The following is a 57,671-nucleotide window of genomic DNA, read 5'->3' as shown; positions in this document are numbered from 1 at the left end:
GAGTTTCTCCGCTTCGCCCGACCGGTGGAGCCGGTTTTTCCGGAGGTGAACCTGCATGAGCTGATTCATGGGCTGACGGACTTTATGAAGCCGTATCTCATGGAACAAAATATCCACGTGGAGATAGACGTTCCTGATTCACTCATCATCCGGGCGGACCCTAACCAGCTGTCGGATGCCCTGAGCAACCTGATTATCAATGCGGTGCAGGCGATGCCAGAGGGCGGCGACCTGTATCTCAGCGCATCTGCCGCCTCTAACGATACCGTCCGCATCGCTGTCAGAGACACAGGCGAAGGCATCTCGCCCGAAGACCTGGAACGCATTTTTACACCGTTCTACACCACCAAAGCCAGAGGAACAGGCCTGGGGCTGCCTATTGTGCAGAAAATCGTAGAAAGCCATAGCGGCAGCATCGAGATTCGCAGTGAGGTCGGTGTCGGAACCGAGGTGTGTATGACGCTACCCGTACATCCTGCGCCGCGCATCCTGCGCGTCGATATGGGAGAACCAGAAAACCTTCGCACCAGTATCCCGGACCTTTAAATCTCAATGCATACCAACAGGAGGAATAGTAGCCATGTCAAGGGCAGCGCCCCAAAAAGAGACACGTTTGAACCTGTTGATTGTGGAGGACGAACCCGGTCATCGTCGAGCGCTTGAGGCACACTTTTCCAAATCGTATAACGTGTTGACCGCGGAGCATGGTCAAAAAGCGCTGGAAATCGCTTCGCAACAGCCGATTCACCTGTTAATCATCGACCTGATTCTGCCGGGGGGAACGGATGGACTGGATGTCATGCGCCGTATCCGACAGATACATCCCGAGAGCAGTGCGATTATGATTACTGCGCACCCCACGGTGCGCACAGCGGTGCAGGCAATGAAAGAGGGAGCAGTGGACTATGTCATCAAACCGCTTGACCTGGATGAGCTGAGGGTGAAAGTAGACAGAGCGGCGGAGCAGTATCTGCTGAAAGAGGAAAACCGTCGCTTGCGTCAGCAGCTGCGCACCACCTACGACTTTCGCAATATCGTGGGCAGAAGCGGGGTGATGCAAGAGGTCTACCGCATGATCGAGCAGGTATCCCAAAGCCGTGCTACGGTACTCATCCGCGGCGAGAGTGGAACGGGTAAAGAGCTGGTAGCCAAAGCCATCCATTACAGCAGTGACCGTGCCAACGGACCGTTTATTGCGGTATCCTGTGCGGCGTTACCCGAGACCCTGCTGGAAAGCGAGCTGTTCGGTCACGAGAAGAACGCCTTCACCGGCGCAACGACGCAAAAACCGGGACGATTTGAGCTGGCGCACAAAGGCACCCTGTTTCTGGACGAAATCGCCGAAGTGCCTCCTAACATTCAGGTGAAACTGCTCCGCGTATTGCAGGAACGCGAGTTCGAACGGCTTGGCGGTACCAAACCCATTAAGGTGGACGTGCGCCTCATCGCGGCAACCAACAAAGACCTCCGACAAATGGTGGAAGCCGGTACCTTCCGCGAGGACCTGTACTATCGCCTGCACGTGATCGAGATTTACCTTCCGCCCCTGCGTGAGCGAAAGGACGACATCCCGCTTCTGGTGGAACATTTCCTGAGTCGCTACAGCGAGGAGAACGGCAAAAACCTCAAGGCCTGCACACCGGAAGCAATGGAAATCCTGATGAAGTACCACTGGCCCGGCAACGTGCGCGAACTGGAGAACGTCATCGAGCGAGCCGTGGTGCTTGCCGATAGCGACACAGAACTCATCACGCCCGAGCTCTTGCCACCGTCCATCCTTGCTTCCGCAAAAATTACTTAAATTTTTCGCCCGAAATAGGCAAAAACGTGCCGAATGGCACGGAATTTGCAGCTATATCCGGGTGGTGTAAACCCTTTTGGGTAAACCGGTTAAGATGCAGGAATTGTATTTTGTCGTAGAAATCAGGTAATTACATCAGGGTGAACACTGGAAAGGGGACGCTCATAGTGTCTACACCCAGGATACTGGTCGCCGATAACGAGGTCAACCTGTGCAAGGTACTGGCGGCTAGGCTTCAACGGACGAATCTGGAATGTGTCATCGCACACGATGGCGTGCAGGCTGTGGAGATTATCCGTTCGCAACCGGTGGACGTAGCCGTTCTTGACGTTCGTCTCCCGCGCAAAACCGGTGTGGAGGTGCTGAAGGAGATTCGTCGCGACCGTCCGCTGCTGCCCTGTATCCTCATCACCGCCTTCGAAGACCCTGAACTGCAGGAAGAGGCAGTGCAGCTGGGAGCGAAAGCCGTACTGCAAAAACCCTTCGACCTGGACGCCTTCATTGACCTTATCTGGCGGCAGATAAGCGCGCCCATCTCAGAGACACAAATGCTTTTGCAAAACGGCGAAAAAGTGCTTGTGGATATCCGGAGAGGCAGTATGTCTTATACTTACACCCCACGGGTTATCTCGCAGGATGATCGCATCTTGGAGATAGAATCACCTATCATGATAGACCACGAGGTATTGTCGCGGGGGGTGGCCATCGTTCAGTTTACACGCGGCGATGGGATGTACCAGTTTCGCGCGCGCATTGAGATGGCGCCGATGCCCAGGCAATCCCTGTACCTGCGCAAACCCGTATCCATCCGCCGCCTGCAACGGCGCAAATACCAGCGCGTGATGGAACAGGGACAGGTTAGCCTGGCGTTTTCGCTTCGCCGTGAGCGCGAAGTCACTCCGCAAACGCTGAGCGGCGACCTGTACGACCTGAGCAGGGGCGGTTTCTCGGTGCTGCTGCCACAGGCTCCTCCGGTGGGAGAGGAGGCCTCTTTCCAGATGACGCTCCCTGCGGCGAGCCTGACTATTGTTGGACAGGCAAGGGTCGTGCGGGTGGGAAGCATGGTTGCGGACCGAATTCCCGCCGTCTACCGGGTGGGGCTACAGTTCACGAAGATTGCCCCTGCCATGCGCCGCGCACTGGAGGAGTGGCTGGAAAGAACACTGAAGCGGGTGTGAATCAGGTTTTTGAAGGAGGCGTGCTTTGCTGGTTCGTGTACTCTCCGGTACTGTACACGGGATTGAACCTCACACTATCGAAGTGGAAGTAGATATGCAACCGGGCGGAGTTCCCGGGTTTACCCTGGTGGGTCTACCCGACCGTGCCGTGCAAGAAGCGATCGACCGCGTGAGATTGGCAATCCGCAACTCAGGGCTTCACTGGCCCATGCGTCGTATCACCGTCAACCTTGCTCCCGCCGACCTGCGCAAAGAGGGACCCGCCTTTGACCTGCCCATCGCGATTGGCATTCTGGCAGCAGCGGGACAGGTGGACAGCGAATGGCTCAACGAAACCTTCGTTCTGGGCGAGTTATCGCTGGACGGCGCGGTACGCCCGGTCACGGGTGTGTTGCCCACCGCCATCCACGCCCGCCAGCAGGGTGTCAAGCGCATGATTGTGCCTGCACCAAACGCCCCGGAAGCAGCCATTGTAGGCAACATTCAGGTATATCCGGTTGCCAGCCTCGCCGAGGCGGTGACGTTGTTGAACACACGCGACGGTATCACTCCACTCAGCGACGACCCCGAACAGCTGCTGCAGCAGCCGCCCAGGTATGAAGTGGACTTCGCCGATGTGAAGGGACAACACCACGTCAAGCGGGCATTGGAGGTGGCTGCAGCCGGAGGTCACAACGTGGTGATGATTGGTCCGCCCGGCTCCGGCAAGACGATGCTGGCGCGCCGCGTGCCCACCATCCTGCCGCCGATGACGGTGGATGAAGCCATCGAGATTACAAAGCTCTACAGCGTCGCCGGGCTGCTACCTCCGAACACCGGGCTGTTAACCACGCGACCTTTTCGCTCACCGCATCACACCAGCAGTAACGCCGCGCTGGTCGGTGGTGGAAGCGTGCCGCGACCGGGCGAGGTCAGCCTGGCGCATAACGGGGTGCTTTTCCTCGACGAGCTGCCCGAATTTCGCCGTGAGGTGCTGGAAGTACTCCGCCAGCCGCTGGAAGACGGTATCGTCACCATCGCACGGGTGCAAGCCAGCATCGCCTATCCCGCCCGATTCATGCTGATTGCCGCCATGAACCCCTGCCCCTGCGGATATTTCGGCGACCCACAACACGGCTGCACCTGCTCGCCCACGCAGATTCGCAAGTATCAACAGCGGGTGTCCGGACCACTGCTGGACCGCATCGACATCCATATCGAAGTGCCGCGCCTTACCCCCGACGACCTGCTGCGTACCCAGCCGGGCGAGCCATCGGAAGCCATTCGCGAACGGGTGGTGCGCGCACGCCAGGTCCAGCAAAAACGGTTTGAGGGCACAAACGTCCGATGCAATGCACAGATGACCACGCGCCTGTTGCGCCAGTTCTGCCCGCTCTCCGACGATGTGAAAGCCATGCTGAGGCAGGTCAGCCAGCAGATGGGCATCAGCGCACGCGCCTTTGACCGTATCGTGAAGCTGGCGCGCACTATCGCCGACCTCGCGGGCGAAGAACACATCGGCTTACCCCACGTCGCGGAAGCCATCCAGTACCGTAGTCTGGACAGGCGCATCTGGCTGTAACTACATCCGAGCCCTTCACGCAAGCGGATAACACACTTTGCAATCGTCCTCACCATCTGCTACAATCAATACAGGAGCCACCTTGAGCCTGTTTGAACAGAAAAACCTGTACGAAACCGAAGCGGAGGCGCCGCTGGCGGCGCGCATGCGTCCCCGCACGCTGGAAGAGTTCGTCGGGCAGGAGCATCTGGTCGGTGAAGGAACCGTCATCCGCAAAGCCATCGAGAACGACCAGCTGGGTTCGGTTATCTTCTGGGGGCCGCCCGGCTGCGGCAAGTCCACGCTGGCGCGAATCATCGCCTCACATACGAAGTGCCACTTCGTGGAGTACAGCGCGGTGACCAGCGGCGTCGCTGAGGTGCGCAGAGCCATCGAAGAGGCGCGCAGCCGCCGTCAGTTGCACGGACAGCGCACCATCCTGTTTGTGGATGAGATACATCGTTTCAATCGCGCTCAGCAGGATGCTTTCCTGCCCCACGTCGAGAACGGCACGATTATCCTGATGGGCGCGACCACCGAGAACCCCTACTTCGCCATCAACGCGCCTCTGCTCAGCCGCTCGCGGGTGTTGCGATTTGAACCGTTGACCGAAGGGCACTTGCGAACGATTGTGGAACGCGCCCTCGCCGACGGAGAGCGCGGGCTGGGCAAACTGCGTGTGCACCTCCCTCCAGAATGCATGGACTACCTGCTGCGGATTGCCAACGGAGATGCGCGGGTTGCCCTGAACGTGCTCGAAGCCGCCACCGCCCTCGCCGAACCGGATGCGCAAGGCGGGCGCACTGTAACGTTAGAGATGCTGGAACAGGTGGTGCAACAGCGTGCCGCTCGCTACGACCGCGAAGGCGATGAGCATTACGACACCATCTCCGCCTTCGTCAAGTCGGTGCGCGGTTCCGACCCCGATGCGGCTCTGCACTACCTCGCCCGCATGATCCGCGCTGGCGAAGACCCTCGCTTCATCGCCCGCCGACTGGTCATTCTCGCCAGCGAAGACATCGGCAACGCCGACCCACACGCCCTGCTGGTAGCGGTGGCAGCGATGGAGGCGGTGCAGTTCATCGGGCTACCTGAAGCGCAGATTACGCTGGCGCAAGCTACCACCTACCTTGCCTGCGCTCCCAAGAGCAACGCCAGCTACGTTGCGCTGAACAGGGCAATGCACGACCTGGAAACCCAGCCTCTGGCTCCCGTCCCCCTGCACCTGCGCGACGCGAGCTACCCGGGCGCACAGAAGCTGGGACACGGCAAAGAGTACATCTACCTGCACGATTACCCCGGACACTGGGTGCCCCAGCGCTATCTGCCCGAAGGCAACTGGAACCTGCCTTACTACGAGCCTACCGATAACGGCGTGGAGCGCAAGATCAAGGAGAGGCTGAACCTGTTGCGCCAGCGGCTGGGCTACTCCACTCCCCATCAAGAAGCAGAAGATACTCCCGAAAACCCTTGACAAACCGCAGGTTCTTGGGCATAATATATAGTGGATGCTGCGGGGTCGTTCAGCGGCAGGACGCCTGGCTCTGGACCAGGTAACGGTGGTTCGAATCCATCCCCCGCAGCCATTTTATTTTTTCAGATATCCATCTCACCTCTCATCCGCTCATACCATGCCTTCAGAGAGGAACGCACGAAGTATAATCTCGTCAGTGCCTTTGCTGTCTGTCCCGGGCGCAATGTGCCAAACGATGGTGCGCTGTGGATGCAGGAATACTCCATGTTCTGGAACAGAAACAACACAGGTTTAGACACCGTTGCCGCCAATCGCCTCCCATCGGGGGCGACAATCGCCATCCAGCCCTCCGCTATCACGTCGGCAGGAGTTGCCTTGAAGTTCGCTACAAAAGGAATCTCCGCGCCGGGTGGTGCTCCTTCCACATTGTAAAGCTGCACCGTGGGGCGTTCGCTGAACACGCGATGCAGCTCCACCAGACGCCTGAACTCTCCCTTCACCCTCACCCAGTGACGCATACACTCGTTATCTCGCAACACGCTGGAACCGCAGTTGAAGCAGTTGAATGCCATACCCTGCCGCCATACACGGTCACTGCAGTTGGTCAGCGTGGTAACGGCATCCACATAATCCTCATACGGTGTGATGAGCAGATGATAGCGCAGCTCGCCCGGCATCTCGCCGGTGCTTTCCCATGCTCCATCGTCGGTTTGTCTCCACTGCGGCTTGATATCGCCATACCATACCGCCCGCGCCGCGTCCCCGATGGCTTCAGGGAAACCCAGAACAAAGCGGTCGCCCGGAAATGCGGGTACCTCCGACAAAGCTGCCGCCATCTGTCCCTGTGCTGCCTCCACCCGGATCCGCACCATCAGTGCACCTCCTTCGCACACCGAAACCCGTACATATCGCCCCGATTGGTTCGCCAGCCGCTCATCGTGCGGGACGCCACCCGAAGGTTCAAAGGGCTCCGCGTCAGCCAGCAACCGCCCTTCAGCACTCCCACTGCCGGATTGAGCCTGTCCGCACACCACTCGGCAACGTTGCCCGACATGTCCACCACGCCATAAGGGCTGACGCCTTTGGGAAAGGAACCAACGGGAGCGGTATTGGGCATACCATTTCGCGGCTGGCGGTTCCAGCAGCAGGCATTGGGGTCAAAGCGGTTGCCCCACGGGTATAGACGCCCGTCGGTACCGCGTGCCGCCTTTTCCCATTCGGCTTCGGTGGGCAAACGCGCACCAAGCCACCTCGCGTACGCTTCGGTATCCTCCTGGCTGACGAAAGTTACAGGGTGGTCCAGCAGTTCGGCGGGAGGAGTGTTACCTCGCCAGTGTAGAGGAGGCGCGTAGCCCGTAGCTCTGCAGAACTCGGCATACGCACGATTGGTTACAGGATACTTCTGGATGGCAAAAGACGGCACATACACCACGCGGCGCGGCTGTTCCCCGCTGAGCCATGAAGGGTGATGCCGATACTGCTTCGCCAGCCGTTCCGCCTCCTCAGGCGAAGTACCCATGAGAAACTCCCCACCGGGGATGATAATCCACTCATTATCCAGCATAGCCGGGCTCCTAAAGCAGTTTTGCCGCCATTCTCTCTATTTCGTCGAAGCGCTCATCCACTAAATACGCGCCGTAATGCACCAGTCCGCGTTCGGGGATATGCTGCCACGCCGCCCATGGTGGTCCCTGACGCCATCCTTTCACCTGTGCGCTGACCAGTGCGCGTTCAGCACGGATGAAAGCTTCCAGCTTCGCTTCACTCCAGCGCGGCATCGCCTTCGCCACCTTTGCAAGACGGTCAGTGATGAGTTCGGCGTAGCGTTTACCTAACTCAGGAGAAGACCCCTTCTCGATAGCATCATTCGCTCCGTACTCCGGGTCGGCGCGGATGCGCCTGATATCCACCAGGTCGGGCAGAAGATACATCATCAGCGAAGTCTCGCCGATACCGGCATGGTCCCCCAGGTAACCCGCGTCCTGTGCCAACCAGTACTCCGGTGTGCCCAGCACAGGTATCTGCAGCCTCTCCGACATCCGGGCAGCGGTCTCGCGTACCACGATTTGCTGGTTGTGCCCGTAGTGACCAGTAAGTATGATGATTGCCTGAAACCCCAGCCGATGGAACTCACTGCACAGTCTTTCCAGCCATGGACGCAGCAGGTAGTTATCCCATGTGAGCTCGGGTTCCATCACCACCGTTGCGGGCTTGTCAAGACCACCCATGCCACCATATACAGGAGGATGCACGACGCCGCCTCCTGCCTTCTTTGCCGACAGAACGCACAGCGCATGTGCTTTCAGCGCGTCCAGCCCCAGGCAGTTATGCTCGCCGTGCCATTCCACCGTGCCCAGAGGCAAAAAGACCACCGGCAGAGCGTCAACCGCTGCGCGAAACTCGGCAGGTAACATCCGTTCCCATTGAGTGGTCTCTTTGGGCATCTGCAGTAACCTCCTCACACAGCTTTCTCTTCCAGAACCAAACAGGGCAGCCCATCGGTAGGCTGCCCTGCACACAGCATCACGCCACTCCCAGCAACAGGTCTATCACCAGCTGGTCCAGTTTCTCGTAGTTCAGTCCCTTCTTGCCCAGCGCGTCGATGTCAAACTGCTTCCGGCGCAGAGCCTGCGCGTTCTGCGGTGAGTAATGGCTCATCAGGCTCTCCAGCTCGGCGTCGCGGGGCTGAATCTGCACCAGCAGCTCCTGAATGGCGGAATGCTCGTTAAACTGCTTTGCTTTCTCCTTGAGGATGAGGTAAGTGCGCATACAGCCCTTGGCGAACTCCCACACGCCGTCTTCGTCTTCGGTGCGGTAGGCGTGCGCATCGAAGTGTCGCGGACCGTCGTAGCCATGGTCCTCCAGCAGTTTCACCAAGAAGAACGCGCCCTTGATGTCTTCCGAGCCGAAGCGCAGGTCCTGGTCATAGCGGTTGAGCTTCTGCGCATTGAGGTCAATGTGGAACAGCTTGCCTGCTTCCAGCGCCTGTCCCACCGCGTGGGTGAAGTTCAAGCCCGCCATGTGCTCGTGCGCCACTTCGGGGTTGACGCCCACCATAGCGGGGTCGTCCAGCGTCTCGATGAACGCCAGCATCGCGCCCACGTTGGGCAGGAAGATATCGCCGCGCGGCTCGTTGGGCTTGGGCTCCATCGCAAAGCGCAGCGTGTACTTCTGGTGCTTCACATAGTGGATGAGGAAGTTGATGCACTCGCGATAGCGCTTGATGGCGTCGACAGGGTCTTTGGAGGCATCGCACTCGGTGCCTTCGCGTCCACCCCAGAAGACGTATATCTCCGCGCCCAGCTCCACCGCGAGGTCTATCGCCTGCATGGATTTCTGCAAGGCATAGGCACGCACCTTCGGGTCGTTCGACGTGAACGCTCCGTCCTTGAACACGGGGTGGTAGAAGAGGTTGGTCGTGCCCATGACCAGCTTCATGCCATAGTCATCCAGCGCTTTCCTAAACTCCTTGACGATGCGGTCGCGTTCGGCAGGGGTGGCATCGATAGGCACGAGGTCGTTATCGTGCAGGTTCACGCCGTACGCGCCCAGCTCCGACAGTTTCTGCACCGCGCGGATGGGAGTGACGGCATCACGCACCACATCGCCGAAGGGGTCGCGCCCGCGGTTGCCCACCGTCCACAGTCCGAAAGTGAACTTATGCTCTTTGCGAGGAGTGTAGGTATCCATTTGCCACAGCCTCCTTTGCACGGGATGTATTCTCTTTCCCGATATCACGCGGGTATTCCTGTAGACTGCGAGAGGTGCTGACGATTCACGTCCGTGATATACTATAGCCGATGGCGCTACCTGAACCCTTTTTGCAACGACTATCTCGAATCGTGCCACCGGAGCGGTTCGAGGACTGCGTACGCACCTTTCGCGAGCCACCAGCCGTCGGGGCACGGGTGAACACCCTGCTGGCGGAGCGCGAGATGGTGTTGGAAGACCTGCGTACGGCAGGCTTCGAGGTGCATCCCGCCGCCTGGTACCCCGATGCCTTCTGGGTTCCCCCGCAGCAGCGCGAGGCGTTGCTGGCTTCCACCTGGGTACAAAACGCGCTCGTTTATGTGCAGAACCTTTCGAGCATGATACCCGCACTGATGCTGGCTCCTCAGCCGGGGGAAGAGGTGCTGGATTTGTGCGCCGCTCCGGGCGGCAAAACGCTTCAGCTGGCGTCGATGATGCAGAACGAAGGGCATTTAGTGGCGGTAGAAGCGGTGCGGACACGCTTTTTCAAGCTGCGCGAGAACCTGCGACGGCATGGCGCGGGCTTCGTGCAGACCGTACAGGCAGAGGGCGAGTGGGTCTGGAAACGCTGGCAGGCACGCTTTGACGCGGTGCTGCTGGATGCACCCTGCTCCAGTGAGGCGCGCTTCCGCGAGGACGAGCCAAATACCTGCCGCTACTGGAGCCTGAAAAAGATTGGCGACATGGTGCGCAAACAGAAGTCGTTGATTTACTCGGCGATACGGTGCCTGAAGTTCGGAGGCAGGCTGGTATACTGCACCTGCACCTTCGCGCCGGAAGAGAACGAAGGGATTATCGCCCATGCGCTGAAAAAGTTCGGTGATGCCATAGAGGTGCTGCCCCTGCCGCTGCAGGTAGAGGGCATGGTCTCCGCGCTGAGCGAATGGGATGGGCATGTGTTTCCCGATGCTGTCCGTCATGCCAGGCGGATACTGCCTTCGTCGCGGATGGAAGGCTTCTTTGTGTGCTTGATACGGAAGAGGGAGGATGCCGATGACACCGCGTGAGGTCATACGTCGCAACTTAGAGCGTGATAATCCGCCGCGAATCGGTATGGATTTCGACGGCGGCAGGATGAACGACTTCTGCTTCGCCGGTTTCTCGCCCTCCGAAAACTGGCAGCAGAAACGGTGGGTGGAGGGCGAGGTCGAATACTTCACCGATGAGTGGGGCAACGTCTGGTACCGTTCCGTACACGGTGGGCAACGTGGGGAGGTCTTCCAGCCCGCGCTGGACGACTGGGCGAAGCTGAAGGACTACCAGCTACCGGATATGGACAACCCCAAACGCTACGAGAGCGTGCGCCAGCGATTCGCTCAGGAGACCGAACGCTATCGCGTGGGTTTTCTGCCCGGCTTCCCGTTCGCCATTTGCCGCTACCTGCGCAAGATGGAAAACTACTTTGCCGACCTGGTGCTGGAGCGAGAACACGTCGACGAGCTGCACGAGCGTGTGACTGCGCTGCTGGAGCGCATCATCGCTTTGTATGCGGAGGCAGGTGCGGATGCGGTGATGTTCGCCGAGGACTGGGGCGTGCAGGACCGTCTGCTCATTCATCCTTCGATGTGGAACGAGATTTTCAAGCCCCTGTTCGTGAGGCTGTGCCGTACGGCCAGAGCGCACGGCGTGAAGGTCATCATGCACTCCTGCGGATACGTGTGGGACATTCTGGAGGGCGTGGCGGAAGCCGGCATCTGCTGCATGCAATTTGACCAGCCCGCGCTTTACGGTCTGGAGCGACTGGCTGCGAAGCTGCGCGAGCTGAACCTGTGTCTGTACTCGCCCGTAGACATCCAGCGTGTGCTGCCAACCGGCAACAGAGAGTTGATTGAGCGTGAAGCACACCGCATGGTGGAGCTGTTTCAGGGAGGCTTCATCGCCAAAAACTACGGTGACCTGCAAGGTATCGGCGTAGAGCCAGAGTGGGACGAGTGGGCGTATCAGGTATTCTTAAAATATGCGCGTACCGATAACGTGCTGTGATTACCTGCCGATGGCATGGCGGGCGATACTGGACCATCGCCTGCGCTCGTTGCTCACCATGCTGGGCGTGATTATCGGTGTGGCGTCGGTGCTGCTGCTGATCGCCATCGTGCAGGGCTTGAAGACCGAGGTGACCCGGCAGATCGAGCAGTTCGGTGCAAATCTGCTGTTTGTGGTGCCGGGTCGGGTGGATGCGTCGCAGCCGTTCAATCCCATGAGCATTCTCGGCTTGAGCACGCTGACTCCCGAGGATGTACAGGCGGTGCTGAGAGTGCCGGGCGTCAAGCGCGCCGTGCCCGTCATGTTCATCGCCGGGGGCGCAAGACACGGTGAACGCTGGGCGGCGACCGCCATCGTACTGGCAACCGAAAGCGCGTGGCAATCCATCCGCCAAACGCCGATGGCAGAGGGCAGATTCTTCAGCCCTGCGGAAGAAGGCGAGCGTGTGTGCGTACTGGCGCACGGCGTGAAGCAGGAGTTGTTTGGTGACGCGCCCGCAGTGGACAAAGAGGTCGTGGTGAATCGGGTGCCGTTCCGCGTGGTCGGCGTGCTGGAAGCCGACGATTCGAGCAGCATGTTCGGCAACGCCGGCTGGGATTATCTGATTTACCTGCCGCTGCAGGCAGCCCAGGAAGCCATGCAGTCGAAGCAGATTCACCGCATCGTGGTGCAGGCGGTGGCTGGCGTAGAGCCCGAAAGCCTGATCGAGCAGGTGAAGACCGCCATGCGCCAGAGCCATCTGGGCAACGAAGACTTCACCGTGCTTACCCAGAAAGACCTGCTGAAGCTCATCTACACTCTTTTGAACCTGCTGCAGATTGCGCTCACCGGCATCAGCAGTATCTCGCTGATTGTGGGTGGGGTGGGGATTATGAATATCATGCTGGTCTCGGTGACGGAGCGAACCCGCGAAATCGGCATCCGCAAGGCGGCAGGGGCGCGCCAGCGCGACATCTTCTGGCAGTTTCTGACGGAAGCGGTCATCCTCTCGCTGACCGGTGGGGTGCTGGGCATCGTTCTGGCAACGGGCGTGGCGGAAGTGCTTCGTCGCAGCACGGTGCTGAAACCCGAAATCACGGTTGGGGCGGTCGCTCTGGCGTTCGGGGTGAGCGTGTTGGTGGGGATTGTGTTTGGCGTGGCTCCCGCCATCCGCGCTGCAAGCAAAGAGCCGATAGAGGCGTTAAGGTATGAGTAGGCCTGCCTGCAGCTCACGCTCCTGAAGTGCCTCCGCCGCGTAGCGTAGCGCTTCCTGCTGGGGGTCAATAACACAAATTGGCTGCCCGGGATGGATTCGAACCACCACTAACGGCTCCAAAGGCCGCTGTCCTGCCATTAGACGACCGGGCAGCACCGATAATATTATGCCCCGTTACAGCCACCTTGTCAAGGGAGAGAAAAAGGTATCCGGCAGGAGAACCCGTTTGTCTCGATAAATTACCAAATACGCGAGGAACTTGTAGCGCAGGGAGGACATCCGGTGTGAAAATCCATGAGTATCAGGCTAAAGAGGTACTGGCGCGCTATGGCATGACCGTGCCACGCGGGCGCGTGGCGTCCACTCCCGAAGAGGCGCGAACCATCGCGCAGGAGCTGGGTGGGCGCGTGGTGGTGAAGGCACAGGTTCACGCGGGCGGACGCGGCAAAGCAGGGGGCATTCGACTGGCAGACACCCCCGAACAGGCAGAGCAACACGCGCGAGACCTTATAGGGTCGCGACTGGTCACTCCTCAGGCGCCACAGGGGGTGTTGGTCGAAAAGGTGCTGATTGAAGAAGCCATCTCCATCGCGCAGGAGTACTATCTGGGAATCACTTTAGACCGTGCGCGGCAGCGCGACGTGGTGATGGTCAGCGCGATGGGCGGGATGGACATCGAGCAGGTGGCAGAGGAACATCCCGAAGCCATCGTCAAGGTGTGGGTAGAGCCCTGGCAGGGGTTAATGCCCTATCAGGCGCGGCAGGCGCTGTATGAGGCAGGCATCGCGCGGGAGGCGGTTCCCACAGCGACAAAGTTCCTCCTTGCGCTTTTCAAAGCCTATGTGGGAAGCGATGCCTCTCTGGCGGAAATCAACCCCTTTGTGCTGACGCAGGATGGACAGTGCCTTGCCGCCGATGCCAAACTGAACATCGACGATAACGCCCTGTTCCGCCATCCCGAGTTCAACGAGTATCGCGAGGAGAGCCACGAAGACCCCATCGAGGCGGAGGCGCACCGACGGGGCATCCAGTACGTGCGGTTGGGCGGCGACATCGGCATCATCGGCAACGGTGCGGGCCTGGTGATGGGCACGCTGGACGAGGTAAGCCGCGCGGGAGGCAAACCGGCGAATTTTCTGGACATCGGCGGCGGCGCGAAGGCAGACCTTGTGCGCAACGCGCTCGAGATTGTGCTGATGGACCCCAACGTCAAGGGCGTGTTGTTCAACGTGTTCGGGGGCATCACGCGCGGCGACGAGGTGGCAAAAGGCATCATCGAGGGCATCCAGAGCCTGCAGGTAAAGGTGCCTATCGTCATCCGGCTGGCGGGCACGCGGGCGGAGGAAGGGCTGGCGCTACTGCAGGGAACCGACCTCATCCCCGCCGTGACCATGCAGGAGGCGGCTCGGAAGATTGTGGAGGTAACGCGCTGATGGCGGTGCTGATCGATCAAAACACGCGCGTGCTGGTGCAGGGTATCACCGGACGCGAAGGCGAGTTCCACACGCGACAGATGCTGGAGTACGGCACGCAGGTAGTAGCAGGGGTGACGCCGGGCAAGGGTGGTCAGGAGGTGCTGGGCGTGCCGGTATTCGATACCGTGAAGCAGGCGGTAGCGGCGACCGGAGCCGACGCTTCGGTTGTTTTCGTGCCGGCACCCTTCGCAGCGGATGCGGTGCTGGAGGCTGCGGACGCAGGCGTGCGTCTCGTCGTGTGCATCACCGAGGGCATCCCCGTGCAGGATATGGTGAAAACGGTCGCACTGGTGCGTCAAAAAGGCGTGCGCCTTATCGGTCCCAACTGTCCGGGCATCATGACTGCTGGGCAATGTAAAATCGGTATCATGCCGGGCAATATCTTCACGCCCGGGCCCGTGGGCTTAATCTCGCGTAGCGGCACGCTCACCTACGAAATCGTGGACTTGCTAACAAAATCGGGGCTGGGACAGTCTACCTGTATTGGAATAGGCGGTGACCCGGTGCTGGGTAGCACGTTTGCAGACCTGCTCCCGCTGTTTGAAGCCGACGCCGAGACGCAGGCAATTGTGCTGGTGGGTGAAATCGGCGGCTCGGATGAGGAGATTGCAGCGGAGTATATCCGCACGATGCGCAAGCCGGTGGTCGGCTTCATCTCCGGGCGCACTGCGCCGCCGGGCAAGCGCATGGGGCACGCAGGAGCGATTATCTCGGGGCGCACGGGAACGCCACAGGCGAAAGTCGACGCCCTGCGCGCGGCGGGCGTACCGGTAGCGGACGCGCTCTACGAGATACCTGAACTGGTCAAACAGGCACTGGGACGCCGAACCTGACAGGAGGTGTTCCGATGAGAAGGACGATTTGGCTCGCGCTGGTGATGGCGCTGGTGTGGACGGCCAGTGCGACGGAACTGAGTCGGGCGCAAGATCTGGGCAAGATTCTGCGCGGTGGTGTGAAGCTGGTGGGTATCGGCTATCTGGTGAAGCAGAACGCCAGAGCGCTGGACAAGTTCATCAATGAGATTACCATCCGCCGGAATGTGCCCATCCATCAGGCGACCAAAGTGGTACCCATCCTGAGCATCGGCGACAAGGGCTACGTGGGCGCGGCGCAGGTGATGGGTCCCAAAGAGGCGGTGAACAAGGTGCAGGCGGTGTTCCAGATTGAAGAATCGCTGGACAGGTTCCGCATCAAGGTGCTGGTTCCCAGCGACAGCCTTACCGGTTTGCGTCGGGTGGAGAAGGTCGGCATCTCCGCATTGATTGACGTGGCGCTGGAGGGCGGTTTCAAAGTGACCCACCCGAAGGGATTAGGTGGCAAGGAGGTCATCGCCGCGGCGGCGGTGGCGGTGGCGGTCAAAAACGCGGGCAACCAGCTGAACGAGGTCATCAACAAGCTGAGCATGCGCAAAGGCGCGGAAGAGTTTACCAAGGTCATCCCGATGGCGACGCTGGGCGAGAACGCCTATATCGGCGGTGCGCAGGTGTCGGGAGCCTATGCCGATGTGGACAAAGTCGCCGGCGTGTGGCAGTATGAGGACCTCTTCTCGAACGGCATGTTCCGCGTGAAGATACTCATCCCCACTGACGACCTGAACCCGCTGAAGCTGCGCCGTGTGGACGGCGTGGGCTTAACGGCAGTGATAGACATGCGTGTGATGAGCTGAGTTGCCCTCACCCCCTGCCCCTCTCCCACGCGGTGGGAGAGGGGTTATTGTTTGCCCTCACCCCCTGCCCCTCTCCCACGCGGTGGGAGAGGGGTATATTCATTGCCTCGAGCCTCCATGTAACCGCAGGCTTCATCCTGCGCAAAATGAGCCTCCCCAGTTTTCTTCCAGGGTTACAGTTTCACGTTACCCTCCAGTTTTTTTACCGGTTTCACGATAATTCAGCATGAGGGACATCCTGTGCACTGGTTTCCACGTGGAAGGATTCCTCACACGCCCCCAGCCGCCTGCCGGTCTGGGGTATAAGAGGGGGCAGCCAATGGCTCGTTGGAAGGGAGTCTTCAACAAGCAGGGCATCATCGGGCTGGACCTGGGCAGCTACACCATTAAGGCGGCCCAGGTGGAGCCTACTCGTACAGGCTGGCGACTGGTGCAGGTTGCGCAGTACCCTACTCCACCGGACACGATTCGCGACGGTGTTATCGTGCAGCCGGAGGAGGTTGCAGATGCCATCAAACGGCTTCTGCGCGATAATGCATTCCGAGCCTCCGCAGCAGTCACCGCCATTGCCGGCGCGCCGGTCATCGTCAGACAGGTCACCCTGCCCAAAATGACAGAGGCAATGCTACGCAAAACCATTCGCTATGAGGCAAGTAAGTACGTCTCTACCTCCATCGAGGACAGCTATATTGGCTTTGAAATCCTCGGTGACGTAGAACACGCTCCAGCCGAAGGCGAACAGCCGGAAAATGCGGAGAAGCAAATGCAGGTGTTGCTGGTGGTCGCCCCGCGCGAGATGGTGGATGCGCAGATTCGCACCCTGGAGCTGGCGGGACTGGAAGCGCTGGCTATCGAGGTGGAAGCGTTCGCGCTCTTCCGCGCCTTGTTCGAAATCAACAGGGTGGCACTGGAAAAGCTGCAGGAGCGCCCCGTTGCCCTTGTGGATATCGGTGCCTCATGCACCAACCTGTATATCGTTTCAAGCGAGGGCTTCTTCCTGACACGCAACATCCCGATTGCGGGTGACGCCTTCACGCAAACAGTGCAGGCAACGTTGCACTGCAGCTGGTCGGAAGCGGAAAAGTTCAAGCACACTGTAGACTTCCGGCAACTGCTGAAGCGTCGCAGCACTCGCTCACGTGCCCCGGTGTCCGCAGAGGAGGGCGAAAGCGGTTCAGAGAGCGCGAGCAGTCAGGACGAAGCGGTACTGAAGGCTCTACAGGGGCATGTTGATGAGCTGCTGCGCGAGATACGCCGCTCGCTACACTACTATCAGTCCCAATTTCCGGAGGGCAGCCCTCAAGGGCAGGTCGGCAGCCTGGTCATCACCGGGGGCAGCTCTCGCCTCGGGGGGTTCGCGGAGTATGCTTCGGCACGGTTGGGCTTGGAGGTCGAGCCAGGCGACCCGTTCAACAACCCCGACTTTGATACCGCGCATATCTCCGCCGAAGCGTTACAAATGTTTACCCCTGTGCTGGGAATCGCGGTAGGACTGGCAGTGCGTGAGGCGTTCGCCGAACGGCAGCGTCATGCCGCCTGAATCGCACAGGGAGAGGAGGTACCGGCATGCCGTTTATCAACATGATATCGGAGCGCAGAGAGCAACAGGCGAGGTTGATCCGGCGTCGCAAACAGTTGCTCGCCGTCCTGCTTACAGAGGTCGGAGTGCTCGCGGGGGTGTTCTCTTTCCTGGGCATGAGTAATATGTCTCTGCAGGCACGCCTGCACCGCGCCCAACAGGAAATCAAGAAGCTCCAACCCACCCTGGAGCTGATTGCCAAAACCGAGCGCGACACACAGGCGTTGATGCCCAAACTGCGCACCCTCAGCGAGGCACAGCAGCATACCGAGCGCTGGTATGCCACCATCAACGGTATCGCCCGATGCCTGCCTGCGGATGTGTGGCTCACCGGCATTACCAGCTCTCAGGCGCAGGATAGCGAGAAGAAAAAACAGACTACATTGATCACTCTCACCGGTTCTACCCTTACCCAACAACAGGTCGGTGAGATGATGCTGCGCTTGAACACCATTCCCACCTTCGAAAAGGTGGAACTGCACTACACACAGCAGCGCAGCTACAACAACTTCGAGACGGTAGACTTCGAGGTGGCAGCGCGCATGCAGACGCCCGAAGAGAAGGAGGGCAAGGATGAAGCTGGCAGTTCGTAACTCCGATGGTACCGCAGTACTGCGCGGTCTGGTCACTATCTGCATAGCGGTGCTGCTGCTGGGTGCGGGAGCCATTTACTGGCAGTACACCGGCTACACCGACCTGCAAGCGCGTGTACAGGCAGCGGAGAAGCAGGTGGAGGAGGGCAAAACCATTGCTCAGCGCCTCGACCAGACGCAGCAGCAGTATCAGAGTGTCTTGCAGAAGCTGAAGCACCTCGAGCTATCGGTTAGCGAGCGCGCCTATATCCCCACCCTGCTGAAGCAGCTGGAAACCAGCGCGAAATCCCGACGCCTGACAGTGCTGTCGGTACGCCCATCCAGTGCGCAACCGCAGGCAAAAGCCCAGCAGGAAGGCGATGAACAGGAAAAAGAGGAGAAGCAGAAGCCTGCTGAGCCCTATGAAAGACAGGTTATCGATGTCTCGGTACGGGGTCAGTTCTGGGACGTCATGCGTTTCACCGAAGACCTGACCCGCTTCCCCAAAATCCTGGCGGTGGACCGGGTGCAGTTTCGACCGCGCCAGCGCAAGGAGCCCACAGACCCCTTTGAAGTGGAGGCGCAGTTCACGCTAACCGCCTTCATCTTCCGTACCCCGGAAGGAGGTGCTCAGCCATGAAGAAACTGGACCGCAAACAGATGCAACAGGTCGCCGTGCTGGGCATTCTTTTCCTGGCAGCCATTGGCTATGCCGCCTACCAGCTGTTTTTCACCGGAGCGACCGGCGCCAGCACGAAGAGCGCATCCGCGACCACTACGGAGCAACAGGCAAAGGACGTGGAACCACAGACAACTGCGCCAGCCTGGCTCAACACGTCTGAGCCTGCCCGCGATCCCTTTGTGGTGCCGCCTCAGTTTGACAACCTGAGGCAGAACCGGGTGCAAGCCTTACGGCAGACGCCGACACGGGTGGCTTCCGCACCCAACGTCAGTGCGCTACCCCCCATGCCGGTCATGCCCGTTTCGGGTGGCACAGTGGGCGCGCCATCGTCTGCAGACAGCCAGTCCCCCCCCGCATCACAACCCGAAGCGGAACCGAACATCACGGTGACCGGTGTGGTGGTGGGTGAGTATCCTGTGGCGATACTGCGCTCGGAAGGCGGCAACCAGCGCATCGTGCAGCCCGGATACCAGCTGGAGGGTGGCTATGTGCTACGCACGGTGTCACGCGAAGGAATCGTTCTGGAAAAGGACGGCAAAACCGTAACATTGCGTCCGGGAGGTAATCCGAATGCGAAGTAGATATTCCCTCTTGTCTGTAGCACTGCTGTTTATGGTGGGAGCGTCTGCGCTGGTGCATGGCGCCCCCAACAGCAAAAGCGTACAGGTACATTTCAACCAGACCGACACCTGCTTTCAGGTGATTATGCGGCTGAGCGCACCCGTTGCTCCGCCCACACTACAGTTCTACGGCAAGCGAGGATGGGTGTATGTGGACGTACCTGCCGGGCTGATAGGCAAAGCCAAAATCGAGCGTGTGCGCAGTGGCGGCATCCTCTGGGCACGCTACGGATGGTATAAGGCTCGCCCGCCCATCACGCGCATCTGGGTGGCTACCAGCGAAAGGCGACCAGCACAGCTAATCAGGCAAGATGACGGTAGAACACTGGTGCTTACGGTATGGAAAATCGGGCACTCGCCGGACACCGCCCCTGTGCAGGAGAGCAAGCCAGTCACACCTGCCATCGCCAAACCGCAGAGCGTCTCCACACGGGAGATGCCCAGGCCGGTGGCGAGCCTGGCACAGCCTGCCAGAGAAGAACCAGTACAGCTACCCGTTGCCGAGACAAAGCCTGAACAGACGCCACCAGCCACCGAGCAACCCGTCGCCCCCGCACAGCCGGAGAAACCGGTAGAGAAGCCGGTGCAGACATCGGGCAACGAAGTGCAGGTCGCACAGCTGCCTGAATCCAAACCCGTGCTGCCACAGAAGCCCGCAGGCGAAACGCGCGTTGCTGCGGCGCCGCCTCGCCCCGCTCCTCGGGTAACGGTGGACTTCGTTGGGGCGGAAATCGCTGACGTGCTGAAGGCGCTGTCTCTGCAAACGCAAACCAATATCGTCACCAGCCCGGAGGTCAAGGGTACAGTCACCGTGAGCCTTGCAGGCGTGGGTGTGGAGGAGGCTCTTGACCTCATCACTCGTCTGAGTGGCTACCGCTATGCGAAACTGGGCAACACCTACGTGGTGGCGACTCCGCAAGGGCTACAGAACCTGCTCAGCGGCACGCAGACCTCTGCGCCACAGGCGCGGGTCACACAAATCGTCGCCTACCGCTATGCCGACCCCAACAGCCTCGGCAAGGTGATCCAGGAACAGGCGCCCGGAGTACAGATTTCGTGGAACCTGACCAGCGCTCAGCCCAGCAAGGGCACGGGCACAAAGGTGGCACTGGTGTCGGGCACCGAAGCGGAGGTACGCACCGCTTCAGAGCTCATCGAAACGGTGGACAACACCCTCAGCCAGTCCCAGCAGGATGTGGTCGTGGACACCTATACGGTCAAACACGCCTCACCTACCGACCTGCGCAACATCGTTTCGGAGCTGATTCCAGAGGTCACCATCATCATGGGACCGCGTCCGGGCTTCAATCTGCTCGCCCCCGCGCCGCTGGGCGACTCGGCGGGCAGAACGGTGGGCGAGAAAGGCATAGACCAGGCATTGCAAAGCGGTAGCGGCGCGGGCGGAGGTGGACAGCAAGGCGGTAATCAAGGACAGGGGAGTTCAGGAGATGCTTCCGTCGATGAGCGGGTGAACACGCTGATCCTGATGGGTCCGCGTGCAGCAGTAGACCGCGCTAAAGAGGCTCTGGCTCGCATCGACACCGCGCCGCCGCAGGTACTGATCGAGGCGAAGGTGGTGGAGGTCAGCACGGACGTAGATAACACGCTGGGCGTGCTGTGGGACTTCAGCAGCACCAAAGCCAACTTCACCCTGAGCACTCCGAACCCGCCCGACCGCGGCAACTTCGGCACCATCGTGTTTGGGCGGCTGACGCGCGACGCCATCGGCATCAGCGCCAAGCTGGACGCCCTGTTCAAGGACAACAAGGCGCGTCTGCTGGCGAACCCCAAGCTGCTGGTGCTGAACGCCAAACAGGCGCAGATATTCATCGGCGATGAGGTGCGCTACATCGAGAGCGTGCAGTCCACGCAAAACGGTGTCAGCGTCACCACCGGCAAGGTGAACGTCGGCATCCAGCTCAACGTGGTTGCCAAGACCAACCCGGAGGGCGACATCACCCTGCAGATTCACCCTGAAGTGAGTCTGATTACCGGTTTCCTCAAGACCCCGGTAGGCGGTGAGATACCCCAGGTATCGCGCCGATTTGCCGACAGCGCCGTGCGTCTGCGCAGCGGTGAGACTCTGGTTATCGGAGGGCTCATCTCCCAGCGTGACCTGAAGCTGGTGCAGAAGGTGCCCCTGCTGGGAGACCTACCGATACTGGGCTACCTGTTTAAGCAGACCAACACCAAACGCAGCAGTTCGGAGATTATGGTCTTCTTGACCGCCACTCTGTGGAAAGAATAGAGTGGAGGATTTGTGAGACAGAGGGTGATCTGCGATGCCGCTATCGCCCTCACCCTCTGCACATTCTCTGTGAAAGGGGTGGGCAATGTAGCCCGCCGGAGAGTACACAACAGCCATGGCATCCACGACCGGTGAGATATTTGTACAGGCGGGCCTCATTACCCGCGAGCAGCTCGCAACAGCGATTGAAAAGCAAAAGCAACTGCAATCGCACGAAAATATCGGCGAGTTGCTGGTGGATATGGGGTTGATCACCGAACGCGACCGCGTCCGGTGCATGGGCGAACACTGGGGCGTCGCCTACGTGGACCTGGCTCAACAGCCCCCAGAACCCGACGCAGTAAAGCTGCTATCGCAGGACATCGCACGTCGCTTCAAGGCGATCCCCGTCAGCCTCAACAACGGGCGATTGACGGTGGCGATGGTCAATCCACTGGACATCTTCGCCATCGATGAGATTCGCCTCATCACCGGCAAAGACGTGGAGCCGGTCATCGCTACAGAAGAGGACGTGCTGAACGCCCTCAACACTGCCTACCGCCAAGAAGCGGCAGTTACCGATGTGCTCAGCCAGGTCGTGCGGGAGATAGACTCCGCCCAGATAGATGTGCAAACCGCCACGAAACAGGACGAGGAAGAACACCTCAGCGTGGAGCAGCTCCGCGAACTGAGCGAAGACGCCCCTGTAGTGCGCCTGGCGAACCTGATCATCACCAAAGCGATTCAGGACAAAGCGAGCGATATCCATATCGAGCCATCCAAAGAATTTGTGAAGGTGCGCTATCGCATCGATGGCATCATGCAGGACGCGATGGTACTGCCCAAAAGAGTGCAGGCATCGTTGATCAGTCGCTTCAAGATTATGGCGGACATGGACATCGCCGAGAAGCGTGTGCCACAGGACAACCGTATCTCCGCCGTGATAGATGGCAAGACATACGACTTCCGTGTCTCCACATTGCCCTCGGTACACGGTGAAAAGGTGGTCATGCGCGTGCTGGACCGAAGCAGCATCACGGTGGACTTCCACAAACTCGGCATGTTGCCTTACACACTGGAAATGTTTGAGGCGATGATTACCCGCACTTATGGAATAATTCTGGTGACAGGGCCAACCGGTTCGGGTAAATCGACCACGCTTTATTCCGTTTTATCCAAGCTCAACTCGGGCGAGAAGAACATCTTGACAATCGAGGACCCGGTGGAGTACGAGCTGCAGGGCTTGACACAGGTGAACGTCAACCCCAAAGCGGGCATGACCTTTGCAGCGGGGTTGCGCGCGATGCTGCGTCAGGACCCGGACATCATCATGGTAGGCGAGATTCGCGATGCGGAAACTGCCATCATTGCCATTGAAGCCGCGCTGACGGGACACCTGGTGCTATCCACCCTACACACCAACGACGCACCGGGCGCGGTGGCGCGATTGCTGGATATGGGTGTGGAACCGTTCCTGATTGCCTCCTCGCTGGTGGGCGTACTGGCTCAGCGGCTGTTGCGCACGATATGCTCCAAATGCAAAGAGCCATACGTGCCGCCGCGCGACGCGATGCAACGGTTAGGCATGAATATCGAGGGAAACTCGAACGTGACCTTCTATCGCGGACGTGGCTGCGAAGTGTGCAAAGGCACCGGCTACAAAGGACGCACCGGTATCTACGAGCTGATGCCGGTTACCGACAAGGTGCGCGAGCTTATTCTGGCGCGGGCCTCCTCGTACGCCATCCGGGAGGCGGCTATCGAGGCAGGGATGCGTACCCTGCGCGAAGATGCCATGCAGAAAATCCTGCTGGGCATCACCACACTGGAGGAATCGTTGCGTGTCATCTACTCGGGCTAACATGGAAAAACGGTATCGGAGGTAGAACAGATGGCTTCAATAACCGGGGTGTTTCCGAAGTCGCCCCAGGACGTGGTACAGAACATCGGCGAACTTGCCGTGTTGCCGCAGGTGGTACTGAAAGTGCTGGATATGACCAGCAACACCCGCGCGACCACACAGGAACTGGAGGACGTCATCGGACAGGACCAGGCGTTGACCAGCAAGGTGCTGACGCTGGCAAACTCCTCGTACTACGGGCTTCCCCAGCGCGTCAGCTCGCTGCGCGAGGCGGTGATGTTCCTGGGCTTCCGCGTGGTGCGCAACATCGCCATGACCGCATCCTGCTACAACATGTTTATCGGCAAATCCGATAGCCAGAGCCTGCTGAAGCGGCGCATCTGGAAGCATTCGGTGGATACCTCACTGCTCACGCGCCTGGTATGCGCCTATGCCCCAGACGTCGTACCCGATGAGGCATTTGCGGCAGGTTTGCTCCATGATATCGGCAAAACGGTGCTCGAGCAATACTATCCTCAAGCGATGATACAGGTAGTGCAGACCGCAGAGCGGCTGGGCATTCGCCACCATGAGGCGGAGGAGCAGATTCTCGGCTTCAACCATGCGGACGTTGGACTGGCGCTCGCCATTCACTGGAATCTACCAACTGCTCTGGCGGAATCTCTTGGCTACCACCACTGCATCTCCGCTGCATCGGTGGCCCCCAGACTGGTAGCCGTGGTGGCTATTGCCAGCGACATATCCAATATGCTGGAAGATGGAGCCAGCGATGAGCAGTGGATAATGTACGTCGATGAGAACGCGCTGCGGACATTGGGTATCTCCTCCGACCAGATGGAAGCCTTGCTGCAAGGCTGTCGGGTAGAAGTGGAACGCAGTATGGGACTGCACAGCATGGCAGCGTGAGAAGGGGTGATTTCACATGGGAGCGGGTTATGCTCCAAAACATACAGGAATTGACGACCTGGAAGACTTGATGCCGCTGGAGGGAGACGGTTTCCCCGCATACTCCAGCCATTCGGCGCAAGGGGTTATGGAGAGGGAGGACAGCTCCGCCGACGCCGAAACGCTCTCCATCGAGGATGTGCATATCGACGACCTGTTGCGCATGACGGTGGAGAAGGGCGCGTCAGACCTGCATCTGTCCGTCGGGCTGCCGCCCATGGTGCGCGTGGATGGGCGTCTTTACCCGTTGCCGTTTGCACCCCTCAACCCGCGCGATATCCAGCGTCTGGTGTACGATATCCTGACCGGCGACCAGATTCAGAAATTCGAAAAGACCAAGGAGCTGGACTTCTCCTACGGCGTCAAAGACGTCGGCAGGTTCCGGTTCAATGTGTACCGCCAGCGCGGCTCGGTGGGATGCGCCATGCGCGCCATCCCCTCGGCGATACCCTCGCTGGAGCAACTGCGCCTGCCCCCTATCCTGCGCGAGTTGACCAGACGCCATAGCGGGCTGATTCTGGTAACCGGTCCCACCGGTTCTGGAAAGTCGACCACCATTGCATCGATGATCGACGTTATCAACACGGAACGTAACTGCCATATTATGACGATCGAAGACCCTATTGAGTATCTTCATTCGCATAAGAACAGCATGGTGAACCAGCGCGAGCTGGGTACCGACACCGACTCGTTCCACAATGCGCTGCGTGCGGTTCTGCGCGAAGACCCCGACGTGATTCTGGTGGGCGAAATGCGCGACCTGGAAACCATCCGCGCCGCTCTCACCCTGGCGGAAACCGGACACCTCGTTTTCGCTACCCTGCACACGCGCAACGCACCGCAGACCATCGACCGCGTGGTGGACGTGTTCCCACCGGAGCAGCAGGAGCAAATCCGAATCCAGCTGGCAAACACGCTGGAGTCGGTGATTGCCCAGCAGCTGTTGCCCATGCTGGGTGGTGGAAGAGTGGCTGCGGTGGAGATTATGATTGCCACCCCTGCCATCCGCAACCTGATTCGGGAAGGCAAGGTGCATCAGATTTACTCCGTCATGGAAACCAGCGCACAGCAGGGAATGCAAACAATGGACCGCGCCCTGGCTGATTTGCACCTGAACGGGCTGGTCTCCTTTGAAGAGGCTGTACTGCGCTGCATTGACCGTGAAAACTTCATGCGGTTCGTGCAATCGCAATAAACGAGGAGAGTGAGCACTATGCCACAGTTTGTATACAACGCGGTAGACCCTTCCGGGCGCACCCTGCGCGGGATTATGGAAGCCGACGACGAGCGTCTGGTGCTGGCGTGGCTGCACGAACAACACTACCATGTACTGAGCGTGCAGCCCAGGCGCAGGGGGCTGAGCCTGGCTTTCCTGAAAGACCTGAACCGTTCCAAAAAGGTGAAACTGCTGGAGCTGGTGATGTTCAGCAGGCAGTTCGCCACGATGATTGACGCCGGCATTCCCATCCTGAAGAGCCTCGACGCACTGGAAACGCAGACCAAAAACCCCGCACTGCGTGAGGTCATCGGTGCGGTGCGTCAGGATGTGAAAGGCGGGATGTCTCTCGCCGACGCGCTCAGCAAACATCCACAGGTCTTCTCCAAACTGTACGTGAACATGGTGCGTGCCGCCGAGGTGGGCGGTATTCTGGACCAGATACTGGACCGTCTGGCACAGTTTCTGGAGAAAGAGCTGGAGGTCCGCCAGAAAATCAAGTCGGCGATGATGTATCCGGTGCTGGTGTTGATATTCTCGATGGTGATGGTGTTCGCCCTGTTCACGTTCGTGCTGCCCCGGTTCAAGGAGATTTTCGCCAGCATGAACGTGAAGATGCCCCCGGCGACCCAATTCCTGTTCAACCTGAGCGACTATGCGGTCGCCTACTGGTATATACCGCCCGCGCTGCTGGTCGGGGCGTTTGTGTTTATCAAGCAATACGGCAAGAACCCGAAAGGACGGTATCGGATTGACCTCGTGAAGCTGCGATTGCCTATCATCGGCGACCTGGTGTTGAAAATGAGTATCTCGCGCTTCGCACGCACGTTCGGGGTGTTAATTGCCAGCGGCGTGTCGATGATGCGCTCGCTGGAGATTGTGGCGGAAACCGCAGGCAACAGCGTGCTGGCGACCGCCATCGATAATGCGCGTAACGGCGTGCGCGAGGGACAGAAGCTCAGCACACCACTGGGCGCCAGCGGGCTGTTCCCGACGATGGTCACCCACATGATCGACGTGGGCGAGGAGACGGGTCGCCTCAGCGACATGCTGGTGAAGGTCTCTGACTTCTACGAGAAGGAGGTGGACGCCACCGTCAAGGGGCTGACCTCCATGATCGAGCCCATGCTCATCATCTTTTTGGGCGTGATCGTGGGCTTCATCGCCATCTCCGTGATGACGCCTATCTTCACGCTGGTCAGCAACATTAACTAACCATCTGTCTCGGCGGGCGAGCCTCGCGCCGAGCCCAACGAGCCTCCTCCATACGGGAGCAATGCGTCCGTGGCAGCGGAGCCGCCGCAGGGGGCTAAAGGCTCAGGCGGAGCGTCGCCCGCCAGATGGTTCCGAGCGAAAAGCCTACCCCTCCTCGCACAGCACACCCTCTTCGCCTGCCTCAGCGACGATGTCGCTGAGGGTCGTGCTGCGGAACGACTGTTCCACCAGCTCCCAGGCGTTGTCCAATCGCTGATGTAACGGACACAGCCTGTCCTGATGTGCTTTCAGCTTCAACGGGCACGAGGTGATGCGTGGGATGGGGTCTACTGCCTGAACCACCTCGTAGATGGTAATCTCGTCTGCTGGTTTTGCCAGCGCAAATCCCCCACCCAGCCCCCGGCGCGAGGTGATTAAACCAGCACGGCTTAAGCCCTGCAATACCTTTGCCAGATAACCTATCGGCACGCGGGTCACCCGTGCAATCTGCTGGTTGGTATGCGACTGATCGGGGTGCTGTGCCAGATACACCATCGCCCGCAAAGCGTATTCTGCCGTTTGAGAAATCATTTTTCCGCTTTCCTCGCATTACAGACCTTGACATCTATTTTATCACGCTGGTATAATAAAATCAAATTGGATAAGTATATATTCTTATCCAAATACATGATGGAGGGTGATAACCATGGGATACACGAGACTCTGGCTCGCGCTGGCGGCGGTCCTGCTCGCCTCGTTTGGGGTGCTGGGATACTACGGCTTTGAAATCTACCAACAGGCTCCTCCCATTCCCCAGCGCGTGGTGACCTCAGACGGGCGGGTGATTTTCACGCGACAGCAGATTCAGCAGGGACAGAATGTGTGGCAATCTCTGGGTGGACAGGAAGTTGGCTCCATCTGGGGACATGGCGCTTACGTCGCCCCGGACTGGTCGGCGGACTGGTTGCACCGCGAGGTGATATGGATGCTGGATACTCTGGCGAAAGAGCGATACGGTCTCTCCTACTCCTCGCTACCCCCTGAGAAACAGGCTCCTCTTCGCGAACAGGTCAAGCGCGAGATACGCACTAACACCTACGACCCGCAAACAGGCGACCTGGTGGTTTCGCCTCTCCGGGCGCAGGCGATATGGGCAGTCGGGACACACTACGCTTCTCTGTTCGGCAGCGATCCTGAAATGGCTTCCCTGCGACAGGCGTATGCCATCCCGCCCAACAGCGTGCGAGACCCTGCCCGCATCAAGGCTTTGAACGCCTTCTTCTTCTGGGCGGCGTGGGCGTGCGGCACGAACCGCCCGGGCAGCAACGTGACCTACACCAATAACTGGCCTCATGAGCCTCTCATTGACAACCACCCCACCAGCGCGATCGTGCTGTGGTCAATCATCAGCGTTGTCGCGTTGCTGGCAGGTGTGGGAGGCATGGTGTGGTACTTTGCCGCCCGCCGACGTGAAGAGCAGGGAGACGTTGTATCGGAAAAGAACCCCCTGAGCAGTCTGCAGATTACCCCATCGATGCATGCCACGCTGAAGTACTTCTGGACGGTTGTGGCGTTGTTTCTGGCGCAGGTGCTATTTGGTATCCTCACTGCCCACTATAGCGTGGAAGGATTGGGGTTCTTCGGTATCCCGCTGGCGCGATACCTGCCTTATGCCGTGGTGCGTACGTGGCACGTACAACTGGGTATCTTCTGGATTGCCACTGCCTGGCTGGCGACCGGGCTGTTTGTCGCGCCGACGGTATCGGGCTACGAACCGAAGTTCCAGAAGCTAGGGGTGAATCTGCTGTACGTGGCGCTGCTGGTCATTGTGGTGGGTTCAATGGCAGGGCAGTGGTTTTCCATCCAGCAAAGGATGGGACTGGCAACCAGCTTCTGGTTTGGTCACCAGGGTTACGAGTACGTGGACCTCGGTCGCTTCTGGCAAATACTGTTGCTGGTTGGCCTGTTCCTGTGGCTGGGCATGGTGGGCAGAGCGCTTTTACCCGCGCTGCGCGCCCGCTCCGATAGCCGCAGTCTGCTGGCGCTGTTCCTACTGTCTACCCTGGCCATCGGCTCGTTCTACGGGGCTGGTCTGATGTGGGGACGACATACCCACCTTGCGATGGCGGAATACTGGCGATGGTGGGTGGTGCACCTCTGGGTAGAAGGTTTCTTCGAAGTGTTCGCCACCGCAGTCATCGCCTTCCTGTTCAGCCGAATGGGGCTGGTAAAGGTCTCCACAGCCACCAGTGCCGCGCTGTTCACCGCCACTATCTATCTGACAGGCGGTATTATCGGCACGATGCACCACCTGTACTTTACCGGCACGCCCACCGCTGTTCTGGCGTGGGGAGCTACATTCAGCGCACTGGAGGTGGTGCCTCTAGTATTGGTGGGCTTCGAGGCGTATGAGAATCTGAAGCTCAGTACTGTCCGTCCGTGGGTGCAGGCATTCCGCTTGCCCATTCTCTTCTTCGTCGGCGTCGCCTTCTGGAACATGGTGGGCGCGGGGCTTTTCGGTTTCCTGATTAACCCACCCATTGCCCTTTACTACATGCAGGGACTGAATACCACGCCCGTACACGGTCACACCGCCCTGTTCGGTGTGTACGGTCTGCTTGGTCTGGGCTTGATGCTCTTCTGTCTGAGAGCTTACACGATGAACCGGCAGTGGGATACCCGCAGTCTGCGCTTCAGCTTCTGGGCGATGAATGTCGGGCTGGCGCTGATGGTGCTGTTGAGTGTGCTGCCGGTGGGGTTGCTGCAGGCGGCGGCGAGTATCGATCAGGGACTGTGGTACGCTCGTTCGGCAGAGTTTCTGCAACAACCTCTCTTGCAGACGTTGCGCTGGATGCGAGTCATCGGCGACAGCGTATTTACGCTGGGGGCGCTAGCACTGGCATGGTTCATCGCGGGCCTTCAGACGGGATGGTCTTACCAGCCCATTGAAGAGCGTGTACCCGTACGCGAGGGTGAACCCGTGCATGGCAGGTAATCGAAAAAGCCAATCACAAGGAGACAAACCATGGAGAAACCGTACCTTTACTTGGCAAACCTGGCGCAGCAGGTGGAAATCCCGCCCGACGGCATCCTGAGCCGCACGTTGTATCAGGACGAACACGTGAAGGTGGTGCTGTTCGGCTTCGACGCAGGTCAAGACCTTTCCGAGCATACCGCCTCTATGCCCGCCCTGCTCCACTTCGTGCAGGGCGAAGCTGAGTTGACACTTGGCACCGACCGATGCACCGCTACCGCCGGCACGTGGGTGTACATGACGCCCAATCTGCCCCACAGCGTGGTCGCCAGGACGCCGGTGGTGATGTTGCTGGTTCTACTCCGACAACAGGACAAACAGTCGTAAGGCGGAGTAGCAGCAACGGCTTCGACGGAGCGTATCCGTCCCTGCCTTCACGGCAGGTGGGTGCGCTCCGCCAAAAACCTTTTTCCCAATCACACTCTGGCGATATGTGCTACCTTCGGTTGTACCAGCCGCTCGAAGTCCTTGTATGCCATCCGTATGACCTCAATGTGGGAGCCCGCGTTGAAGGCGATTTCCTCATCTTCGGCGAGGCTGGCGTCGGTATACACCTCCATGCCGTACAGGTTGCCGAAGGGTGGCATCGCCCCCGTCTCGCATTCGGGGAACAGATACTGGAACTCCTGTTCGGTCGCGAGTTCGGCGCGTTGTGCGCCCGCCGCCTGCTTCAGCGCGTCCAAATCCACCCGCCGCGTCGCAGGCAGCACCGCCATCGCCATCTTACCGTCCAGCTTCACCATCACCGTCTTGGCAAAATCCTTGCCCCGGATATGCGCGGAGGCGGCAACCTCCTGCGAGGTATAGGCGCGCGAGTGTGTGATGGTCACGTACTTCACATGGTGGCTGTCGAGGAACTCTTTCAATTTGCGCGCAGGCACGCTTTGCACCCCCTTGTGCCTTGAAATGTGGGCAACAGTATAGTAATACGAAAAACGAAACCTGTCAAGCAAAGGAAAAGGCGGACAGGGTTCCCAAGTCACAGTCTCCAGAACTACTTCAGGTTTACCGATATTTTTAACAGGTGTACGATGATGGCAGGAATCGCGCTTCATTCGCGAATCGGGGGACGTTTAGGCAAATACAGCGACCTCATCATGGCGATAGCGGTGCTGGGCGTGGTGGTCATGCTCATCGTGCCGTTGCCGGAGTGGTTGCTGGATACCTTGCTGGTGGTGAACCTGGCAGGCGCAGCGCTGATATTTCTCACTACCCTTTATGTTCAGGAACCACTTCAGTTTTCGGTGTTCCCTTCCCTGTTGCTGATTGCTACCCTGTTTCGCCTTTCGCTGAACATCGCCGCCACCAAGCTGATTCTGGGCACCGGTTCCGCCGGGCGCGTGATTGAAGCATTTGGAAACTTCGTGGTCGGTGGCGATTATGTGGTGGGCGTGGTGGCTTTTCTCATCCTGGTCATCGTGCAGTTTGTGGTCATTACCAACGGTGCAGGGCGTGTGGCGGAGGTGGCTGCCCGCTTTACACTGGACGCCATGCCGGGCAAGCAGATGGCGATCGACGCCGACCTGAACGCTGGTCTCATCACCGAAGAGCAGGCAAAGGAGCGGCGCAAGGCGATTGAAGAGGAGGCGGACTTCTACGGCGCGATGGACGGTGCCAGTAAGTTCGTTCGGGGCGATGCCATCGCGGCGGTGCTTATTATCATCATTAACATCGTGGGCGGTTTCCTGATAGGCTTGCGTAACGGGCAGGGCGATGCAATGACCATCCTGCGCACTTACACCCTGCTGACTGTTGGTGAAGGACTGGTGGCACAGATACCCGCCCTGTTCATCTCTACCGCAGCAGGTATTCTGGTCACCCGCACGGCGACACAGACCCACATCGGGCAAGACCTGTTTTCTCAGCTCTTCTCGCGCGCTCGCCCGGCGTGGATTGTGGCTGGGATGCTGGTCACGATGGCGCTGGTGCCGGGCTTTCCCATCATCCAGCTGTTGCTGCTGGCGGCGGCGCTGGGGGGAATCGGCTACGTGGTCACGCAGGGTCACAGGGCACGCTCCCGCCGCGCGGAAACCGCGCCCAAACGCCAGCCTGCGCCCGAGGCGCCAAAGGGACCGGAGGCGGTGTTGCCGCTGCTGACCGTTGACACGATAGAACTGGAGCTGGGTCTGGGTCTGCTGGGGCTGGTGGACGCTTCGGCAGGCGGCGACCTGGTGGAGCGTATCAACCTCATCCGCCGTCAGACTGCGCTGGAGCTGGGTATCGTACTGCCGTCGGTGCGCATCCGTGACAACCTGCAACTGAAGAACGAGCAATACGCCATCAAGATTAAGGGTGAGACGGTGGCAACCGGCGAGGTACGTCCGCAATACCTGCTGGCGATGGGCGCAGACGATCCTCAGCAGATGGAATCTCTGGGCGGCATTCCCACTCGCGAGCCTGCCTTTGGCTTGACTGCACACTGGATACCCGTTAGTCGGCGCGATGCCGCAGAGATGATGGGATACACCGTCGTGGAGCCTTCGGCAGTGGTGGCAACACACCTGACCGAAGTCATCAAACAGCACGCGGCGAACATCCTGACCCGCCAGGACGTGCAAACCCTGCTCGATCACACGAAGCAGCAGAACGCCGCGGTGGTGCAGGAGCTGGTTCCCGACCTGATGACCGTTGGCGAGGTACAAAAAGTGCTGCAGCACCTGTTGCGCGAGCGTATCCCCATCCGCGATTTGGGCACGATTCTGGAAACCCTGGCGGACTACGCCCCCCGTACCAAAGACCCCGACCAGCTGGGCGAGCTGGTGCGCGCCGCACTCGCCCGCACAATTACGCGACAGTATCTGTCCAGCGACGGCACCCTGTATGTGATGACGCTGGAGCCATCACTGGAGGGGCGACTGCGTGAAAGCGTCCAGCCCACCGCCTCGGGGTTGCAGCTGGCTATCGATACCGCCTTCGCCAGCGCGCTGTTGCGGGAAATCGGCGCTCAGGTAGAGCAAATGGCAACAATGGGCTACGTGCCGGTCATTCTCTGTTCGTCGCAAATCCGACTTCCTCTGCGCAGGCTAATAGAGCGATCAATGCCGTCGGTGGCATGCATCGCCTACAACGAAGTGGCAAGCGGAGTGCCAGTTGAGGCGGTGGCAGTGGTCTCCGTACCGATGTTCGCAGGGGTATCTCAGGCAGCTTAGGAGGAGGAAAATGGCAAATATCCGCAAATACCAGGCAAAGACGATAACCGAAGCGCTGGCAATGGTTCGCGCGGATTTGGGACGCGACGCGGTCATTGTGCAAACACGCAAGGTCAACAAGCGCGTGCTGGGCGTGTGGGGACGCGAGATGGTCGAAGTCTGGGCGACCGACAACCCCGACCTCGAGAGCCTGCGACGCCCGCAAAAGCCCACCGCGTCCACGCTGACGCCTCCGGATACGCAGGAATCAACCTCTCGCATCGAGCAGCTGGAGAACGAGATACAGAACCTGAAAGCCATGATTGCCCAGCTTGCCCGGCAGGGCGTGGCGGTCGTTTCCAACAATGTGCCCGTTGGCACACCGGCACACAACCGCTGGCTACAGCTGCTGATAGAGTCGGGGGTGGAAGAGACCATCGCTCGCGAACTGCTACAGTCCATCTCCGAAGATGCCCTCTCGGAGAGCGCGCTGCAGTCAGTGATTGCCGAGCGGTTAACCACCTCGGGTGCCATTACCCTGCAGGAGGCGCAGCCAAAGGTAGTGATGCTGGTGGGACCGACGGGCGTGGGCAAGACCACCACCATCGCCAAACTGGCGGCTCAGTATGCGCTCCTGCAAAAACGCCGCGTGGGACTGATTACCATCGATACCTACCGCATCGCCGCGGTGGAGCAACTGCGCACCTACAGCCAGATTATCGGTGTGCCCATCCGCGTGGTATACAGCAGTAGCGAACTGCCTGCCGCCGTACGCGAGTTCTCCAGCATGGACATCGTGTTCGTGGATACCGCCGGACGCAGCCAGCGCAACAGTATGCAGATTGGCGAGCTCAAAGCCTGTTGCGAACGGCTCAGCGATTGCGAAGTGCATCTGGTGCTGAGCAGCACGACCAAAACACATGACCTGTATGACATCGTCCAGCGATTTTCGGTAATGCCTCTGCACCGCGTGGTATGGACGAAGCTGGATGAGAGCACCACCTTTGGCAACATCCTGAACGTGGCAGTGAAGCATCCCCTGCCCATCTCGTATGTGACGACGGGACAGCGTGTGCCAGAGGATGTCGAGGTGGCGGAGGCGAATAAGCTGGCGTCACTGGTGTTGGGCGTTTGCTCCGCCCACGCTTCTATCCTGACGCCAGCCGCATGAGTATAGCGCTATCCATCATCATCGTCAACTGGAACACGCGCGAGCACCTGCGTGCTTGTCTGCGCTCCATCTTCGCATATCCCCCCCGCGAGCCGTTCGAGGTGTGGGTCGTGGATAACGCCTCATCCGACGGCAGCGTGCAAATGGTGCACGAGCAGTTCCCGCAGGTGCGCCTGATTGCCAACGAGCAGAACCTGGGCTACGGCAAGGCGAATAATCAGGCGCTGCGACAGGCTCAGGGCGAATTCGCGCTGATACTGAATAGCGACATCGAGGTCATGCCCGACGCCCTGCAAGCCCTGATCGATTTCATGCGCCAGCATCCTGAAGCCCACGCCGCCGGCGGGCAGCTTATTCTACCGGACGGGAGCATCCAGACTTCCTGCTCGGAACGGTTGACCCTGTGGGCGGTGTTCTGCGAGCAGAGCCTGCTGGCTAAAGCCTTCCCCAGAACGCGCCTGTTTGGGGGATATACCCTCTCCTGGTGGAGCTACGATAGCGTGCGCGAAGTGGAGCAGGTAGTGGGGGCATGCCTGATGCTGCGCCGACAAGCAGATGGTCGCTTCCCCCTGTTCGACGAACGCTATTTCATGTATGCCGAGGACACCGAGCTGTGTCATCGCATCCGTCGGGCAGGTGGGCGTATCTACTATGTGCCCCATGCGAAGTTCAAGCACCACCTGGGCGCCAGCAGCGAGCAGGAATCGGTGCGTACGGAGATGGTGAAAGCGTACAACCGAAGCCGTATCCTCTTCTTCCGCGAGGTATACGGCGCATGGAGCGTGCCTGTGTATCGTCTTCTCATCGCGATGGGGGCATTGTTGAGGATGGTGCTGTGGATGTGGGCATGGCTGGTGGGCAAACCCAACCGCCACCATGCTGCCCGCCACGTCGCCATGTTCCGGGAGGTTTTGCAGGATGCACTCGGTCTTTCACGTGGAAAAGTTCCAGAGGTTGCAAATAGAACATAAACTGCGGTAAAATAACTGCACGCACACGGTTCCAAAGGCGCCCGTGTCGTTCGTGCGAAAGCACGCACCAGCGACAACGGGCGTTATTTGTCCTGCAGGTAAGGACTTATTTCAAGTATTGCGTGACAAGGAGCTGGTAGAAGAGGATGCATTATTACGGATTACCACTACCAGAAGGTCTGTATCACCCCGAGCATGAGCACGACGCCTGCGGGGTAGGCTTTGTGGTCAACATTCAAGGCAAGAAGTCGCACGCTATTGTCGAACAGGGCATCCAGATTCTGGAAAACCTGGTGCACCGGGGCGCGTCTGGCAGTGACCCCGAAACGGGTGACGGCGCAGGCATCCTGATCCAGATACCGCACCGTTTCTTCCTGCGTGTGCGTGATGGGAACCTGCCCGATGAAGGTTATTATGGCGTGGGCATGGTTTTCCTGCCCCGCGATGAGCGCGACCGTGCCCTGTGCGAGGCGGCTATTGAGACCGTAACGAAAGAAGAAGGGCAGCTGTTTTTGGGATGGCGCGATGTACCTGTAGACAATACCGTCATCGGCAGCGCGTCGCGGGCGGTCGAGCCGGTCATCAAACAGTTTTTCATCGGGCGAGCAAAGCACCTGCCAGATCAGGAAGCGTTTGAGCGCAAGCTGTTTGTTATCCGCAAGGTGATTGAGAACCGTGTAGTTCGTCTGCACCTCAAACAGCCCGAATACTTTTACATCTGCAGCCTATCATCGAGAACGATTGTGTACAAAGGACTGTTGCTGGCGCACCAGATCAGTGGGTTCTACCTGGACCTCGCAGAGCCAGATGTCGTCACCGCGCTTGCCCTGGTACATCAGCGGTTCAGCACCAACACCTTCCCCACCTGGCCGCTGGCACACCCTTACCGCATGATTGCTCACAACGGGGAAATCAACACCTTGCGCGGTAACCGCAACTGGATGCGTGCCCGCGAGGCTCAACTGCGTTCGCCGCTGTTTGGCGACGACGTAAAGAAGCTGACCCCGCTGGTGACGGAGACAGGCAGCGACTCCGCCACACTGGACAACGCGCTGGAGCTGCTGGTGCGGGGTGGGCGCAGTCTTGCTCATGCCATGCTGATGCTCATCCCCGAAGCGTGGGGCAACCACCAGTTCATGGACGAAGACCGCAAGGCGTTCTACGAGTACCATGCCTGCATCATGGAGCCGTGGGACGGCCCAGCGGCGGTGGCTTTCACCGATGGAAGGCAAATCGGTGCCATGCTCGACCGAAACGGCTTGCGCCCCGCGCGCTATCTGGTGACCAAGGATGACCTGGTGGTAATGGCATCCGAAACGGGGGTCATGGACATCCCCGATGAGAACATTCGCTCCAAGTGGCGGCTTCAGCCGGGCAAAATCTTTCTGGTCGATACCGAAGAGGGACGCATTATCGACGATGAGGAGATTAAAGACCGCATCGTCCACCAGAAGCCGTATCGGCAGTGGCTCATCCAGAACCGCATCGACTTGAGCAAGCTGCCCGACCCGCCGCATGTCTACCTGCCCAACCACGACACCATTCTGGAGCGGCAGAAGGTGTTCGGTTATACGCTGGAAGACCTGCACATGATTCTGGCGCCGATGGCTACCGACGGCGAAGAACCGGTTGGCTCAATGGGCAACGACACGCCAATCGCAGTGCTCTCGCAGAGACCGCAGCTGCTATACAACTACTTCAAGCAACTGTTCGCACAGGTCACTAACCCGCCCATCGACCACATCCGCGAAGAGATAGTGATGTCGCTGGCGGACTACATCGGCAAGGACGGTAGCCTGCTGGAAGAGACCCCAGAACACTGCAGGCAGCTGCGCATTGAGACACCCATCCTGACCAACGTGGAGCTGGAGAAGTTGCGCCACATCGAGGTGAACAACTTCCGTGCGCGCACGCTTTCGATGCTGTTCGACCCCGATACCGGCGCGGCAGGCATGGAGGTGGCTCTCACGCGCCTTTGCAAAGAGGCTAGCCGCGCCGTTGCCGAAGGGGTCAGCATTATCATCCTGTCGGACCGGGGCGTCGACCGCAATCATGCCCCGATCCCCGCCCTGCTGGCAACCTCGGCGGTGCATCACCACCTGATCCGCGAGGGCACGCGCACTGCGGTGGGGCTGGTGGTGGAATCGGGCGAGCCGCGCGAGGTGCACCACTTCGCCCTGCTCATCGGCTATGGGGCAAGCGCGGTGAACCCTTACCTGGTGTTTGAAACGCTGGCGGACATGAAGCGCGAGGGTATGCTGCCGGAAGAGCTGAGCTACGAGCAGGCGTGTAAAAACTTCATCAAGTCCATTAACAAGGGCTTGCTCAAGACGATGTCCAAGATGGGCATCTCCACCCTGCAGAGCTACCGCGGCGCGCAGATATTCGAAGCCATCGGCTTACATGAAGAGGTTATCGACAAGTACTTCACGCACACTGCCTCGCGCATCAGTGGCGTGAAGCTGGACGTCATTGCCGAGGAGACGCTGGCACGGCACCGCTTTGCCTACCCACCCGCGCCCGTACCGGAGAATCTGGACCTGGACCCAGGCGGCTGGTACAAATGGCGTCGCGGCGGCGAGTTCCATCAGATGAACCCCGACGTCATCGCCAAACTCCAGCACGCCGTACGCACCGGCAATTACCAGATTTACAAAGAATACGCCGAGCTGGTCAACCAGCAGAACGAGCAGCTGGCGACGCTGCGCGGATTGTTCAAGTTCAAGAAGGGCAACCCCATCCCCATCGAGGAGGTGGAACCCGTTAGTGAGATTGTGAAGCGGTTCGCCACCGGAGCGATGTCTCTGGGCTCCATCAGCAAGGAGGCGCACGAGACTCTGGCTATCGCCATGAACCGCCTGGGCGGCAAGAGCAATACCGGCGAGGGCGGGGAAGACCCCGAGCGCTACATCCCCCTTCCCAACGGCGACAGCAAGCGCAGCGCCATCAAGCAGGTGGCATCGGGGCGGTTTGGCGTCACCACCCACTATCTGGTGAACGCCGACGAACTGCAGATTAAGATGGCGCAGGGCGCAAAGCCCGGCGAGGGCGGACAGCTGCCCGGGCATAAAGTGAGCAAGTACATCGCCAAAGTGCGCCACTCCACACCGGGGGTGACGCTCATCTCGCCGCCGCCGCACCACGACATCTACTCGATCGAGGATTTGGCGCAGCTCATCTTTGACCTGAAAAACGTCAACCCCTACGCCCGCATCTCGGTGAAACTGGTGGCGGAAGTGGGAGTTGGCACAGTAGCGGCAGGCGTGGCGAAAGCGCACGCCGACCATATCCTCATCAGCGGTTTCGAAGGCGGTACAGGGGCGTCACCGCTGTCGTCTATCAAGCACGCGGGCATCCCGTGGGAGCTGGGCATCGCCGAGACGCAACAGGTGCTGGTGAAAAACGGGCTGCGCGGGCGTGTGGTGCTGCAAACCGACGGACAGCTGAAGACGGGACGCGACGTGGTGATTGCCGCCTTGCTGGGTGCGGAGGAGTTCGGTTTCTCCAGCGCGGCGCTGGTGGCACTGGGCTGCATCATGATGCGCGTGTGTCACCTGAACACGTGTCCCGTAGGCATCGCCACACAGGACCCTGTATTGCGCGAGCGGTTCGCCGGCAAACCCGAGCACGTGGTGAACTTCTTCACCTTCGTGGCGCAGGAAGTGCGTGAGATTATGGCGGAACTGGGCTTCCGCAAGTTCGACGACATGGTGGGGCGCGTGGACATGCTGGAGACGCGCGAAGCCATCGACCACTGGAAGGCGAAGGGTGTGGACGTGAGCCTGCTACTGCAAAAGCCCGATGTGCCACCCGATACGCCCCTTCGCTGTGTGGAGAAACAGAACCACGGTCTGGAGAAGCAGATAGACATCCAGCTGCTGGAGCTGTGCAAGCCTGCTCTGGAACGTGGCGAGCGGGTGGAGCTGAGCCTGCCCATCCGCAACTGCAACCGCACGGTGGGCACGATGCTCAGCGGCGAGATTGCCCGACGCTACGGCGAGGAGGGTCTACCCGACGACACCATCCGCATCCACTTCAAAGGCTCCGCCGGGCAGAGCTTCGGTGCTTTCCTGCACAACGGCGTGACACTCATCCTGGAAGGCGACGCCAACGACTATCTGGGCAAGGGCATCTCCGGCGGGCGCATCATCGCCTATCCGCCAAAGGAGAGCGACTTCCCACCGCATGAGAACATCATCGCGGGCAACACACTGCTATATGGAGCCACAGGCGGAGAGGTGTTCCTGAGCGGTGTGGTGGGTGAACGCTTCGCGGTGCGCAATAGCGGCGCCAGGGCGGTGGTCGAGGGTGCAGGCGACCATTGCTGTGAATATATGACCGGCGGCGTGGTGGTGGTGCTGGGCAAAACCGGACGCAACTTCGCCGCGGGCATGAGCGGCGGAATCGCCTTCGTATGGGACATCGACGGGCTGTTCGACAGGCGCGTGAATTTCGGCGGCGGCTCGATCTTGCTGGAACCGGTAGAGGACCCCGAGGATATTTCCCTGCTACGCGACCTTGTGGAGCGACACCATCGCTATACCGGCAGCGCGCGCGCCAAAGAGGTGCTGGAGCGCTGGAACGAAGTGCTACCGCAGTTTGTGAAGGTCATTTCGGTAGAGTACAAGACCGTGCTGGCAGAGATGGCACGAGAGCAATCCGCCGAGCAGATGGTGATGGACTGAGGTGGTGGACGCATGGCTGACCCAAAAGGCTTTCTAAAGTATACACGCGAAACCGCGCCCTACCGACCGGTGGAGGAGCGCAAGCGAGACTGGCTGGAAGTGCATACGCACATGCCGCCCGAGCGTCTGCAACAACAGGCGGCTCGATGCATGGACTGCGGCGTGCCTTTCTGCCATCTGGGTTGTCCACTGGGCAATATCATCCCCGACTGGAACGACCTGGTATACCGCAGCAAATGGCACGAGGCACTGCGCCGCCTGCACGCCACCAACAACTTCCCGGAGTTCACCGGTCGTTTGTGCCCCGCGCCCTGTGAAACCGCGTGCGTGCTGGGCATCAACCAGCCTGCGGTCACCATCAAACAGATCGAGGAACACATCATCGAGTACGGTTTCGAGAAAGGCTGGGTACAGCCGGAACCCCCGCCGGTGCGCACGGGCAAGCGAGTGGCGGTGGTGGGGTCGGGACCGGCAGGGCTTGCAGCGGCACAGCAACTTAACCGCGCTGGCCACTGGGTGACGGTGTTCGAACGCGCCGACCGCATCGGGGGATTGTTGCGTTACGGCATCCCCGATTTCAAACTCGATAAGAAAATCCTGGATCGCCGACTGCAGCTGATGGAGGCGGAGGGGATAGACTTTCAGCCCGGCGTGAATGTGGGGGTGGACGTTACTACCAAGGAGCTGCTGGCGGCGTTCGACGCAGTGGTGTTAACAGGTGGTTCCACCATCCCGCGCGACCTGAAGGTGCCCGGACGCAATCTGAAAGGCATCCATTTCGCCATGGAATACCTGACCCAGCAGAACCGCGTGAACGCTGGCGACCATATTCCCCCTGAGCAACGCATTACTGCCGAGGGCAAGCGCGTGGCGATTATCGGTGGAGGCGATACCGGGGCGGACTGCCTGGGCACCGTCATCCGGCAGGGTGCGAAGGAGGTCTACCAGATTGAATTGATGCCCAAGCCCCCGCTGGAACGCGATGAGATCACCCAGCCCTGGCCGACCTACCCTATGATCCTGCGCACCTCCAGCGCGCATGAGGAGGGCGGCATCCGCGAGTGGAGCATCAATACCAAATGGTTCGAAGGCGACGAACACGGCAACGTCAGGCGGTTGCACGCGGTGCGGCTGGAATGGTACACAGATTCCAGCGGCAGACGGCAGTTCCGCGAGATACCTGGCAGCGAGTTCAGTCTGGATGTGGATCTGGTGTTGCTGGCGATGGGCTTCCTGCACCCGCAGCATGATGGCTTGCTGGATTCGCTGGGCGTAGAGTATGACGAGCGCGGCAACGTAAAGACCATCAATTACGCCACTTCGGTGCCAGGTGTATTCGCCGCGGGCGATATGCGCCGGGGACAGTCGCTGATTGTGTGGGCGATTAGCGAGGGACGTGAGGCAGCGCACTACGTGGACAAGTACCTGATGGGGCGCACTTACCTGCCCCTCACCGGCGCGAAACTGTTGTGATGCCCGCCCTTCCCGCCTGCGGGGGCAAGGACATTTTCACCAAAACCCAGTGCATCCCTTGCCCTGTGCCCCAGAGGTTTGGTATACTGTAGTGGCGCGAACGCGCGAGGCGTTCGCGAACTTTTTGTGTCATCCATACCGGAAGGGGTTGAAATATGGCATCGGCACAACAGATACTCGCCGAAATCACCAAAGACCAGCTGCGCACCGACCTGCCCGAGTTCGGTCCGGGCGACACGGTACGCGTGCACGCGAAGGTCATCGAGGGCAACAAAGAACGCATTCAGGTATTTGAGGGCGTGGTTATCGCTCGCAAACACGGCGGTATTAACGAAACCTTCACCGTGCGCAAGATTTCGCACGGCGTCGGTGTCGAGCGAACCTTTATGCTTCACTCCCCGCGTATCGACAGGATAGAAGTGGTACGCAGGGGTAAAGTACGCCGCGCCAAACTGTACTACCTGCGCAAGAAGATCGGTAAAGCCGCACGAATCAAGGAACTGCGTACGCCACGATGACCGGCGAATGGGTAGAGTGGATAGCGAACCTTAACGTTCGCTATGTCTTGCTCATCTCGGCTGTTCTCACGCTGGTACGCCTGGGGCTGACGCCATGGAACACGCGCTCGGTGCGCTCGCCTGATGTCAGGTTGTCCCCGGTGTATAGCCCCAGGCTGTACGCGCTGAACGAACTGGTCGAGTCGGCAGTGCTCGCCTTTATTCTGGTGTTCCTGGTCATCCGTCCGTTTATCGTGCAGGCTTTCTATATCCCCTCAGGCTCCATGCGCCCCACCCTGCTGGAGGGCGACCGCATTCTGGTCGACAAGTTTACCCTGCGCTTGCGCGAGCCCATCGCCGGTGATATTCTGGTGTTCAAAGCGCCGCCGGAGGCAGACCCGCGCGAGATTGAGTTCATCAAGCGGTGCGTGGGTGTACCCGGCGATGTGATAGAGATACGCGACGGAGTGCTCTACCGGAACGGTACCCCGGTTCGTGAACCGTACATCGCCAGCCCACCGGAATATAACCTCAAGATTATCGGCGGACACGTGTACGAAATCAACCGCTACGGCGAGGTCATGGAGAACAATCAGATTATCCTTGACCCTCACCGCGAGGCTTACGTCCGTGAATCTCCCTCCGAAAAGATTCCGCCCGGCAAGCTGCTGATGCTGGGTGATAATCGCAATGATAGCAACGACGGACACAAGTGGGGACTGCTCGACCGTAACAGGGTGGTGGGCAAGGCATGGATTCTCTTCTGGCCGCCCCAGCGCATTCGCATTGTGCGTTGAACTCTCTGGTTGCCGGAGTGGATGAGGCAGGACGTGGTTGCCTCGCGGGTCCGGTGGTTGCCGCCTGTGTAGTGCTCCCAGCGGATGTCGGTGCAGAGGGGCTTCCGCTGTTCATCCGCGACTCCAAAAAGCTCTCCCCTGCGCACCGCGAGCAAGCCTGTCGCTGGATATACCGCCACGCACTGGTCGTCTCAGTGGGACTGGCAACCGTCGCGGAGATCGAGCAACTGAACATCCTGAAGGCGTCCCTGCTGGCAATGAGGCGTTCGGTGGAGTCGTCTCCTGTGCCCCTGCATATGGTGCTGGTGGATGGGTCTCACGTCCCCGCCGGACTGCCGTATCCCGCGCAAGCCGTCATCAACGGCGATGAACTGGTCCCTGTGATTAGCGCAGCCTCTATTGTGGCAAAGGTGGTACGGGACCACCTGATGGCACAGCTGGACAGGCTGTTTCCGCAATATGGTTTCGCCCGTCACAAAGGCTACGGTACCGCACAACATCGGCAGGCGATCGAGCAGTTCGGTCTCTGTCCCCAGCACCGCGTGAGCTTCTGTGCACACCAGCCTCGCCTGCCTCTGGAGAATCACAATGGACAACCGTGAGACGGCGCGTGCCGGTGAGCAAATCGCCGCACAGTATCTCCGGCAAAAGGGCTGCACGGTGTTACAACGCAACTGGCGATGTCCGTATGGTGAAGTGGATATCATCGCGCAGGAGGGCGACACGATACTCTTTGTGGAGGTGAAAGCACGCCATAATGTAGAGTATGCCATGCCTCGTGAGGCAGTAGACGAGCGCAAACAAGCCCGCCTGCGCCAATGCGCAGAAGTGTATCTCAGCCTGTTCTGCCCTGATTCTCCGTGCCGTTTCGATGTGGTCGAGGTGTGGTGGCAATCGGGCAAGACGTACGTCCGCTGGCTTCGCGAAGCTTTTTGAAAGCACACTCGCAAATGTGCAGGAATACTGAAAGGCAAGGAGAAAAGAGTAAAGCCAACTGTTCCTCAGCCGTGAAGCGGAGGGAGGAGAGATGAACAACCGGAATCGCTCCGGGGCAACGGTTTCAATATGGCGCATCGTCCTGCTCAACCTGACGCTGGCGCTCGTGTATTTCGTGCTGGCAAGGGTGGGCTTGCAGTTCGCCTACGTCCAGGAGATGGCGACACTCATCTGGATGCCCACAGGACTGTCGCTGGCGGCGGTACTGCTGGGCGGGTATCAGCTCCTGCCAGGTGTGGCTCTCGGTGCGTTTTTAACAGTCCTTGCGAGTCCGGTTCCGTTGTGGGTCTGCTTCGCCACATCCGCAGGGAATACACTGGAGGCGTTTCTGGGCGCCTTCTTCCTCACCCGTTTTACCGACTTCCAGATTTCCTTCCCCCGTATCCGGGATGTTCGGAACTTCTTACTGTGGGCGGCTCTGCTCAGCACCACCGCAAGCGCTACCGTTGGGGTGGGTTCACTTTGCACAGCGGGCATTGTTGCATGGGAGCAGTTCCCGAAGGTGTGGCTGATATGGTGGCTGGGAAACGTGGTGGGAGGTCTGCTGATCGCTCCCCTGATACTGGTATGGAGCCGTTTACCCCGCTGGCAACTGGACGGCTGGCTGGAGTTTGCGCTGGTGCTTGCGCTTACCGGTCTGGTCACCCTTGCCGTTTTCGGTGGCTGGATACTCTCCGCCGGCGTGAAACCCTACCCTCTGGTCTTCCTTGCGTTTCCCTTACTCATCTGGGGAGCATTGCGGTCTGAGCAGCATGGTTGCACCGCCGCGAACTTCGTCGCGGCAGCACTGGCTGCCTGGATGACGGTCATGGGCAAGGGTCCGTTCGCCAGCTTCGGCTTGCAGGAGAGCGTCGCCCTGTTGTGGGTGTTTATCACGGTGACCACTGTGCCTGCGCTGCTACTTGCCGCCTCCGTCAGCGAGCGACACCATGCCCAAAAAGCCCTCCAGCAAGCCTATGACCAGATCAACCAGATTATCAACAACGCGCCGGGTGTCGCCGTTCAGGGCTACGACCACGAGGGGAGGGTGCTGTTCTGGAACAGGGCTTCCGAAGAACTTTACGGCTTCACCGAGCAGCAGGCGCTGGGCAGGCGATTAGGAGAGTTTCTGCTTTCGGAAGAGGATGCCAGGGAGTTCGACCAGATGGTGCAGCGCACCCTGAAGACAGGGCAACCTGCCCCACTACGGGAATGGGAGACGCGAACTGCCTCCGGTGCCCCTCGTTATATTCTCTCCTCGCTGTTCCCCGTCCGCCTTGAAGCGGGGCAGACCCAGATAATCTGCATGGATATCGACATCACCGAGCGCAAGCGGCTTGAAAGCGAACTATTTCGTGCTCAACGTCTGGACAGCATCGGGCGACTGGCAGGGGGGATCGCCCACGATTTCAATAACCTGCTGACCGCAATCATGAGCTACGCAGACCTTGCCATCGCGCGCCTGCCCGAGCAACATCCCGCCGTGGACGACCTGAAACGCCTGCTGGACACCGCCAACCGTGCGGCAGACTTGGCGAAACACCTGCTGGCATTTGCCCGCCGCCAGACGTTGTCGCCACAGGTTATCGACCTGAACCAGATTATCTACGACATCGCCCCGCTGATTACGCGTTTGATTGGGAAGCAGGTAGACCTGAGAATACTGACCGAGCCTGCCCTTAAGAGGGTCAAAGCAGACCCAGCGCAGATAGAGCAGGTTATCCTGAACCTCGCCATCAATGCCCGCGATGCCATGCCAGAGGGTGGAGTGCTGACGATCGAAACCGCAAACGTCGTGCTGGGTGAGGCTGATGTGCAATCCCACCCCGACCTGTCCCCCGGAGAATACGTGAGGTTGTCGGTGCGTGATACCGGCGTCGGCATGGAACCCGAACAGATGGAACATATCTTCGAGCCTTTCTACACCACTAAAGGCGAAAGAGGCACCGGTTTGGGGTTGGCGGTGGTGTATGGAGTGGTGAAGCAAAGTGGTGGTCACATCACCGTAGAGAGCAAGCCCGGACAGGGCAGCACGTTCCACATATACCTTCCCAGCGTTCCTGCCGAATCCTAGTGCCCCCTCGCAGACAACCGTTTGAACCCCTTCACCCTACACAAGAAGCCCTTTTAAACCGAAGATTTTACCGGTATGAATCTCACACCAAGCGGAGGGAACTCGCATGAGCGCGGCAACGATGACCGCAACCGCCGAAAGGCAGGTTGTTGCGTTTCGTCTGGGCAACGAGACATACGCTATTGACATTTCGTATATCCACGAAATCATCCGCATGAAGGAAATCACCTTCGTGCCGCGTGCGCCTCATTACATGCGCGGGGTCATCAACTTGCGCGGGCGTATCGTACCGGTGATGAGCCTCAGCGCACGGCTGGGTTTGCCTGTTCAGGAAGAAACTCCCCAGTCGCGCATCATCGTGGTAGAGGTGAACGGCGAAAGCATTGGCATGATTGTGGATGCCGTCTCAGAGGTGCTTCGGCTGCCCGAAGACCATATCGAGCCACCCACCCAGATGGCAGGCACCGAAAGCGCAGATTACATCAGCGGGTTAGGAAAGGTCAACGACAAGCTGGTGCTGCTGCTGGATGTGGAAAAAGTGGTGGAACAGCAATAGAGGCTCCGCTGACCAGCATAGAATCTCTTTGCCGCGAGGTTGCGTATGATGGATACTGGCGAATACATTGCGCTGTTTCTGGAGGAGGCTGCCGAACAGATTAACATTCTGGAGCAGGACATCCTGCTGCTGGAGCAATCGCCTTCTCAGGATGTGTTGAACGAGATATTTCGGGCTGCCCACACCCTGAAGGGGTCATCGCGCGCGATGGGCTTCACCGCCATGGGAGAGCTCACCCACGCGATGGAGGATGTTTTCGATGCCCTGCGCAAAGGTGAAATCAATGTCAGTACGTCGCTGGTGAACCGCCTTTTCGACGCACTGGATACCCTCAAAGCCATGCGCGACCAGATTGCGGAGGGCGGCACATCCAACATCGACTGTGATGAACTGGTGCAGAGTCTGCGCAACGCCCTGCAGGAAACCACCACCGACATATCAGCAGCGAATACACCATCATCGGCGCAACCACAAGCCCCAGCCGAACTGGTTCTGCAGGAGCACCAGCGAGAAGCCGCATTGACGGCTATCGACAACGGGCTGCAGGTCTATCACTTTACCGTGCGGCTGGCGGAAGATACGCTGATGAAGTCGGTACGCGCGCTGATGGTGCTGCAGGCGATAGACGCCAGCGGTGGCGCCGTAATCGCGTCGTACCCTGACGAGGACGCGCTGGATAACGAACAGTTCGACGACTCGTTCCAGCTCCTCGTCGCCACGGATAAGCCCATCGAGCATCTGCGAAGCGCGCTGATGGGCATCAGCGAGATACGGGACGTGGAGGTATCGCCCTGGCAGGAGGCTACCGCCGCTGTTCCGGCGCAACCTGCCCCCCGCGCCGAGCAAGGGCCGCAAAAGGTGCTGGATTCGCCCGTCGCCCAGACAACAGGGCCGCGCCCCGAACCTCCCATTTCCTCTGAAGGCGAAACGGAGAAGACCACCAGCCGCACACCCGCTATGTCCCAGACGGTAAGGGTGGATGTAGCGCGTCTGGACACGCTGTTAAACCTTGTCGGGGAGCTGGTGATCGACCGTACCCGCATTGCCCAGCTGGGGCGCGAATTCGAGGCGCGTTCCCAGCACGATGACCTCGTGGACAGTCTTCTGGAAGCGGCGGGACACATCGGGCGCATCACCGATGAGCTGCAGGAACACATTATGAAAGCGCGCATGTTGCCCATCGAGCACGTGTTCAACCGCTTCCCGCGCATGATACGCGACCTCGCCCAGAAGTTCGGCAAAGAGGTACGGCTGGTCATGGAAGGTCAGGAAACCGAGCTCGACCGCTCGGTGATTGAAATCATCAGCGACCCGCTGATACACATGCTGCGCAACAGCGTGGACCACGGCATCGAGCCGCCCGAAGTGCGCGAGGCGGCGGGCAAACCCCGTCAGGGAACCATTCGCCTGAGCGCACGGCACGAAGAGAACTACATCCTGATCGAGATAGAAGATGACGGCAAGGGGATGGACCCTGCGCAGCTGCGGGAGGTGGCGGTACGCAAAGGTATTCTCACTCGCGATGCAGCGGAAAGGTTGAGCGACCGCGAGGCACTGAGCCTCATCTTCGCGCCCGGCTTCAGCACCGCCAAAGAGGTTACAGAAGTATCCGGCAGGGGCGTGGGGATGGACATCGTGCGCAACAATATCCAGCGTGTCGGAGGCATTGTGGATATAGATAGCACTCCTGGCCAAGGCACCCGCATCTCTGTCCGCCTGCCCCTCACTCTGGCGATTATCCGTGCGCTGCTGGTGCGCGTGAACGGACAGGTCTATGCCATCCCGCTCAGCTCCGTGCTGGAAACGCTCAAGATCGAGCCCGAAATGGTGCAGTTTGTCGGTATGCGCCCGACCATCGTGCTGCGCGGACGCACGCTGCCGCTCATCAGCCTGAAGGCACACTTCTACGATGAGGATTTCTCCGCACGCTCCTGCCGCGGTGAAGAGCCCATGTTTGTGGTGGTTGTTGGGCTGGGTGAACGGCAGGTCGGGCTGGTGGTCAGCCACCTGATTGGCGAGCAGGAGATAGTGATTAAGTCGCTCAGCCGGTACCTTGGGGAGATTGGCGGCGTCTCCGGCGCGACCATCCTGGGCGACGGGCGCGTTGCCCTGATTCTGGAGGTGGCAGACCTTTTCCACAACGTGTCGGCACGTGCCGCCTGAATGAGGAAAGGAGAAGGAGAAAACGATGGGAGAGCTGTCTTACATGTCAGCATCCAGTGTCATCGACACAAAACATCTGGAGGAAGCCATCCGCGAGAGCCTCGAGCGCCTGCCTCCCATGCCTGCGGTCATCACCAGGGTGATGGAGATGACTAACGACCCGAACTGCGGGGTGCAGGACCTGCAAAAGGTTATCAGCATGGACGAGGTGCTCTCCTCGAAAGTGCTGCGTCTGGTGAACTCGGCGAGATACGGCTTCCCCAAACGCATCACCACGTTATCCCATGCCGTCATTCTGCTGGGTTTCGAGACCATTCGTAATCTGGCGATAGGTGTCGCTGCCGTGCGCCTGGTCTTGCGACACGGCGCCAGCTCGCCGGTAAACCGGCAACGGTTCTGGGAACACTCTCTGGAGACAGCGCTGGCGGCTGCCGCGCTTGCCAAGCATCTACGCAAAGACCTGATTATGCGCGAGGAAATGTTCCTCACAGGTCTGCTACACGATTTGGGCATTCTGTTCCTGAGCCAGAACTTTCCAGCCGAGTATCGGGCAGTCGTAGAGCGAAGCGAGTGCCTGGAGGCCGTCTACCCGTTAGAGCAAGAACTGCTGGGCATCACACACGCTGAGGTCGGCGCGAGGATGGCGGAACACTGGAACCTCCCCCCTGTGTTCGCAGAGGTGATGCTGCACCATCACGACCCGATAGAGGATTCCCCCTTCTTCCATCAGGTAGGCGCGGTGTATCTGGGCGACAGGTTGTCGGGTAGCATTGCTGCCGAAGCCCCCCCCGAACAGATGCCAGACCTGCCTGTTCATCTCTGTGAGGTCTTCCGCATGGACAACAACTCGTGGAGCTGGTGCCGGCGTGAGGTGGAAATGCAGATGGATGCGGCGAGAGACTTTTTGCACATCCTCCAGTCTCCGTAGAGCGGGAAACACCGCTTTTATGGAACTATTCTAGTGGGGATACCGCCTAACTAATCGGTCGGCAGCACCGTTCAGCACGCCCCGCCGGACATGCCGAAAGTTTTCGGGTTGCAGTCCCAAAGGCTGTATGTTATAATCCTTTCGGTGCAGAGGAACCATCCGCAGAGAAGCAGGAGAGGAAAAGGTCGCTTATGGACAACGTGTTTCAACTGCGCTCACAAATTGAGGCACTCCAGAAAAGCCTGGAGGAGAAGGACAGATATATCGCGAAGCTGGAGCGCGATCTGCAAGAGCTACAGCATAGCTATCGGGAACTGGAACAAAAATACCGCAGCACTGCCGAGACAGTAGAAACCCCTACGGCTATCACCGAGTTCGAGGAGACTCTCAAACGCCTGGTACACCGTATCGCCATGATTCTCCAGGCGGAGAAATGCGTCTTCATGCTGTTTGACCGCGAGACCGGGGAGCTCTATGCGGTACGTCCTGCCTTCGGTCTCACCGACGATGAAATCCGCAGCTTCCGCGTTCGAGCCACACAGGGCATCAGCGGGGAGGTATTCCGCTCGTCGCAGCCCGTTATCTTCCATGATGCGGTGAACGACCCCCGCACCCTGCAGGAGCATGTGGCACTGCTGCGCATCCGCAACGGCGTCAGTGCACCGCTGATTGTGGAAAAGCGCGACGAAGAGAACCGCGTGATTGACCGCATCACTATCGGTGTAGTGCACGTGTTCAATAAGCGTTATGGAGGCACCTTCATCGACGAGGACGTGCGCTTGCTCGAGCGTCTCGCCCGCAACGCTGCCGCGGTCATCGTCAGTGCGCAGATGTACCGCGAGGTGGTTGAAGAAAAAGAGGAGCTGGTGCATACCATCGAAAGCCTGTATGCCGGGCTCGTGATGGTGAATAAGCACGAGCGAATCACGCAGATGAACGCCTCCGCGCGGCGCATCTTCGGCATCAAAAACGGCGAGAACGTCATCGGCAAACCCTATAAGGAAGTCATCCACATCGACAAGGTGCGCGAGCTGTTTGAAAACGCGCTCACAGAGAAAAGCGAAGGTGCTGTCGAAATCTCTGTGAAAGACCACGAAAGCGAGGCGGAGCGAATCTTCCAGGTTCAGGCAGCTGTCGTGCGCGGTGACGAAGAGAACGACCTCATCGGCGCGGTGGCTATCTTCAATGACATCACCGAAATCCGCAACGTAGAGCGCATGAAGACCGCCTTCGTTTCAACGGTCTCGCACGAGCTGCGCACACCGCTGACTTCCATCAAGGGCTTCGTGTCCACCCTGCTGCAGGATACGGAAGGCTTCTATGACCGCGAGACACAGCGGGAGTTCCTGCAGATTATCGACACCGAAACCGACCGCCTGAAGCGGCTTATCGACGACCTGCTGAACGTGTCGCGTATCGAATCGGGGCGGGCATTGCAACTCAACCCCAAACCCATCGACCTGCCCGGGCTGGCGGACCGCGTTGCGACCATCCAGAAGTCGTACACCACCAAGCACCAGATTATTCTGGACTTCCCGGAGGACTTCCCCACCATCATTGCCGACGAGGACAAGATAGACCAGATACTCACCAACCTCATCAACAACGCTATCAAGTACTCACCGCGTGGTGGAGAGGTGCGGGTGAAGGGTGTACCGGAGGGCGAGACGGTGCTCATCAGCGTCAGCGACCAGGGCATCGGTATCCCGAAGGATCACCTGCCCAAGATTTTCGAGCGGTTCCACCGGGTAGACAACCGCGATACGCGCGAGGCAGGTGGCACGGGCATCGGGTTGTTCCTGGTGAAGCATCTGGTGGAGCGACACGGCGGCACCATCTGGGTGGAAAGCGAGGAAGGCAAAGGTTCCACCTTCTATTTCCGCCTGCCCCTGCAGCCGCCACCCGAACAGCCAGAAGACGAAAAACCTACCAAGTAGGGGCAACCCTTGTGGTTGCCCCCCCACAATGGCGCATTGTGTCCACCCCCCGGTAGGGGCAACCCTTGTGGTTGCCCCCTATCCGTTTTAATGGAAAATTTGCAGTGTAGGCACGCCCCATACCACACCAATCAACGACCACAGCGCGCCCATCGTGTAATCGCCAAGCACCAGCCCCAGGAAGAAGGGCAGCGTACGCCGATACATGCGCAACCCACCGTAGCGCAGCACAAAGAACTTCACCAGCCACGCGATGAAAAACGGCAGCCACAGCCACACCAGCCCCGGACCGATACAGTAGCCCAGCGGATGGAACGGAAACCCCACGAAGCGCGTGCGCATCGCATACAGGAACAGTGTGAACAGGCTCGCGCCACCCACTACTCCCCAGCGGCTTGCCTCGGCTTTGAAGCCCGAGTGGACCGCCCCTTCCAGCCAGGTGAAGCTCTCCCATCCTGTCCACCGCGCAAAGCCCGCACACTTCGCCAGCGCACCCTCGCGATACAGCACATGCAAACACGCCCACTGCCCAACCACCGTCGCCAGCGCGATAGAGAGCAGCATCGGTAACACTAGCTGGCGCAAGGGGATGCCGTGTTCCTGCGCCAGTTTGAAAGCCTCCATCTGGCTGGGCATGATGTGGCTGCGGTTCAACCGCCAGAACCAGTGGCTTAACGCGGCAGCAGCCATCGTCGGAGCGGTCATCAGCGTGGAATCGAACAGCCGGAACAGGCGCATCGGCTCCAGGTCCCACACGGTGTGCTGACCACCCGCTTCCGCCCGCACCCGCGTGATGCACAACGCCAGCAGGAAGTAGGCTGCCACCATCAACAGCACCCACAGCAGGCTCATGCCTGCCAGCCACCAGAAGGCTGCAAACGCCACCAGCCCCAGCAGCGCACCCACCAGTGCCACCCGATATGGCAGCGGCTCATGGGAATCCAGCGAACGGTCGCCGCGCCACGCCGCAGAAACTATCTCCTTCAGGTAGCCCCGGCTGGCATACAGCAATATCACCCCAAAGGTAGCCCATGCCCCGATGCCCTGTTCGCTGACGTAGGGAAAATCGGGGATGTTGCCGTAGCCCAGCTGGTAGCCAATCACCATCTGCGCCTTAATGAACAGGTAGAAAAACCAGCACGAGAAGGACACATCCAGCGGCACGAGATACGCGAGCCCTATAGCGAAGGGATAAAACGTGCGCACAAACCACCCCACCGCCGTCCATGGAGGTTCGGTAAACTGGATGGGCACAGCGCGTGTCGGAAAGTGAGGCAGTGCCGGAAACCACTCGTGTAAGCCATTGATTAGGTCCAGACCCGCTGCTACCAGAAACCCGAGCCAGAGTGCGCGGGTATGCATCATTGCGCCGGGAGTGAACGGCTCGGTCAGCGCCAGAGGCAGGCGCACGATGGGGAAGGAAAGGCGCGTCTGGTCCATCCACGCCCGTCGAAAAATGGTGTTCAGGCACAGCATCGTCCACCCAGCGATAAAGATAAACAGGCTCCAGAACGCCAGCGGAGCTGCCCACATCTTCAGCACTTCCAGTCGGTACAGGGTACTGTTGCCCTGAAAGAAGCCTTCCAGCAACTCTTTGTCCCAGACCAGCAACCAGCGCGGCAGGTGGGGGAACAGCGTGTCCTCCCAGCGGTTGGTCGGGGTGGCAAACCATCTCGCCCACCCCATGAGAGAGATGAGGTTAATGATGAAATCGTGGGTGGCGATGGTACAGGACATCACCAGCATCACGTAGATGACCACCAGCTCTGCCGGGCTCAGCATCCAGCGTGGAGCCACGCGACGCAGCAACGCATTGAGAATGACAAGCACAAACAGGTAGAAGACAGGCGTTACAAACAGCGGATTAAGCGTAAGGATGGCATACCAGCGCAGCTCCGCCACAATGACCCAGTAAACGTTTAGCGGGATCAACATAATACCCAGCAGGATAGCACGGGACGAGACGCCTGCCGCTGGCTTACGAAGCGTATCCCTGTCCGCAGAATCGGTGGGTGGATGTGTGGTCGGTTCTGCACTGGCTCTGGGTATATCCATCATGCCTGCGAGTGACGCAATCTCCTTATCGCTTGTATATCGTCCTGACCGGTTTAAACAGACTGTGTGCCTTTCTCTGCCCAATACTTCGCCGTGCAGAGCCTATTTGCCTTTCCAGCAGCTGCTGCCGTTTACGGTACGCTGGACGCCGAGGCTCTCGTCGAGCCATTTGAAGGACTTCGGCGGTTGCGCCTGAAAGGATAAGGCGTTATACTAAAAGGTGGGGGATGCCAATGAGCCAGCGGATTGCAAGAACCACACTGCCGAACGGTCAACAGATTACCCTGTTGCAGGGCGACATCACCCAGGAACAGGTTGACGCTATCGTCAATGCTGCCAATGAGAGGTTGCAACACGGTGGAGGAGTTGCGGGCGCGATTGTGCGTGCCGGTGGTGAGGTGATTCAGCAGGAAAGCAACCGTATCGGGCACGTGCCGACGGGCGGCGCTGCAGTAACAGGCGCAGGCAGGCTCCCTGCGAGATACGTGATTCACGCTGTCGGTCCCATCTGGAACAACTACACGCCAGAAGAAGCCGACCGTCTGCTGGCGAGTGCGGTTCACAGCAGCCTGCAGCGAGCAGACGAGCTGGGCGTTGCCACGATTGCCTTTCCCGCCATCAGTGCGGGCATCTACGGATTCCCGAAAGACCGTTGCGCGAAGGTGATGCTGGAGACGATAGAGTCGTACTTCGCACAAAAGCCCGGCAGCAGTGTTAGAGAGGTGCGTCTTGTGCTATTCGATGCGCCCACCGTGCAGGCATTTCAGCAGGAGTTTACCGCGCGATACAACGGATAGCACGTTACTCTAGCCTGCTCCGCCGTTGCGCCAGCAGTTGCAGTGTCCGCACGGGTAGTTCCGTAGAGACACCGTGTCGCCAGAAAGTCTGGTGGCGCTGTGGACCTACCGATACCATCGCTACCGGCACTCCGGTAAGCTCCTCCACTTTCTGAACGTAACGGTGCGCATTTTCGGGCAGGTCGTCCCAGCTTGTCGCGTCGGCAATCTCCTCTTTCCAGCCGGGCAGCTGCTCGTAGACCGGCTCACATTGCTCCAGTACCGCGCTATCTGAGGGAAACTGCTCTGTGACCTGTCCATCCGGCAAGCGGTAGGCGCGACATATCTGGACGGTGTCCATCCCACTCAACACATCCAGCAAGGTCATGGCAAAGGCGGTGAGGCTGTTCACTTGCGCCGCGTAACGCAAAACCACTGCGTCCAGCCATCCACAACGGCGTGGTCTACCCGTCGTTGTGCCGTACTCTCTACCCCGTTCGCGCAGGTAGTTGCCGGTTTCGTTGGGCTGTTCGGTCGGGAAGGCACCTGCACCCACACGAGTGGTGTATGCTTTCGCCACCCCGATGACTGCGTCGATGTGCGTGGGACCGATGCCGGTGCCCACACACGCTCCACCCGCCACAGGGTGCGAAGAGGTCACATACGGATATGTACCATGGTCCAGGTCCAACAGCGTGCCCTGCGCTCCTTCAAAGACCACCCGCTGACCCTTTTGAACCGCCGTGTACACCAGCGGGTCGGTATCGGCAATCAGCGGGCGAAGCACCGGCAGGTATTCTTCATATTCACGCCAGATGTCTTCGAAAGAGGGACACTGAACCTCGTAGACCCTTTCGAGCAGGCGGCTTTTCTCCTCCAGCGCACGGCGCAACACCGCTGCAAACCGCTCGGGCTGGCGCAGGTCTGCCATGCGGATACCTTTTCGCGCCGCCTTATCGGCGTAGGCGGGGCCAATGCCTCTGCAGGTGGTTCCGATTTGCGCCGAGCCGCGCTGCTTCTCCTCCAGCGCATCCAGTAGCCGATGGTAGGGCATCACCACATGCGCGCTTGCGCTGATACGCAGGTTATCCACCGGCACTCCCTGTGCCTGCAGGGAGCGGATTTCCTCCGTAAGCACCTGCGGGTCCACCACCACTCCGCTGGCGATGATGTTCATGACCTGCGGGCGGAAAATGCCGGAGGGCACCAGATGCAATTTGAATTCACGCCCATCGAAGCGAACAGTATGACCGGCGTTACTGCCACCTCCGTAGCGCACCACCATATCGGCATCCTGCGCCAGGCAGTCCACCGCTTTGCCTTTCGCTTCGTCACCCCACTGGGCACCGACCACAACAACTACTGGCATGCGGCAGTCAACGGCGGAAGCCGCCTTCCTCCTTTCCGTTGCTCGAGGCAACAGGGTTGGTCAAAAACGATTGGATAGCCAGCACGGCTATCCAATGGGCGATAAACGCAAAAATGGAGCGGGAGACGGGACTCGAACCCGCGACATCCAGCTTGGGAAGCTGGCGTTCTGCCACTGAACTACTCCCGCTCGCTCTACACAAGATATGCTACCCTTCACGCCCTGCAGGCACAACAGGTTGTGTTGCGCACACTGCCAATTTCCAGGTAGCTGGCTATCTCACACAGCCACTATTTATCTTAACACATTCTGCCACAAAAAGCAAGCACGCCATATCCCCAAATCTCCCAAAACCTTGCAAAATCTATCAGCGTGCCTGCGCATGAAATAGTACACTGTACGTACACCTTCCAGATACATGTATCGCCGTTGAGGTTGGGGTATGCTTACGTACCCTTTTCCGTTTCATTTTTCGGGTTACAGCAAGCGCAACTGGGGTTCGTGGGTAAGATGTTCCAGCTCGGAAAGCACCTGTTCAGCGTTGCCCACCAGCACCACTGCACCTGCAGTGCGCAGGGCTTCGTGTTCACGCTTCTGTGCTGGCGTTAACCTGCCACTGCCTGTTTTCACCTCAATAGCAATCAGCCTGCCCTGCCAGCACGCCAGTATATCAGGCAAGCCTCTACGTTGCCCCCATGTGCCACGTATTCGCGCTACCCATGCACCACGTTTCTGCAGGTAGCGTACAATCGTTCTGGCGTGTAAGGTGTGCTGGTGCATCCTGAAAGGCTCCAGGAAGCCTGCACAGCGCGTTTTCACGTGAAGGGAAGGGGAACCCCTCGCCTGCGCCTGAATCGTGGCTGTACAGGCTTTCTGGTGGCTTAGAAACGCCTTCTACGCGAAGGTTCAATCCTCTTCTTCTTCAGAGAAGTAATCGCGTTCTTCTGCCTCGCTTTCTGCCTTCGCACTCACAGCCACAGGCTTCTTCTGGCGCACTGGTAGCAGGTTCTCCACGTGGTTGTAGCGATTGCCCTGCTGAGAAGGCTTTACCACCACCACAGCGATAGCCTTGCGCCCCACCAGTTCATCCGTATCAAACTCTTCACCGGGCACCACTTCACAACCTAACGCCCGTGCCCACTGCGCCAGTTTGGCTGTGGTGCTGTTGGTGGCGTTCGTGTAGGCAATCAGTTCGCGCCCTTCGTATCCTGGTTCCAGCACGCGAAACATCCACTGTAACTGCAGGCTGTACTTGCCCTCCTTCTCAGTGATGCTGGCAACCCTTACCAGGTATTCGCCAGTGGGCAGTGGTTCGGAATCTTGCCATACCAGTTTCATGTGGTTCACCTCCGTCGTGTGATGTGGTTTGTGGTTGGGTTCAGGTTCTATCTCATCTGCCTGTGCAGGGTTTACCAGTTTGCGATACGCCAGCACCAGCAGGCGTGTGTGGTGTTTCGTGAAGGGTGAGGTGCAGAAGGTAAGCCATGATTCACGCCCTGCCTTCAGGGTGATGTGGGGTGCTAACTTCAGCGCAGGGAAACCATACACTGAACCTGCCTGCCATAGCAGTTCATGCAGTGGTGGGAAGGGTGAAAGAGGTTCCTGTAGCACGCGCCTGCACGCTTCACACACGTAACGCTGTAGTGGCACATCGAAGCGCACGTGGTGGCTTTCGCAGTGCCAGCAGATATATTCCTGCTCGATGATTCGCGCCAGCTCTTTGCCCTGCTCGCGCAGTGCCTGCTTCAGTTCTGGCGTGAGGCGTGAAGGTGGGTAAATACCCAACCTGCCCTGTTCTACCCATACAGCGATGCCTGCCACGTGAAGGGCATCCAGCAACTCATGCGCGTTCATCTTCGCTCACCTCCAGAAAGGCAGGCTCACCTTCTGGCACGCCCTCGCCTGTTGCCCACCAGGGCAGTTCAGGCTCGCCATCGCTCGAACCTTGCAAAAAACCTTGCATATATATAGGCTCGCAAGGTGCAAGGTGGGGGATAGCAACAGATTCAGGGGTTGCCTTGTGGCTTTCACGCCTTGTGGGTGTGATGTACCATCTGTAAGTAGCCCCAGCTTTGGTCTCTTTTGGTTCGCGTTCAATCTGTTGGTTCTGGTAGAGATAGTTTA

General features: G+C 59.3%; 48 protein-coding genes and 3 tRNA genes (2 of these 51 only partly in view). 38 read left to right on the top strand and 13 right to left on the bottom strand.

The features are described 5' to 3' along the window. The 6 genes from K6U75_05425 to K6U75_05400 all read left to right on the top strand — a co-directional run. Nucleotides 1–546: the 3' end of a GAF domain-containing protein gene (locus K6U75_05425; GenBank protein ID MCL6474474.1), read on the top strand. It extends 2,100 nt beyond the left edge of the window; the window shows 546 of its 2,646 coding nt (coding positions 2,101–2,646); the start codon falls outside the window, past its left edge; it ends in the stop codon at nucleotides 544–546. Between the two features lie 34 nt (nucleotides 547–580). Then, the gene (locus tag K6U75_05420; protein ID MCL6474473.1) at nucleotides 581–1,801 is read left to right on the top strand and encodes a sigma-54 dependent transcriptional regulator; all 1,221 of its coding nucleotides are present in this window, start codon (nucleotides 581–583) and stop codon (nucleotides 1,799–1,801) included. A gap of 167 nt (nucleotides 1,802–1,968) precedes the next feature. Continuing rightward, nucleotides 1,969–2,979, top strand: a complete 1,011-nt coding sequence (locus K6U75_05415; protein ID MCL6474472.1) for a response regulator — start codon at nucleotides 1,969–1,971, stop codon at nucleotides 2,977–2,979. A gap of 25 nt (nucleotides 2,980–3,004) precedes the next feature. Continuing rightward, the gene (locus K6U75_05410) at nucleotides 3,005–4,540 is read left to right on the top strand and encodes a YifB family Mg chelatase-like AAA ATPase (protein ID MCL6474471.1); all 1,536 of its coding nucleotides are present in this window, start codon (nucleotides 3,005–3,007) and stop codon (nucleotides 4,538–4,540) included. A gap of 145 nt (nucleotides 4,541–4,685) precedes the next feature. After that, nucleotides 4,686–5,993 (top strand): replication-associated recombination protein A, encoded by a 1,308-nt coding sequence (locus K6U75_05405; protein MCL6474470.1) that lies wholly within the window; start codon nucleotides 4,686–4,688, stop codon nucleotides 5,991–5,993. A gap of 38 nt (nucleotides 5,994–6,031) precedes the next feature. Continuing rightward, nucleotides 6,032–6,105 (top strand) — tRNA-Gln (locus tag K6U75_05400). 10 nt (nucleotides 6,106–6,115) lie between these two features. On the opposite strand, the gene K6U75_05395 is transcribed toward K6U75_05400, so the two are convergent. The 4 genes from K6U75_05395 to xylA form a co-directional block, all read right to left on the bottom strand. Further along, nucleotides 6,116–6,865 carry a hypothetical protein gene (locus tag K6U75_05395; protein MCL6474469.1) on the bottom strand — a complete coding sequence of 250 codons (750 nt, stop codon included), beginning with the start codon at nucleotides 6,863–6,865 and terminating at the stop codon, nucleotides 6,116–6,118. Further along, nucleotides 6,865–7,557, bottom strand: coding sequence for a formylglycine-generating enzyme family protein (locus K6U75_05390; protein MCL6474468.1), 693 nt, complete (start codon nucleotides 7,555–7,557; stop codon nucleotides 6,865–6,867). The genes K6U75_05395 and K6U75_05390 overlap by 1 nt, the downstream gene beginning before the upstream one ends. Nucleotides 7,558–7,567: 10 nt before the next feature. After that, the gene (locus tag K6U75_05385; GenBank protein MCL6474467.1) at nucleotides 7,568–8,437 is read right to left on the bottom strand and encodes a creatininase family protein; all 870 of its coding nucleotides are present in this window, start codon (nucleotides 8,435–8,437) and stop codon (nucleotides 7,568–7,570) included. Between the two features lie 79 nt (nucleotides 8,438–8,516). Further along, entirely contained in the window at nucleotides 8,517–9,683 is a 1,167-nt protein-coding gene (xylA, locus tag K6U75_05380; GenBank protein ID MCL6474466.1) for a xylose isomerase, read from the bottom strand. A gap of 110 nt (nucleotides 9,684–9,793) precedes the next feature. On the opposite strand from xylA, the gene K6U75_05375 reads away from it, so the two are divergent. From K6U75_05375 to K6U75_05365, 3 genes are read left to right on the top strand one after another with little or no spacing between them, the layout of a single operon-like run. Further along, the gene (locus K6U75_05375) at nucleotides 9,794–10,750 is read left to right on the top strand and encodes an RsmB/NOP family class I SAM-dependent RNA methyltransferase (GenBank protein ID MCL6474465.1); all 957 of its coding nucleotides are present in this window, start codon (nucleotides 9,794–9,796) and stop codon (nucleotides 10,748–10,750) included. Continuing rightward, nucleotides 10,737–11,726 (top strand): hypothetical protein, encoded by a 990-nt coding sequence (locus K6U75_05370; protein ID MCL6474464.1) that lies wholly within the window; start codon nucleotides 10,737–10,739, stop codon nucleotides 11,724–11,726. Before K6U75_05375 ends, K6U75_05370 begins: the two co-directional genes overlap by 14 nt. After that, nucleotides 11,701–12,921, top strand: coding sequence for an ABC transporter permease (locus tag K6U75_05365; protein MCL6474463.1), 1,221 nt, complete (start codon nucleotides 11,701–11,703; stop codon nucleotides 12,919–12,921). Before K6U75_05370 ends, K6U75_05365 begins: the two co-directional genes overlap by 26 nt. 78 nt (nucleotides 12,922–12,999) lie before the next feature. Here K6U75_05365 and K6U75_05360 read toward each other — a convergent pair. After that, a tRNA-Gln gene (locus K6U75_05360) sits at nucleotides 13,000–13,073 on the bottom strand. A 132-nt stretch (nucleotides 13,074–13,205) separates the two neighbouring features. Here K6U75_05360 and sucC point away from each other — a divergent pair. From sucC to K6U75_05300, 12 genes are all read left to right on the top strand, one after another. Beyond that, complete coding sequence (gene sucC / locus K6U75_05355; GenBank protein ID MCL6474462.1) at nucleotides 13,206–14,354, top strand: ADP-forming succinate--CoA ligase subunit beta; 1,149 nt, start codon at nucleotides 13,206–13,208, stop codon at nucleotides 14,352–14,354. After that, nucleotides 14,354–15,229 (top strand): succinate--CoA ligase subunit alpha, encoded by an 876-nt coding sequence (gene sucD / locus K6U75_05350; GenBank protein MCL6474461.1) that lies wholly within the window; start codon nucleotides 14,354–14,356, stop codon nucleotides 15,227–15,229. Before sucC ends, sucD begins: the two co-directional genes overlap by 1 nt. Nucleotides 15,230–15,243: 14 nt before the next feature. After that, entirely contained in the window at nucleotides 15,244–16,062 is an 819-nt protein-coding gene (locus K6U75_05345) for a hypothetical protein (GenBank protein ID MCL6474460.1), read from the top strand. Nucleotides 16,063–16,381: 319 nt separating this feature from the next. After that, nucleotides 16,382–17,602 (top strand): type IV pilus assembly protein PilM, encoded by a 1,221-nt coding sequence (pilM, locus tag K6U75_05340; protein ID MCL6474459.1) that lies wholly within the window; start codon nucleotides 16,382–16,384, stop codon nucleotides 17,600–17,602. 26 nt (nucleotides 17,603–17,628) lie between these two features. Further along, nucleotides 17,629–18,234 (top strand): PilN domain-containing protein, encoded by a 606-nt coding sequence (locus tag K6U75_05335; protein MCL6474458.1) that lies wholly within the window; start codon nucleotides 17,629–17,631, stop codon nucleotides 18,232–18,234. Further along, the gene (locus tag K6U75_05330; GenBank protein ID MCL6474457.1) at nucleotides 18,215–18,853 is read left to right on the top strand and encodes a type 4a pilus biogenesis protein PilO; all 639 of its coding nucleotides are present in this window, start codon (nucleotides 18,215–18,217) and stop codon (nucleotides 18,851–18,853) included. Before K6U75_05335 ends, K6U75_05330 begins: the two co-directional genes overlap by 20 nt. Further along, a complete protein-coding gene (locus K6U75_05325) occupies nucleotides 18,850–19,476 on the top strand; it encodes a hypothetical protein (GenBank protein ID MCL6474456.1) in 627 nt (208 codons plus the stop codon). The genes K6U75_05330 and K6U75_05325 overlap by 4 nt, the downstream gene beginning before the upstream one ends. Continuing rightward, entirely contained in the window at nucleotides 19,466–21,763 is a 2,298-nt protein-coding gene (locus tag K6U75_05320; protein MCL6474455.1) for a hypothetical protein, read from the top strand. The genes K6U75_05325 and K6U75_05320 overlap by 11 nt, the downstream gene beginning before the upstream one ends. A gap of 115 nt (nucleotides 21,764–21,878) precedes the next feature. Then, on the top strand, nucleotides 21,879–23,603 hold the full coding sequence (gene gspE, locus K6U75_05315) for a type II secretion system ATPase GspE (protein ID MCL6474454.1): 1,725 nt from the start codon (nucleotides 21,879–21,881) through the stop codon (nucleotides 23,601–23,603). A 30-nt stretch (nucleotides 23,604–23,633) separates the two neighbouring features. Then, the gene (locus K6U75_05310) at nucleotides 23,634–24,509 is read left to right on the top strand and encodes an HDOD domain-containing protein (GenBank protein ID MCL6474453.1); all 876 of its coding nucleotides are present in this window, start codon (nucleotides 23,634–23,636) and stop codon (nucleotides 24,507–24,509) included. Between the two features lie 178 nt (nucleotides 24,510–24,687). Next, nucleotides 24,688–25,743, top strand: a complete 1,056-nt coding sequence (locus tag K6U75_05305) for a type IV pilus twitching motility protein PilT (GenBank protein ID MCL6474452.1) — start codon at nucleotides 24,688–24,690, stop codon at nucleotides 25,741–25,743. Between the two features lie 18 nt (nucleotides 25,744–25,761). Next, nucleotides 25,762–26,979 carry a type II secretion system F family protein gene (locus tag K6U75_05300; GenBank protein MCL6474451.1) on the top strand — a complete coding sequence of 406 codons (1,218 nt, stop codon included), beginning with the start codon at nucleotides 25,762–25,764 and terminating at the stop codon, nucleotides 26,977–26,979. A 144-nt stretch (nucleotides 26,980–27,123) separates the two neighbouring features. On the opposite strand, the gene K6U75_05295 is transcribed toward K6U75_05300, so the two are convergent. Beyond that, nucleotides 27,124–27,549, bottom strand: a complete 426-nt coding sequence (locus tag K6U75_05295) for an Rrf2 family transcriptional regulator (GenBank protein MCL6474450.1) — start codon at nucleotides 27,547–27,549, stop codon at nucleotides 27,124–27,126. Nucleotides 27,550–27,664: 115 nt separating this feature from the next. On the opposite strand from K6U75_05295, the gene K6U75_05290 reads away from it, so the two are divergent. Both K6U75_05290 and K6U75_05285 read left to right on the top strand, forming a co-directional pair. Beyond that, entirely contained in the window at nucleotides 27,665–29,953 is a 2,289-nt protein-coding gene (locus K6U75_05290; protein MCL6474449.1) for a nitric-oxide reductase large subunit, read from the top strand. Between the two features lie 30 nt (nucleotides 29,954–29,983). Continuing rightward, a complete protein-coding gene (locus tag K6U75_05285; GenBank protein MCL6474448.1) occupies nucleotides 29,984–30,319 on the top strand; it encodes a cupin domain-containing protein in 336 nt (111 codons plus the stop codon). 89 nt (nucleotides 30,320–30,408) lie between these two features. On the opposite strand, the gene K6U75_05280 is transcribed toward K6U75_05285, so the two are convergent. Beyond that, on the bottom strand, nucleotides 30,409–30,873 hold the full coding sequence (locus tag K6U75_05280) for a YbaK/EbsC family protein (protein MCL6474447.1): 465 nt from the start codon (nucleotides 30,871–30,873) through the stop codon (nucleotides 30,409–30,411). Nucleotides 30,874–31,026: 153 nt separating this feature from the next. On the opposite strand from K6U75_05280, the gene flhA reads away from it, so the two are divergent. From flhA to K6U75_05210, 14 genes are all read left to right on the top strand, one after another. Beyond that, nucleotides 31,027–33,141, top strand: a complete 2,115-nt coding sequence (gene flhA / locus K6U75_05275) for a flagellar biosynthesis protein FlhA (GenBank protein ID MCL6474446.1) — start codon at nucleotides 31,027–31,029, stop codon at nucleotides 33,139–33,141. Nucleotides 33,142–33,151: 10 nt separating this feature from the next. Then, nucleotides 33,152–34,291 (top strand): flagellar biosynthesis protein FlhF, encoded by a 1,140-nt coding sequence (flhF, locus tag K6U75_05270; GenBank protein MCL6474445.1) that lies wholly within the window; start codon nucleotides 33,152–33,154, stop codon nucleotides 34,289–34,291. Further along, on the top strand, nucleotides 34,288–35,262 hold the full coding sequence (locus K6U75_05265; GenBank protein ID MCL6474444.1) for a glycosyltransferase family 2 protein: 975 nt from the start codon (nucleotides 34,288–34,290) through the stop codon (nucleotides 35,260–35,262). The genes flhF and K6U75_05265 overlap by 4 nt, the downstream gene beginning before the upstream one ends. A 146-nt stretch (nucleotides 35,263–35,408) precedes the next feature. After that, on the top strand, nucleotides 35,409–39,947 hold the full coding sequence (gene gltB / locus K6U75_05260) for a glutamate synthase large subunit (protein ID MCL6474443.1): 4,539 nt from the start codon (nucleotides 35,409–35,411) through the stop codon (nucleotides 39,945–39,947). 12 nt (nucleotides 39,948–39,959) lie between these two features. Then, nucleotides 39,960–41,420, top strand: coding sequence for a glutamate synthase subunit beta (locus K6U75_05255; protein MCL6474442.1), 1,461 nt, complete (start codon nucleotides 39,960–39,962; stop codon nucleotides 41,418–41,420). Nucleotides 41,421–41,575: 155 nt separating this feature from the next. Continuing rightward, the gene (gene rplS, locus K6U75_05250) at nucleotides 41,576–41,938 is read left to right on the top strand and encodes a 50S ribosomal protein L19 (GenBank protein ID MCL6474441.1); all 363 of its coding nucleotides are present in this window, start codon (nucleotides 41,576–41,578) and stop codon (nucleotides 41,936–41,938) included. Further along, nucleotides 41,935–42,714, top strand: coding sequence for a signal peptidase I (gene lepB, locus K6U75_05245; protein MCL6474440.1), 780 nt, complete (start codon nucleotides 41,935–41,937; stop codon nucleotides 42,712–42,714). The genes rplS and lepB overlap by 4 nt, the downstream gene beginning before the upstream one ends. Continuing rightward, nucleotides 42,669–43,316 (top strand): ribonuclease HII, encoded by a 648-nt coding sequence (locus K6U75_05240; GenBank protein MCL6474439.1) that lies wholly within the window; start codon nucleotides 42,669–42,671, stop codon nucleotides 43,314–43,316. Before lepB ends, K6U75_05240 begins: the two co-directional genes overlap by 46 nt. Further along, complete coding sequence (locus K6U75_05235) at nucleotides 43,303–43,650, top strand: YraN family protein (GenBank protein MCL6474438.1); 348 nt, start codon at nucleotides 43,303–43,305, stop codon at nucleotides 43,648–43,650. The genes K6U75_05240 and K6U75_05235 overlap by 14 nt, the downstream gene beginning before the upstream one ends. Before the next feature lie 91 nt (nucleotides 43,651–43,741). Beyond that, nucleotides 43,742–45,763, top strand: a complete 2,022-nt coding sequence (locus K6U75_05230; protein ID MCL6474437.1) for an MASE1 domain-containing protein — start codon at nucleotides 43,742–43,744, stop codon at nucleotides 45,761–45,763. A 121-nt stretch (nucleotides 45,764–45,884) separates the two neighbouring features. Further along, nucleotides 45,885–46,319 (top strand): chemotaxis protein CheW, encoded by a 435-nt coding sequence (locus K6U75_05225; GenBank protein MCL6474436.1) that lies wholly within the window; start codon nucleotides 45,885–45,887, stop codon nucleotides 46,317–46,319. A gap of 45 nt (nucleotides 46,320–46,364) precedes the next feature. Beyond that, on the top strand, nucleotides 46,365–48,482 hold the full coding sequence (locus K6U75_05220) for a chemotaxis protein CheA (GenBank protein ID MCL6474435.1): 2,118 nt from the start codon (nucleotides 46,365–46,367) through the stop codon (nucleotides 48,480–48,482). 25 nt (nucleotides 48,483–48,507) lie between these two features. Next, nucleotides 48,508–49,410 carry an HDOD domain-containing protein gene (locus K6U75_05215; GenBank protein ID MCL6474434.1) on the top strand — a complete coding sequence of 301 codons (903 nt, stop codon included), beginning with the start codon at nucleotides 48,508–48,510 and terminating at the stop codon, nucleotides 49,408–49,410. Between the two features lie 191 nt (nucleotides 49,411–49,601). Continuing rightward, complete coding sequence (locus K6U75_05210; GenBank protein MCL6474433.1) at nucleotides 49,602–51,347, top strand: GAF domain-containing protein; 1,746 nt, start codon at nucleotides 49,602–49,604, stop codon at nucleotides 51,345–51,347. Between the two features lie 87 nt (nucleotides 51,348–51,434). On the opposite strand, the gene K6U75_05205 is transcribed toward K6U75_05210, so the two are convergent. Next, nucleotides 51,435–53,402 (bottom strand): hypothetical protein, encoded by a 1,968-nt coding sequence (locus K6U75_05205; protein MCL6474432.1) that lies wholly within the window; start codon nucleotides 53,400–53,402, stop codon nucleotides 51,435–51,437. Nucleotides 53,403–53,635: 233 nt separating this feature from the next. Here K6U75_05205 and K6U75_05200 point away from each other — a divergent pair, with 233 nt between their 5' ends. Next, nucleotides 53,636–54,199 carry a macro domain-containing protein gene (locus tag K6U75_05200; protein MCL6474431.1) on the top strand — a complete coding sequence of 188 codons (564 nt, stop codon included), beginning with the start codon at nucleotides 53,636–53,638 and terminating at the stop codon, nucleotides 54,197–54,199. A gap of 4 nt (nucleotides 54,200–54,203) precedes the next feature. Here the strand turns inward: K6U75_05200 and K6U75_05195 are convergent, their stop codons facing one another. From K6U75_05195 to K6U75_05175, 5 genes are all read right to left on the bottom strand, one after another. Then, entirely contained in the window at nucleotides 54,204–55,547 is a 1,344-nt protein-coding gene (locus K6U75_05195) for an adenylosuccinate synthase (protein MCL6474430.1), read from the bottom strand. A gap of 114 nt (nucleotides 55,548–55,661) precedes the next feature. Continuing rightward, nucleotides 55,662–55,736, bottom strand: a tRNA-Gly gene (locus K6U75_05190). Nucleotides 55,737–56,024: 288 nt separating this feature from the next. Beyond that, the gene (locus tag K6U75_05185; protein ID MCL6474429.1) at nucleotides 56,025–56,327 is read right to left on the bottom strand and encodes a VRR-NUC domain-containing protein; all 303 of its coding nucleotides are present in this window, start codon (nucleotides 56,325–56,327) and stop codon (nucleotides 56,025–56,027) included. A 126-nt stretch (nucleotides 56,328–56,453) separates the two neighbouring features. Continuing rightward, a complete protein-coding gene (locus K6U75_05180; GenBank protein MCL6474428.1) occupies nucleotides 56,454–57,401 on the bottom strand; it encodes a DUF669 domain-containing protein in 948 nt (315 codons plus the stop codon). After that, a protein-coding gene (locus K6U75_05175) for an AAA family ATPase (GenBank protein MCL6474427.1) crosses the window boundary here: on the bottom strand, nucleotides 57,388–57,671 show its final stretch. Its footprint extends 1,567 nt past the window's final position; the window shows 284 of its 1,851 coding nt (coding positions 1,568–1,851); its start codon lies beyond the right edge, outside the window; its stop codon occupies nucleotides 57,388–57,390. Before K6U75_05175 ends, K6U75_05180 begins: the two co-directional genes overlap by 14 nt.

Source organism: Bacillota bacterium (assembly GCA_023511455.1).
In the GTDB taxonomy this organism is placed as follows: domain Bacteria; phylum Armatimonadota; class HRBIN16; order HRBIN16; family HRBIN16; genus HRBIN16.
Note: the sequence above shows the minus strand (reverse complement) of the source record. Positions and strands in the feature narration are given on the sequence as shown.

Coding starts and splice junctions, on each gene's coding strand:
- K6U75_05420 (MCL6474473.1), top strand. CDS start 581: ATGTCAAGGGCAGCGCCCCAAAAAGAGACACGTTTGAACCTGTTGATT.
- K6U75_05405 (MCL6474470.1), top strand. CDS start 4,686: ATGCGTCCCCGCACGCTGGAAGAGTTCGTCGGGCAGGAGCATCTGGTC.
- K6U75_05395 (MCL6474469.1), bottom strand. CDS start 6,865: ATGGTGCGGATCCGGGTGGAGGCAGCACAGGGACAGATGGCGGCAGCT.
- K6U75_05390 (MCL6474468.1), bottom strand. CDS start 7,557: ATGCTGGATAATGAGTGGATTATCATCCCCGGTGGGGAGTTTCTCATG.
- K6U75_05385 (MCL6474467.1), bottom strand. CDS start 8,437: ATGCCCAAAGAGACCACTCAATGGGAACGGATGTTACCTGCCGAGTTT.
- xylA (MCL6474466.1), bottom strand. CDS start 9,683: ATGGATACCTACACTCCTCGCAAAGAGCATAAGTTCACTTTCGGACTG.
- K6U75_05375 (MCL6474465.1), top strand. CDS start 9,794: ATGGCGCTACCTGAACCCTTTTTGCAACGACTATCTCGAATCGTGCCA.
- K6U75_05370 (MCL6474464.1), top strand. CDS start 10,737: ATGACACCGCGTGAGGTCATACGTCGCAACTTAGAGCGTGATAATCCG.
- K6U75_05365 (MCL6474463.1), top strand. CDS start 11,701: ATGCGCGTACCGATAACGTGCTGTGATTACCTGCCGATGGCATGGCGG.
- sucD (MCL6474461.1), top strand. CDS start 14,354: ATGGCGGTGCTGATCGATCAAAACACGCGCGTGCTGGTGCAGGGTATC.
- K6U75_05345 (MCL6474460.1), top strand. CDS start 15,244: ATGAGAAGGACGATTTGGCTCGCGCTGGTGATGGCGCTGGTGTGGACG.
- pilM (MCL6474459.1), top strand. CDS start 16,382: ATGGCTCGTTGGAAGGGAGTCTTCAACAAGCAGGGCATCATCGGGCTG.
- K6U75_05335 (MCL6474458.1), top strand. CDS start 17,629: ATGCCGTTTATCAACATGATATCGGAGCGCAGAGAGCAACAGGCGAGG.
- K6U75_05330 (MCL6474457.1), top strand. CDS start 18,215: ATGAAGCTGGCAGTTCGTAACTCCGATGGTACCGCAGTACTGCGCGGT.
- K6U75_05325 (MCL6474456.1), top strand. CDS start 18,850: ATGAAGAAACTGGACCGCAAACAGATGCAACAGGTCGCCGTGCTGGGC.
- K6U75_05320 (MCL6474455.1), top strand. CDS start 19,466: ATGCGAAGTAGATATTCCCTCTTGTCTGTAGCACTGCTGTTTATGGTG.
- gspE (MCL6474454.1), top strand. CDS start 21,879: ATGGCATCCACGACCGGTGAGATATTTGTACAGGCGGGCCTCATTACC.
- K6U75_05310 (MCL6474453.1), top strand. CDS start 23,634: ATGGCTTCAATAACCGGGGTGTTTCCGAAGTCGCCCCAGGACGTGGTA.
- K6U75_05300 (MCL6474451.1), top strand. CDS start 25,762: ATGCCACAGTTTGTATACAACGCGGTAGACCCTTCCGGGCGCACCCTG.
- K6U75_05295 (MCL6474450.1), bottom strand. CDS start 27,549: ATGATTTCTCAAACGGCAGAATACGCTTTGCGGGCGATGGTGTATCTG.
- K6U75_05290 (MCL6474449.1), top strand. CDS start 27,665: ATGGGATACACGAGACTCTGGCTCGCGCTGGCGGCGGTCCTGCTCGCC.
- K6U75_05285 (MCL6474448.1), top strand. CDS start 29,984: ATGGAGAAACCGTACCTTTACTTGGCAAACCTGGCGCAGCAGGTGGAA.
- flhA (MCL6474446.1), top strand. CDS start 31,027: ATGGCAGGAATCGCGCTTCATTCGCGAATCGGGGGACGTTTAGGCAAA.
- flhF (MCL6474445.1), top strand. CDS start 33,152: ATGGCAAATATCCGCAAATACCAGGCAAAGACGATAACCGAAGCGCTG.
- K6U75_05265 (MCL6474444.1), top strand. CDS start 34,288: ATGAGTATAGCGCTATCCATCATCATCGTCAACTGGAACACGCGCGAG.
- gltB (MCL6474443.1), top strand. CDS start 35,409: ATGCATTATTACGGATTACCACTACCAGAAGGTCTGTATCACCCCGAG.
- K6U75_05255 (MCL6474442.1), top strand. CDS start 39,960: ATGGCTGACCCAAAAGGCTTTCTAAAGTATACACGCGAAACCGCGCCC.
- rplS (MCL6474441.1), top strand. CDS start 41,576: ATGGCATCGGCACAACAGATACTCGCCGAAATCACCAAAGACCAGCTG.
- lepB (MCL6474440.1), top strand. CDS start 41,935: ATGACCGGCGAATGGGTAGAGTGGATAGCGAACCTTAACGTTCGCTAT.
- K6U75_05240 (MCL6474439.1), top strand. CDS start 42,669: ATGGATTCTCTTCTGGCCGCCCCAGCGCATTCGCATTGTGCGTTGAAC.
- K6U75_05235 (MCL6474438.1), top strand. CDS start 43,303: ATGGACAACCGTGAGACGGCGCGTGCCGGTGAGCAAATCGCCGCACAG.
- K6U75_05230 (MCL6474437.1), top strand. CDS start 43,742: ATGAACAACCGGAATCGCTCCGGGGCAACGGTTTCAATATGGCGCATC.
- K6U75_05225 (MCL6474436.1), top strand. CDS start 45,885: ATGACCGCAACCGCCGAAAGGCAGGTTGTTGCGTTTCGTCTGGGCAAC.
- K6U75_05220 (MCL6474435.1), top strand. CDS start 46,365: ATGATGGATACTGGCGAATACATTGCGCTGTTTCTGGAGGAGGCTGCC.
- K6U75_05215 (MCL6474434.1), top strand. CDS start 48,508: ATGGGAGAGCTGTCTTACATGTCAGCATCCAGTGTCATCGACACAAAA.
- K6U75_05210 (MCL6474433.1), top strand. CDS start 49,602: ATGGACAACGTGTTTCAACTGCGCTCACAAATTGAGGCACTCCAGAAA.
- K6U75_05205 (MCL6474432.1), bottom strand. CDS start 53,402: ATGGATATACCCAGAGCCAGTGCAGAACCGACCACACATCCACCCACC.
- K6U75_05200 (MCL6474431.1), top strand. CDS start 53,636: ATGAGCCAGCGGATTGCAAGAACCACACTGCCGAACGGTCAACAGATT.
- K6U75_05195 (MCL6474430.1), bottom strand. CDS start 55,547: ATGCCAGTAGTTGTTGTGGTCGGTGCCCAGTGGGGTGACGAAGCGAAA.
- K6U75_05185 (MCL6474429.1), bottom strand. CDS start 56,327: ATGCACCAGCACACCTTACACGCCAGAACGATTGTACGCTACCTGCAG.
- K6U75_05180 (MCL6474428.1), bottom strand. CDS start 57,401: ATGAACGCGCATGAGTTGCTGGATGCCCTTCACGTGGCAGGCATCGCT.